The 57,671-nt window shown below is 66.8% G+C and carries 56 protein-coding genes and 1 pseudogene (1 of these 57 running past the window's edge); 45 read left to right on the plus strand and 12 right to left on the minus strand.

What is annotated here, in order from left to right; translation table 11 throughout:
* Window positions 1–92 precede the first annotated feature (92 nt).
* Both AU193_RS10700 and AU193_RS10705 read left to right on the plus strand, forming a co-directional pair.
* Window positions 93–383 (plus strand): DUF1330 domain-containing protein, encoded by a 291-nt coding sequence (locus AU193_RS10700; RefSeq protein WP_064422364.1) that lies wholly within the window; start codon window positions 93–95, stop codon window positions 381–383.
* A complete protein-coding gene (locus AU193_RS10705; protein ID WP_064422365.1) occupies window positions 380–1,063 on the plus strand; it encodes a uracil-DNA glycosylase in 684 nt (227 codons plus the stop codon). Before AU193_RS10700 ends, AU193_RS10705 begins: the two co-directional genes overlap by 4 nt.
* A 2-nt stretch (window positions 1,064–1,065) precedes the next feature.
* Here AU193_RS10705 and AU193_RS10710 read toward each other — a convergent pair whose 3' ends face one another.
* Both AU193_RS10710 and rpmB read right to left on the minus strand, forming a co-directional pair.
* Window positions 1,066–1,386, minus strand: coding sequence for a hypothetical protein (locus AU193_RS10710; protein WP_064422366.1), 321 nt, complete (start codon window positions 1,384–1,386; stop codon window positions 1,066–1,068).
* A gap of 45 nt (window positions 1,387–1,431) precedes the next feature.
* Window positions 1,432–1,626, minus strand: coding sequence for a 50S ribosomal protein L28 (gene rpmB, locus AU193_RS22820; protein WP_082682929.1), 195 nt, complete (start codon window positions 1,624–1,626; stop codon window positions 1,432–1,434).
* Between the two features lie 247 nt (window positions 1,627–1,873).
* Between rpmB and AU193_RS10715 the strand changes: the two genes are divergently transcribed.
* Genes AU193_RS10715 through AU193_RS10725 form a run of 3 tightly spaced genes read left to right on the plus strand, consistent with a single transcriptional unit; the run spans window position 1,874 to window position 6,458 of the window.
* Entirely contained in the window at window positions 1,874–3,514 is a 1,641-nt protein-coding gene (locus AU193_RS10715; protein ID WP_064422367.1) for a DAK2 domain-containing protein, read from the plus strand.
* Between the two features lie 2 nt (window positions 3,515–3,516).
* On the plus strand, window positions 3,517–5,754 hold the full coding sequence (recG, locus tag AU193_RS10720) for an ATP-dependent DNA helicase RecG (protein ID WP_064422368.1): 2,238 nt from the start codon (window positions 3,517–3,519) through the stop codon (window positions 5,752–5,754).
* Window positions 5,751–6,458 carry an HNH endonuclease family protein gene (locus tag AU193_RS10725; RefSeq protein ID WP_064422369.1) on the plus strand — a complete coding sequence of 236 codons (708 nt, stop codon included), beginning with the start codon at window positions 5,751–5,753 and terminating at the stop codon, window positions 6,456–6,458. Before recG ends, AU193_RS10725 begins: the two co-directional genes overlap by 4 nt.
* Before the next feature lie 15 nt (window positions 6,459–6,473).
* On the opposite strand, the gene AU193_RS10730 is transcribed toward AU193_RS10725, so the two are convergent.
* Entirely contained in the window at window positions 6,474–7,325 is an 852-nt protein-coding gene (locus tag AU193_RS10730; RefSeq protein ID WP_064422370.1) for an aldo/keto reductase, read from the minus strand.
* Window positions 7,326–7,330: 5 nt separating this feature from the next.
* Window positions 7,331–8,170: an aldo/keto reductase gene (locus AU193_RS10735; protein WP_064422371.1), complete on the minus strand. Its 840-nt coding sequence runs from the start codon at window positions 8,168–8,170 to the stop codon at window positions 7,331–7,333.
* Between AU193_RS10735 and AU193_RS10740 the strand changes: the two are divergent.
* The 20 genes and pseudogenes from AU193_RS10740 to AU193_RS10835 all read left to right on the plus strand — a co-directional run bounded on the left by AU193_RS10740 (window position 8,169) and on the right by AU193_RS10835 (window position 32,153).
* Window positions 8,169–9,258: pseudogene (locus tag AU193_RS10740) on the plus strand (alpha/beta hydrolase). The gene AU193_RS10735 and the pseudogene AU193_RS10740 sit on opposite strands and share 2 nt — an antisense overlap.
* A 35-nt stretch (window positions 9,259–9,293) precedes the next feature.
* The gene (locus AU193_RS10745) at window positions 9,294–10,070 is read left to right on the plus strand and encodes a thioredoxin domain-containing protein (protein ID WP_064422372.1); all 777 of its coding nucleotides are present in this window, start codon (window positions 9,294–9,296) and stop codon (window positions 10,068–10,070) included.
* Entirely contained in the window at window positions 10,067–10,699 is a 633-nt protein-coding gene (locus AU193_RS10750; protein ID WP_064422373.1) for a vitamin K epoxide reductase family protein, read from the plus strand. The genes AU193_RS10745 and AU193_RS10750 overlap by 4 nt, the downstream gene beginning before the upstream one ends.
* Window positions 10,700–10,734: 35 nt before the next feature.
* A complete protein-coding gene (locus tag AU193_RS10755; protein ID WP_064422374.1) occupies window positions 10,735–14,130 on the plus strand; it encodes a pyruvate carboxylase in 3,396 nt (1,131 codons plus the stop codon).
* Entirely contained in the window at window positions 14,127–14,705 is a 579-nt protein-coding gene (gene rsmD, locus AU193_RS10760; RefSeq protein WP_082682930.1) for a 16S rRNA (guanine(966)-N(2))-methyltransferase RsmD, read from the plus strand. Before AU193_RS10755 ends, rsmD begins: the two co-directional genes overlap by 4 nt.
* Window positions 14,706–14,728: 23 nt before the next feature.
* Window positions 14,729–15,208 carry a pantetheine-phosphate adenylyltransferase gene (gene coaD / locus AU193_RS10765; RefSeq protein ID WP_064422376.1) on the plus strand — a complete coding sequence of 160 codons (480 nt, stop codon included), beginning with the start codon at window positions 14,729–14,731 and terminating at the stop codon, window positions 15,206–15,208.
* 82 nt (window positions 15,209–15,290) lie between these two features.
* On the plus strand, window positions 15,291–15,857 hold the full coding sequence (locus tag AU193_RS10770) for a hemerythrin domain-containing protein (RefSeq protein ID WP_064422377.1): 567 nt from the start codon (window positions 15,291–15,293) through the stop codon (window positions 15,855–15,857).
* 325 nt (window positions 15,858–16,182) lie between these two features.
* The gene (sepIVA, locus tag AU193_RS10775) at window positions 16,183–16,920 is read left to right on the plus strand and encodes a cell division protein SepIVA (protein WP_064422378.1); all 738 of its coding nucleotides are present in this window, start codon (window positions 16,183–16,185) and stop codon (window positions 16,918–16,920) included.
* A 43-nt stretch (window positions 16,921–16,963) separates the two neighbouring features.
* Window positions 16,964–17,566 (plus strand): DUF177 domain-containing protein, encoded by a 603-nt coding sequence (locus AU193_RS10780; RefSeq protein ID WP_064422379.1) that lies wholly within the window; start codon window positions 16,964–16,966, stop codon window positions 17,564–17,566.
* Entirely contained in the window at window positions 17,559–18,257 is a 699-nt protein-coding gene (gene rnc, locus AU193_RS10785; RefSeq protein WP_064422380.1) for a ribonuclease III, read from the plus strand. The genes AU193_RS10780 and rnc overlap by 8 nt, the downstream gene beginning before the upstream one ends.
* Complete coding sequence (mutM, locus tag AU193_RS10790) at window positions 18,250–19,107, plus strand: bifunctional DNA-formamidopyrimidine glycosylase/DNA-(apurinic or apyrimidinic site) lyase (RefSeq protein WP_064422381.1); 858 nt, start codon at window positions 18,250–18,252, stop codon at window positions 19,105–19,107. Before rnc ends, mutM begins: the two co-directional genes overlap by 8 nt.
* Window positions 19,108–19,186: 79 nt before the next feature.
* Window positions 19,187–19,603, plus strand: coding sequence for an OsmC family protein (locus AU193_RS10795; RefSeq protein WP_064422382.1), 417 nt, complete (start codon window positions 19,187–19,189; stop codon window positions 19,601–19,603).
* The gene (locus AU193_RS10800; RefSeq protein WP_064422453.1) at window positions 19,587–19,871 is read left to right on the plus strand and encodes an acylphosphatase; all 285 of its coding nucleotides are present in this window, start codon (window positions 19,587–19,589) and stop codon (window positions 19,869–19,871) included. Before AU193_RS10795 ends, AU193_RS10800 begins: the two co-directional genes overlap by 17 nt.
* A 26-nt stretch (window positions 19,872–19,897) precedes the next feature.
* Complete coding sequence (gene smc, locus AU193_RS10805) at window positions 19,898–23,485, plus strand: chromosome segregation protein SMC (RefSeq protein WP_172798272.1); 3,588 nt, start codon at window positions 19,898–19,900, stop codon at window positions 23,483–23,485.
* Window positions 23,486–23,615: 130 nt separating this feature from the next.
* Complete coding sequence (gene ftsY, locus AU193_RS10810; protein WP_172798275.1) at window positions 23,616–24,941, plus strand: signal recognition particle-docking protein FtsY; 1,326 nt, start codon at window positions 23,616–23,618, stop codon at window positions 24,939–24,941.
* Window positions 24,942–25,092: 151 nt separating this feature from the next.
* Window positions 25,093–26,457 (plus strand): ammonium transporter, encoded by a 1,365-nt coding sequence (locus tag AU193_RS10815; RefSeq protein ID WP_064422385.1) that lies wholly within the window; start codon window positions 25,093–25,095, stop codon window positions 26,455–26,457.
* A gap of 33 nt (window positions 26,458–26,490) precedes the next feature.
* A complete protein-coding gene (locus AU193_RS10820; RefSeq protein WP_003881099.1) occupies window positions 26,491–26,829 on the plus strand; it encodes a P-II family nitrogen regulator in 339 nt (112 codons plus the stop codon).
* A gap of 73 nt (window positions 26,830–26,902) precedes the next feature.
* Window positions 26,903–29,434, plus strand: a complete 2,532-nt coding sequence (locus AU193_RS10825) for a [protein-PII] uridylyltransferase (RefSeq protein ID WP_172798273.1) — start codon at window positions 26,903–26,905, stop codon at window positions 29,432–29,434.
* A gap of 69 nt (window positions 29,435–29,503) precedes the next feature.
* Window positions 29,504–31,066: a signal recognition particle protein gene (ffh, locus tag AU193_RS10830; protein ID WP_064422387.1), complete on the plus strand. Its 1,563-nt coding sequence runs from the start codon at window positions 29,504–29,506 to the stop codon at window positions 31,064–31,066.
* A gap of 1 nt (window position 31,067) precedes the next feature.
* Window positions 31,068–32,153, plus strand: coding sequence for an amidohydrolase family protein (locus tag AU193_RS10835; RefSeq protein WP_064422388.1), 1,086 nt, complete (start codon window positions 31,068–31,070; stop codon window positions 32,151–32,153).
* A 69-nt stretch (window positions 32,154–32,222) separates the two neighbouring features.
* On the opposite strand, the gene AU193_RS10840 is transcribed toward AU193_RS10835, so the two are convergent.
* Both AU193_RS10840 and AU193_RS10845 read right to left on the minus strand, forming a co-directional pair.
* Window positions 32,223–33,068: a D-alanyl-D-alanine carboxypeptidase family protein gene (locus AU193_RS10840; protein WP_064422389.1), complete on the minus strand. Its 846-nt coding sequence runs from the start codon at window positions 33,066–33,068 to the stop codon at window positions 32,223–32,225.
* A 73-nt stretch (window positions 33,069–33,141) separates the two neighbouring features.
* Window positions 33,142–34,020 (minus strand): D-alanyl-D-alanine carboxypeptidase family protein, encoded by an 879-nt coding sequence (locus AU193_RS10845; RefSeq protein WP_064422390.1) that lies wholly within the window; start codon window positions 34,018–34,020, stop codon window positions 33,142–33,144.
* A gap of 32 nt (window positions 34,021–34,052) precedes the next feature.
* Here AU193_RS10845 and AU193_RS10850 point away from each other — a divergent pair, with 32 nt between their 5' ends.
* From AU193_RS10850 to trmD, 5 genes are all read left to right on the plus strand, one after another.
* Entirely contained in the window at window positions 34,053–34,469 is a 417-nt protein-coding gene (locus tag AU193_RS10850) for a nuclear transport factor 2 family protein (RefSeq protein ID WP_064422391.1), read from the plus strand.
* A 297-nt stretch (window positions 34,470–34,766) separates the two neighbouring features.
* The gene (gene rpsP / locus AU193_RS10855) at window positions 34,767–35,336 is read left to right on the plus strand and encodes a 30S ribosomal protein S16 (RefSeq protein WP_064422392.1); all 570 of its coding nucleotides are present in this window, start codon (window positions 34,767–34,769) and stop codon (window positions 35,334–35,336) included.
* Between the two features lie 8 nt (window positions 35,337–35,344).
* Window positions 35,345–35,587: an RNA-binding protein gene (locus AU193_RS10860; protein WP_003928628.1), complete on the plus strand. Its 243-nt coding sequence runs from the start codon at window positions 35,345–35,347 to the stop codon at window positions 35,585–35,587.
* 9 nt (window positions 35,588–35,596) lie between these two features.
* A complete protein-coding gene (rimM, locus tag AU193_RS10865; RefSeq protein WP_064422393.1) occupies window positions 35,597–36,112 on the plus strand; it encodes a ribosome maturation factor RimM in 516 nt (171 codons plus the stop codon).
* Window positions 36,113–36,115: 3 nt separating this feature from the next.
* On the plus strand, window positions 36,116–36,793 hold the full coding sequence (gene trmD / locus AU193_RS10870) for a tRNA (guanosine(37)-N1)-methyltransferase TrmD (protein WP_064422394.1): 678 nt from the start codon (window positions 36,116–36,118) through the stop codon (window positions 36,791–36,793).
* Window positions 36,794–36,800: 7 nt separating this feature from the next.
* On the opposite strand, the gene AU193_RS10875 is transcribed toward trmD, so the two are convergent.
* On the minus strand, window positions 36,801–37,745 hold the full coding sequence (locus AU193_RS10875) for a hypothetical protein (RefSeq protein ID WP_064422395.1): 945 nt from the start codon (window positions 37,743–37,745) through the stop codon (window positions 36,801–36,803).
* Between the two features lie 365 nt (window positions 37,746–38,110).
* Between AU193_RS10875 and rplS the strand changes: the two genes are divergently transcribed.
* The 11 genes from rplS to AU193_RS10930 all read left to right on the plus strand — a co-directional run bounded on the left by rplS (window position 38,111) and on the right by AU193_RS10930 (window position 49,163).
* On the plus strand, window positions 38,111–38,452 hold the full coding sequence (gene rplS, locus AU193_RS10880) for a 50S ribosomal protein L19 (protein ID WP_064351209.1): 342 nt from the start codon (window positions 38,111–38,113) through the stop codon (window positions 38,450–38,452).
* An 86-nt stretch (window positions 38,453–38,538) separates the two neighbouring features.
* Window positions 38,539–39,396 (plus strand): signal peptidase I, encoded by an 858-nt coding sequence (gene lepB / locus AU193_RS10885; protein ID WP_064422454.1) that lies wholly within the window; start codon window positions 38,539–38,541, stop codon window positions 39,394–39,396.
* 27 nt (window positions 39,397–39,423) lie between these two features.
* A complete protein-coding gene (locus AU193_RS10890; protein ID WP_064422396.1) occupies window positions 39,424–40,155 on the plus strand; it encodes a ribonuclease HII in 732 nt (243 codons plus the stop codon).
* 55 nt (window positions 40,156–40,210) lie between these two features.
* A complete protein-coding gene (locus AU193_RS10895; protein ID WP_064398671.1) occupies window positions 40,211–40,516 on the plus strand; it encodes a DUF2469 domain-containing protein in 306 nt (101 codons plus the stop codon).
* 589 nt (window positions 40,517–41,105) lie between these two features.
* Window positions 41,106–42,299: an MCE family protein gene (locus tag AU193_RS10900; RefSeq protein ID WP_371259183.1), complete on the plus strand. Its 1,194-nt coding sequence runs from the start codon at window positions 41,106–41,108 to the stop codon at window positions 42,297–42,299.
* Window positions 42,296–43,321, plus strand: a complete 1,026-nt coding sequence (locus AU193_RS10905; RefSeq protein WP_064422397.1) for an MCE family protein — start codon at window positions 42,296–42,298, stop codon at window positions 43,319–43,321. The genes AU193_RS10900 and AU193_RS10905 overlap by 4 nt, the downstream gene beginning before the upstream one ends.
* Window positions 43,321–44,421 carry an MCE family protein gene (locus tag AU193_RS10910; RefSeq protein ID WP_064422398.1) on the plus strand — a complete coding sequence of 367 codons (1,101 nt, stop codon included), beginning with the start codon at window positions 43,321–43,323 and terminating at the stop codon, window positions 44,419–44,421. The genes AU193_RS10905 and AU193_RS10910 overlap by 1 nt, the downstream gene beginning before the upstream one ends.
* Window positions 44,418–45,830: an MCE family protein gene (locus AU193_RS10915; RefSeq protein ID WP_064422456.1), complete on the plus strand. Its 1,413-nt coding sequence runs from the start codon at window positions 44,418–44,420 to the stop codon at window positions 45,828–45,830. Before AU193_RS10910 ends, AU193_RS10915 begins: the two co-directional genes overlap by 4 nt.
* Complete coding sequence (locus AU193_RS10920) at window positions 45,827–46,987, plus strand: MCE family protein (RefSeq protein WP_064422399.1); 1,161 nt, start codon at window positions 45,827–45,829, stop codon at window positions 46,985–46,987. Before AU193_RS10915 ends, AU193_RS10920 begins: the two co-directional genes overlap by 4 nt.
* Window positions 46,987–48,687 carry an MCE family protein gene (locus tag AU193_RS10925; protein WP_064422457.1) on the plus strand — a complete coding sequence of 567 codons (1,701 nt, stop codon included), beginning with the start codon at window positions 46,987–46,989 and terminating at the stop codon, window positions 48,685–48,687. Before AU193_RS10920 ends, AU193_RS10925 begins: the two co-directional genes overlap by 1 nt.
* The gene (locus AU193_RS10930) at window positions 48,684–49,163 is read left to right on the plus strand and encodes a hypothetical protein (RefSeq protein WP_064422400.1); all 480 of its coding nucleotides are present in this window, start codon (window positions 48,684–48,686) and stop codon (window positions 49,161–49,163) included. Before AU193_RS10925 ends, AU193_RS10930 begins: the two co-directional genes overlap by 4 nt.
* Here AU193_RS10930 and AU193_RS10935 read toward each other — a convergent pair.
* Complete coding sequence (locus AU193_RS10935; RefSeq protein WP_064422401.1) at window positions 49,141–50,253, minus strand: hypothetical protein; 1,113 nt, start codon at window positions 50,251–50,253, stop codon at window positions 49,141–49,143. The two genes, AU193_RS10930 and AU193_RS10935, sit on opposite strands and share 23 nt — an antisense overlap.
* 137 nt (window positions 50,254–50,390) lie before the next feature.
* On the opposite strand from AU193_RS10935, the gene AU193_RS10940 reads away from it, so the two are divergent.
* The 4 genes from AU193_RS10940 to AU193_RS10955 are packed head-to-tail and all read left to right on the plus strand — an operon-like array spanning window position 50,391 to window position 54,638.
* Window positions 50,391–51,359, plus strand: a complete 969-nt coding sequence (locus AU193_RS10940; RefSeq protein ID WP_064422458.1) for an LLM class flavin-dependent oxidoreductase — start codon at window positions 50,391–50,393, stop codon at window positions 51,357–51,359.
* A gap of 16 nt (window positions 51,360–51,375) precedes the next feature.
* Window positions 51,376–52,449, plus strand: a complete 1,074-nt coding sequence (locus AU193_RS10945; protein WP_064422402.1) for a dihydrodipicolinate reductase — start codon at window positions 51,376–51,378, stop codon at window positions 52,447–52,449.
* A 6-nt stretch (window positions 52,450–52,455) separates the two neighbouring features.
* The gene (locus AU193_RS10950) at window positions 52,456–53,445 is read left to right on the plus strand and encodes an LLM class flavin-dependent oxidoreductase (protein WP_064422403.1); all 990 of its coding nucleotides are present in this window, start codon (window positions 52,456–52,458) and stop codon (window positions 53,443–53,445) included.
* The gene (locus tag AU193_RS10955; RefSeq protein WP_064422404.1) at window positions 53,442–54,638 is read left to right on the plus strand and encodes a cytochrome P450; all 1,197 of its coding nucleotides are present in this window, start codon (window positions 53,442–53,444) and stop codon (window positions 54,636–54,638) included. Before AU193_RS10950 ends, AU193_RS10955 begins: the two co-directional genes overlap by 4 nt.
* A gap of 83 nt (window positions 54,639–54,721) precedes the next feature.
* Here the strand turns inward: AU193_RS10955 and AU193_RS10960 are convergent, their stop codons facing one another.
* The 4 genes from AU193_RS10960 to AU193_RS10975 all read right to left on the minus strand — a co-directional run.
* Window positions 54,722–56,023 (minus strand): TetR/AcrR family transcriptional regulator, encoded by a 1,302-nt coding sequence (locus AU193_RS10960; protein WP_064422405.1) that lies wholly within the window; start codon window positions 56,021–56,023, stop codon window positions 54,722–54,724.
* A gap of 131 nt (window positions 56,024–56,154) precedes the next feature.
* A complete protein-coding gene (locus tag AU193_RS10965) occupies window positions 56,155–56,688 on the minus strand; it encodes a nuclear transport factor 2 family protein (RefSeq protein ID WP_064422406.1) in 534 nt (177 codons plus the stop codon).
* On the minus strand, window positions 56,685–57,332 hold the full coding sequence (locus AU193_RS10970; RefSeq protein WP_064422407.1) for a nitroreductase family protein: 648 nt from the start codon (window positions 57,330–57,332) through the stop codon (window positions 56,685–56,687). The genes AU193_RS10965 and AU193_RS10970 overlap by 4 nt, the downstream gene beginning before the upstream one ends.
* 98 nt (window positions 57,333–57,430) lie before the next feature.
* Window positions 57,431–57,671, minus strand: the final stretch of a protein-coding gene (locus AU193_RS10975) for an SDR family NAD(P)-dependent oxidoreductase (RefSeq protein ID WP_064422408.1). The gene runs 689 nt beyond the window's last position; 241 of the gene's 930 nt are visible here — the last part of the coding sequence; its start codon lies beyond the right edge, outside the window; the stop codon is at window positions 57,431–57,433.

Genomic DNA, 57,671 nt, shown 5'->3' on the forward strand with positions numbered 1-57,671 from the left:
TCGCCATCGTCTACCGCGGCGCAGCAGTCCTACGCGCCATCACCCTCTGGCTACCCCATTTGTCAGACACGCCCTAGTTAGGGTGTCGACTTGTGACCGTGTACGCCATCGCCCAGCTGAAGTTCACGGACCGTGCGGCCTACGACCGCTATCAAGCCCGGTTCCTGGAGGTCTTCGACCGATATGCGGGCAGGCTGCTCGCGGCCGACGAGTCGCCGCAGATCCTGGAGGGCGAGTCGGACCGCGAGAAGGTCGTGTTGATGTCCTTTCCCGATGAGGCAGCTTTTCGTGCCTGGGCGAACTCGCCGGAATATCAGGAAATCTCGGAGGATCGCAGGGCCGGCGCCGATTCACTGGTGATGTTGATCGAGGGGCTGGCGTGACGGCGCGGCCGCTTCCCGAACTCGTGGAGAAAGGCTGGGCCACGGCTCTGGAACCGGTCGCCGGTCGGGTCGCGCAGATGGGGGAGTTCCTGCGCGCAGAACTGGCCGCCGGAAGCGGATACCTGCCTGCGGGCCGAAATGTGTTGCGTGCGTTCACCTTTCCGATGGACAGGGTGCGGGTGCTGATCGTCGGGCAGGACCCTTATCCGACGCCCGGTCACGCCGTCGGTCTGAGCTTCTCGGTGGCTCCCGAGGTGCGGCCGCTGCCGCGCAGCTTGGAGAACATTTTCAAGGAGTACACAAGCGACCTCGGCTATCCCGCCCCGGCCACCGGTGACCTGACACCGTGGGCCGAGCGCGGGGTGATGCTGCTCAACAGGGTGCTCACCGTTCGCCCGGGCAACCCGGCGTCGCACCGCGGTAAGGGCTGGGAAGCGGTGACCGAGTGCGCGATTCGCGCGCTGGTTGCACGCAGGCAGCCGTTGGTCGCGGTGCTGTGGGGTCGCGACGCCTCGACGCTGAAACCGATGCTGGACGGTGCCGACTGCGTCGCGATCGAGTCTCCGCACCCGTCACCGCTGTCGGCGTCGCGTGGCTTCTTCGGCTCGCGACCGTTCAGCCGCGCGAACGAACTGCTCGAGAAGATGGGTGCCGAGCCGATCGACTGGCGGCTTCCCTAGGGCTATCCGACACCGGGAATCGGCGGCGGGGAGGGAATCGGCGGAGGAGACGGAATCGCCGGCGGTGAGGGGACGTCGGGCACCGGGACCTCGACGGTGCCCTCACCCTCGGTGGGGGTGGGCGATAGTTCCGGCGCCGGTGTGGTGGTCTCGGGCGCGCTCGTCTCCACCGTCACTTCCACCGACGTGGTGGCCGACGTCGTCGGCGTGGTGGTGGTGGTCTCGTCGTCGGCGGTGTCCCCGCCGCACGCGGTCAACACGGCCAGCGCGCATCCGGACGCCAGCGCGATCAGGGTGGGTCTTGCAGCTGCACGAAAGGTCATACGGCACGGGCTACCCGGTCGATGGCCGAGGCAACCGCACGCTGGTCAGCCGCGCGCGACCTTGCCGGCCTTGATGCACGAGGTGCACACATTCATGCGCTGCCTATTGCCCCCGGGACGGGTCACGGCGCGCACGGTCTGGATGTTGGGATCCCAGCGACGGCTGGTCCGGCGATGGGAGTGTGAGACCGACTTGCCGAAGCCGGGTCCCTTCCCGCAGATATCGCACACGGCAGCCATATGCAGAACTCCTCAGATTGTCACGTGGGGGTCCGGGTCGCGGCACCGCGACCGGCGCGGCTCGACCCGACAACCTGACCAGGATACCGGCAGCAGCAGCGAACGCCAAAATACCGTCCGATCACTGCTGGGAGCCCCGATGAGCTTACCGACCGGCGGGAACGTTTCGCCGGGGCTGTCGTTTCCAATCGCTAGGCTGACCGGCACGGCGGGGTGCGCGGGGTGTCACATTCTGTGGAGGTTAAGCATGTCGGCTCGACTGCTCGATGCCTCCACCCTGCAGAAGTGGTCGCACACCGCGGTCGGCGACCTCATCACCCATACCGACGAGATCAACCGGCTCAACGTGTTTCCCGTCGCCGACGCCGACACCGGCACGAACATGCTGTTCACCATGCGTTCGGCGTGGGCGCAGGCCGACGCGTTGGCCGGCACCCACGACGTCGCCGAAGTCGCGGCGGCGCTGGCGCGGGGGGCCATCCACGGGGCGCGGGGCAATTCCGGCGTGATTTTGTCCCAGATACTGCGCGCCTTGGCCGAGGTCACCGCGGAAGCCTCGGCGGACCTGGGCGGCGGTCTTGACCGGGTGGACGGGCCGCTGCTCGCCGCGGCGCTTCGACACGCCGTGGTGCTGGTGATACGAGCGATGGGCGAGGCCGTGCCGGGCACCATCGTCACCGTGCTCCAGGACGCGGCCGAGGCCGCAGAGCGCGCCTCGGCCGGCGGCGCCGAACTGGCCGACGTCGTGTGTGAGGCCGCGGATGCCGCGGCGCAATCGCTGGACCAGACCACCGGTCAACTCGACGTGCTGGCCCGCGCGGGCGTGGTGGACGCCGGAGGCCGCGGCTTGCTGGTACTGCTGGACGCGATGAGCACGACGCTGACCGACAGCGCTCCGCGAAGGGGGCACTACGTTCCGGCGCCGCCACCGCACTCCGACACCGGTGCCACCCGCGTCGTCACGGCTCCGCAGTTCGAGGTGATGTACCTGCTGACCGGATGCGATCGGGCAGGGGTGGACAGACTCCGCAACGACCTCGACGCGCTTGGTGAGTCGGTGGCCATCGCCGCGCCCTCGGACGGCAGTGGCCATTACTCGGTGCACGTGCATGCCGACGACGCCGGCGCCGCCGTCGAGGCCGGCCTCGCGGTGGGCACGGCCAGCCGCATCCAGATCACCGCGTTGACCGGAACCGGCGGCGCGCGCCCCGTGGGCGGATGGTCGAACGGACGGGCGGTGCTCGCCGTCGTCGACGGGCAGGGCGCCGAGGAGTTGTTCGCGGCCGAGGGCGCCCATGTGTTGCGACTCTCCGAGGACGCGCCGGTGAGCGCCCAGCAGCTGCTGCACGCGCTGGTCAACGCCGACGCGGGGCAGGCGATGATCCTGCCGAACGGATATGTCGCGGCCGAGGAACTGGTCGCCGGATGCACGGCCGCCATGGGCTGGGGCATCGACGTGGTTCCGGTGCCCGCGGCTTCCATGGTGCAGGGGCTGGCGGCGCTGGCGGTGCACGACGACTCACGCCAGGCCGTCGACGACGGATACACCATGGCCAGGGCCGCCGCGGGCGCGCGGCACGGATCGGTGCGGATCGCCACCGAGGAAGCGCTCACCTGGGCCGGGATGTGCAAGCCGGGCGACGGCCTGGGTATCTCCGGGGACGAGGTGTTGATCGTCGGTGACGACCTGGTCGCGGCGGGAGCGGGGCTGATCGATCTGCTGCTGGCCGCCGGGGGTGAACTCGTGACCGTCCTCACCGGCGCAGGGGTCGACGAGGGTGTCGCCGCCGCACTCGGGGAGCACGTGCACGCGCGGCACCTCGGTGCCGAACTGGTCGCCTACCACACCGGCCACCGGGGTGACGCGCTGCTGATCGGGGTCGAGTAGCCGTGGCGACGCTGTCCGACCGTCTCGACTTCGTGATCGGCAAGAAGTCCGCCGACCCGCTCGCCGAGCACTTCGGCATCCACACGGTCGACGATCTGCTGCGCCACTATCCCCGCAAATACAGCGACGGGATGACCGTGCTCGATGAAGGCGAGGAGCTCGAAGAGGGCGAGCACGTCACGTTCGTCGACACAATCACCGAAACCCGAACCGGTGATATGAAGCCGCAGTTCGACAAGAAGACCAAGAAGATGAGGCAGCGCAAATGGTTGCGCGTCACGCTCGGTCGTCGAGGGCGCACGGTCACTGCGACGTTTTTCAACGCGGACTGGATGATGGACGGTCTGACCGAAGGAACGCGGCTGATGCTCTCGGGAGAGGTCAAGTACTTCCGCGGCACGTTGCAGTTGACGCACCCGGCGTTTCTCGTACTGGAGTCACCGCGCGGCAAGACCTTCGGGACGAAGTCGCTCAAGACGATCGCGTCGACATCGGGAGCGACCGGCAACGAGCTACTTGCGGCGTTCGAGCGTGAGTTCTTTCCGATCTACCCGGCGAGCGCCAAGGTGCAGACATGGGAGATCTACGCCTGTGTGCGTCAGGTGCTCGACGTGTTGGATCCGGTCCCCGAACCGCTGCCGGAAACCTTTCTGCGACAACATCTTTTGGTCACCGAGGATCAGGCGCTGCGTGCCGTCCATATCGCGGAGAACAAGCTCGAGCGCGAGCGCGCGCAGCAGAGGCTGACGTATGACGAGGCCATCGGTCTGCAGTGGGCGCTGGTCGACCGACGCCACGGTGAGCGCAGCGAGTCCGGTCCTGCCGCCGCGCGGCGCGACGACGGGCTGGTCGCCGCCATGCGCGGCCAGTTGCCGTTCGAATTGACCGACGGCCAAAAGGACGTGCTCGACGTCATCTCGGGCGAACTGGCAAGCACCCGACCGATGAACCGCATGCTGCAGGGCGAGGTCGGATCGGGTAAGACGATCGTCTCGGTGCTGGCGATGCTGCAGGTGGTCGACGCGGGCTATCAGTGCGCACTGCTCGCGCCGACCGAAGTCCTTGCCGCACAACATGCCCGCTCCATCCGTGCCGTTCTCGGCCCGTTGGCGATGGCAGGTCAACTCGGTGGTGTGGACGGCGCCACCCGCATCGCGCTGCTGACCGGGTCGATGACGGCGCAACAGAAACGCGCGGTGCGCGACGAGGTCGCCGGCGGCGAGGCGGGCATCGTCATCGGCACGCACGCCTTGCTTCAGGACGCCGTCGAGTTCCACCGCCTCGGCATGGTGGTCGTCGACGAGCAGCACCGGTTCGGCGTGGAGCAACGGGATCGGTTGCGCGGCAAGGCCCCTGCGGGCCTCACCCCGCATCTGTTGGTGATGACGGCCACGCCGATCCCGCGCACCGTCGCCCTGACCCATTACGGTGACCTCGAGACCTCGACGCTGCGTGAGCTGCCGCGGGGCAGGCAACCGATCACCACCAACACCGTCTTCCTCAACGAGCACCCACGATGGCTGGATCGCGTCTGGCAGCGCATCACCGAAGAGGTGAGCCAAGGCAGGCAGGCGTACGTGGTGGCCTCGCGGATCGACGAAAACGACAAGTCGGCCAACGACAAGGAGGGCGGTCCACCGCCGATCACGGTCGTCGAGTTGTTCGCGCGGCTGAGCAGCGGCCCGCTCGCCGGCCTCCGGCTCGGCCTCATGCACGGCAGGTTGCCCGCCGACGAGAAGGACGCCGTGATGACCGCTTACCGCGCGGGTGACATCGATGTGCTGGTGTGCACGACGGTCATCGAAGTCGGCGTCGACGTGCCGAATGCGACGGTGATGGTCGTGATGGACGCCGACCGGTTCGGCATCAGTCAGCTGCACCAGTTGCGCGGGCGGATCGGCCGTGGGAAGCATCCGAGCCTGTGCCTGCTCGTCACCAAACTCCCGCAGGGCTCCAAGGCCGGGGCCCGCCTGACCGCCGTCGCATCGACATTGGACGGCTTCAAGCTCGCCGACCTGGACCTCTCCGAGCGGCAGGAAGGAGATGTATTGGGCGTCAACCAATCCGGCCGCGCGATGACGCTGCGGTTCCTGTCGCTACAGGAGCACCTCGACATCATCGTGACGGCCCGCGACTTCTGCGCACGGCTGTACGAGAAAGCTCCCGACCACCCAGGTATGGCGGCGCTGGCGGCCCCGTTCGTCAGCGATGACCGCGTCGACTTCCTGGACAAATCATGAAGCGGGGGCATCTGCTGTGGCTGACCGCGATCGTCGCGCTCGCGGTGATCGTCGCCGTGCAGGCGGTCAACTCGGCGGGGAACCGGGCACAGTTCATCGCGCGCGCCGACATCCCGACCGTGGCGCCCGGCGCCGACGTTCTCGCGGGCGTTGCCGTCATACCGCTGCGGATCCGCGGATACGACTACCGCCGAGCGGCTTTCGGGGAGAGCTGGACCGACGACAACTCGGCCCCGGGCGGACACAACGGCTGCGACACCCGCAACGACATCCTCAACCGCGATCTCGACGACAAGACGTTCGTGTCGATCAAGCGCTGCCCCAACGCCGTTGCGACGGGAGTCCTGCACGATCCGTACACCAACGCCGTCGTCGCCTTCACCCGCGGCGAGAAGACGGGGGCGGCGGTGCAGATCGACCACATCGTCCCGCTTGCACTCGCCTGGGACCTCGGCGCGCGCGGCTGGCCCGAGGACATGCGGGTGCGGTTCGCCAACGATCCCGCCAACCTGATCGCCGTGTCCGGAAACGCCAACCAGGACAAAGGTGACCAGGAGCCCGCGACCTGGATGCCGCCGAATACGGCGTTTCACTGCCAGTACGCGATGCAGTTCATCGCGGTGCTACGCGGATACCGGCTGCCGGTCGACGCACCGTCGGCCACCGTCCTGCGCGATGCCGCCGCCACCTGCCCGACCGGCTGACCGCGCTTCGAAAGGCTAGGTGCCGGTGTAGGTTTCGGGGTCCGGACGGAAGCGCGTGCCCTCGTCGAGGCCGTTGAGCGTGGTCATCTCGTCGTCGGTGAGCTCGAAATCGAACACCTCGAGGTTGGAGGCGAGTCGCTCCGGTTTCGACGATCGGGCGACGACCGCGTTGCCGAGTTGCAGGCTCCACCGGATCAACACCTGCGCGGGAGTCTTTCCGTGCGCCTGCGCCACCGACGTCACGGTTTCGTTGTCGAGCAGGCGGCCGACGCCGAGCGGACCGTAGGCCTGGGTGACGATGCCGTAACCGGCGTTGACCTCACGCAGCTCAGCCTGGTTGAGCAGCGGGTGCACCTCGATCTGGTTGACCGCCGGGGTGAAGAACGACAGGTCGATGACGTCGGACAGGTGCTCGGCGTGGAAGTTGGCCACCCCGATCGACTTGGCGTCGCCGACCTCCTTGCGTTTCATCAACCCGCCCCAGCTGTCGACGTACTTGCCCTGCTCACCGGCCGGCCAGTGAATCAGGTAGAGGTCGACGTAATCGAGCCCGAGCCGCTCGAGGCTCGCCTTGAGCGCGTCCTGCGACGACTGGAAGCCGAGATCGGAAGTGGCGAGCTTGGTGGTGACGAAAATCTCGTCACGAGGAACCCCGGACGCCTTGATGGCCCGTCCGACCGCTTCTTCGTTGCCGTACGCCGCGGCGGTGTCGATCAGCCGGTATCCGGCGGACAAGGCCGCGAGTACCGCCTCCTCGGTCTCTGAGTCCGACAGCTCGCCGACGCCGAGACCGAACACCGGCATCGTGTGGTTGTCGTTGAGCGTGACGGTCGGAACCGCAGCCGTATTGCCCGGCGATTCGGTCATTTCACCTACCCCGTGAATTCGAATGTTCGCGGATCGGGACCCAACCGAGTGCCGTCGCCGAGCGCCGAGACGGACGCCATGTCCTGCTCGCTCAGCTCGAAATCGAACACGTTGAAGTTGCTCACGATTCTTTCGGGGGTCACCGACTTCGGGATGACTATATTGCCGAGCTGCATATGCCACCTAATCAACACCTGGGCCGGCGTCTTTCCGTGCGCCTCGGCGACCGAGCTGACGGTCTCGTTCGACAGCAGTGACCCCTGACCGAGCGGGCTCCACGCCTCGGTGGCGATGCCCAGCTGCGCGTGCATCTCGCGCAGTTCTTCCTGCTGCAGCAGCGGGTGCAGTTCGATCTGGTTGACCGCGGGCACGATCCCGATTGCGTCGACGAGTTCCCGCAGGTGTTCGGGTTCGAAGTTGCTCACCCCGATCGACCGGATGCGGCCCTGCTCACGCAGATGCGCAAACGCCTTGAACGTCTCGACGAACGCGCCCTTGGCCGGCATCGGCCAGTGAATGAGGTACAGATCCAGGTAGTCGAGCCCCAATCGGCCCATGCTCTTGTCGAAGGCACTCAGCGTGCTGTCGTAACCCTGGTCGGAGTTCCACAGCTTGGTTGTGATGAACACGTGATCGCGCGGCAGACCCGACTTCTCGAGCGCCACGCCGACCTCGCGTTCGTTCTGGTACGCGGCGGCGGTGTCGATGTGGCGATAGCCCGCCTCGAGGGCGGTCGCGACCGCGCGTTCGGTGTCCTCTCGCGGGGTCTGCCAAACTCCGAGCCCAACCTGAGGTATCGAATTACCGTCGTTCAACGTGATCGAGGGAATCGAGGGAGAAGCCATGACGCGAAGTCTGCCAGCCCATGACCAGTGGCGTCCGAGCCGCAAGGAGAACCTGGTCAACGCCGCGGCGGGCGTCACCCTCCGCACGCTTCCGCGTATCCCCGAAACCGTCAAGCGCCTCTTGCTCGGTGGCCGCACGGTCAGTGTTGACGGCAACACGTTGGACACGACGCTGCAGTTGATGCTCGCCGGGCAGAAGCTCACCGGGATCGACGGTCTGGTCAACGCCGACGACGTGGCCGCCGCCCGCGGGCAACTCGAAACGCTGGCCGCCGGGTTCAAGCAGAACATTCCCGTCGCGTCGGCGACCGAGCTCTCGATCCCCGGGCCTGCGGGGGAGATTCGCGCGCGGCACTATCGGCCCGTCGACGACGAAGGAGCCCTGCTGGTCTTCTTCCACGGCGGCGGCCAAGTCATCGGCAGCATCGACACCCACGACGACCTCTGCCGCGAGATCTGCCAACGCGGCCACATGCACGTGCTGTCGGTCGACTACCGTCTGGCGCCCGAACATCCCGCTCCCGCGGGTACCGACGACGCCTACGCCGCCTTCCGCTGGGCGCGCGAGCACGCCGCCGAACTGGGCGCCGATCCCGAGCGCGTCGCCGTCGGCGGTGACAGCGCCGGTGGTAACCAGGCCACGCTGATCGCACACCGCGCCCGCACGGACGGACCGCAGCCCGCTTTGCAGTTCCTGCTGTATCCGGTCGTCAACTACCGCGACACGACCAAGTCGCAGGTGCTGTTCTCCGAGGGGTACTTCCTCACCCGCGACGACATCGACTGGTTCCGCGACAAGTACCTCAGCGGCGGGGTCGATTCCGGCGACCCACGGGTCTCACCGCTGCTCGCCGACGGATCTGTCCGGCCTGTCTCCGGCGCTGATCATCACCGCCGGTTTCGACCCGCTGCGCGACGAAGGCAGGCAGTACGCCGAGGCCATGCGGGCGGCCGGGGTGCGGGTCGATCACCGCGAATTCGGGTCGTTGATCCACGGCTTCGCGAACTTCTTCCCGTTCGGCGGGGACAGCGCCACCGCGATGGCCGAGGTGATCTCGGCGCTGAGGGCCCATCTGGCCCGCGGCTGACCGGGTGGGGAAATCGCGCCGGTACTCTTACCTGCGTGGCCACGAAACCGAAGAAGACCCCGCGCTACGACCTGAAGGCGGCCGACCGCAAGCGCAACCTGGCCGTGCAGATCGGCCTGACCGCCGTCGTCGCGATCTTCGCCGTCGCGCTGGTGTTCTACATCGTGATGACCAAAGAGGACAAACCCGGCGAGGGCGAGACCCGGGCGGTCCGCGTCGCGTCGAGCAACGTGATGACCAAGGAGGGCACGTCCGAGCCCAAAGCGGTGCTGTCGCTCTACGAGGACTTCCTCTGCCCGGCGTGCGGGAACTTCGAGAAGCAGTTCGGCCCGACGATCAACCGACTGATCGACAGCGGTGCGGTCGCGGTGGACTACAACATGGTGTCGATCCTCGACCGGGCGGGCCAGGGTTACTCGACCCGCGCGGCCAACGCCGGCTACTGCGTGGCCGACGCCGACACCGAAGCCTTCCGGCGTTTCCACGGCGCGCTCTTCGCGCAGCAGCCCGCCGAGGGTGTGGGACCCTTCCCCGACAACGCCCGGCTGATCGAGGTCGCCCGCCAGGCGGGTGTGACCGGCGAGGTGCCGGCATGCATCAACGGTGGTCGCTACAACGACATGGTCAAGGGCCTGCCCAAGGCGAGCGGCGTCAACTCGACGCCGACTATCCGGATCAACGGTGAGGACTATTCGCCGTCGACACCCGATGCGTTGATCGCCGAGATCGAGAAGATCGTCGGCGACGTGCCCGCACTGGACGCCGGGGCTCCGCCGCCCAACGCCGAGCCGACCCAGCCGGCGAGGCCGTGACGCTCGCCGCGCCCGGCGCCGTCTCACCGACCGAGCCCGCGGCCGATGAGCCGACGGGTGCATCGGTAGGGCGTCCGGGCGCGGTCTGGATCCTCATCGCGGGGGTGCTGGGACTGGCCGCCGCGGTCGCGCTGACCGTCGAGAAGATCGAGCTGCTGATCGATCCGGAGTACATCCCCTCCTGCAGCTTCAATCCAGTGCTGTCCTGCGGTTCGGTGATGATCACGCCGCAGGCGTCCGCATTCGGATTCCCCAACTCGCTGATCGGCGTCATCTCGTTCACGGTCGTCGTGGTGACCGGCGTGCTGGCGCTGGCGAGGGTCGAGTTGCCGCGCTGGTACTGGGCCGGGCTGGCGGTCGGCACGCTGCTGGGCGCCGTGTTCGTGCACTGGCTCGTCTTCCAGAGCCTCTACCGCATCGGCGCGCTGTGCCCGTACTGCATGGTGGTGTGGGCGGTGACGATCCCGCTGTTGGTGGTCGTCGCGACCGTCGCCCTGCAGCCCCAACGCGGAAACGCCGTTGCGCGGGTGCTGCACACGTGGCGGTGGTCTCTGGTCGCGTTGTGGTTCACCGGCCTGCTGCTGCTGATCCTCGTGCGCTTCTGGAGCTACTGGTCGACACTGATCTGATCCGGTCGGACGATAAAGTACGTGCGTGATCGCCCATGATCTCTAAAGTCCTGGTCGCCAATCGCGGCGAGATCGCGATCCGCGCATTCCGCGCCGCCTACGAGATGGGGATCGACACCGTCGCGGTCTACCCCTACGAGGACCGCAACAGCCTGCACCGGCTGAAGGCCGACGAGTCCTACCAGATCGGTGAGACCGGCCACCCCGTGCGCGCGTACCTGTCGGTCGACGAGATCATCCGGGTCGCTGAGCATGCGGGCGCCGACGCGGTGTATCCGGGATACGGCTTCCTGTCGGAGAATCCGGCATTGGCTGCGGCGTGCGCGGATGCCGGAATCACGTTCGTCGGGCCCAGTGCCCATGTGCTCGAGCTGACGGGCAACAAGTCCCGGGCGATCGAGGCGGCCCGCTCTGCGGGCCTGCCGGTGCTGAACTCCTCGGCACCGTCGGCGTCGGCCGAGGAGTTGATGGCCGCCGCGGAGGGCCTGGCGTTTCCGTTGTTCGTCAAGGCCGTGTCCGGTGGCGGCGGCCGAGGAATGCGGCGGGTCGCCGGCATCGACGCGTTGGCCGACGCGATCGACGCCGCGGCGCGGGAAGCCGAGTCGGCATTCGGCGATCCGACGCTGTACCTCGAACAGGCCGTGCTCAACCCGCGCCACATCGAGGTCCAGATCCTGGCCGACACCCACGGCAACGTGATGCACCTGTTCGAGCGCGACTGCAGTGTGCAGCGCAGGCATCAGAAGGTCATCGAGCTGGCGCCCGCGCCGGGCCTGACCGACGAACTGCGGCAACGGATCTGCGCGGACGCGGTCGCGTTCGCCCGGCAGATCGACTACACCTTTGCGGGCACCGTCGAGTTCCTGCTCGACGAGCGCGGCCATTACGTATTCATCGAGTGCAATCCGCGCATCCAGGTCGAGCACACGGTCACCGAGGAGATCACCGATGTCGACCTGGTGTCCAGCCAGTTGCGCATCGCCGACGGTGAGACCCTCGACAGCCTCGGATTGAGCCAGGAGACATTGCCGGGCCCGCGTGGCTTTGCGATGCAGTGCCGGATCACCACCGAGGATCCGGCCAACGGATTCCGGCCCGACACCGGCCGCATCACCGGATACCGCACGCCGGGCGGCGCGGGCATCCGGCTGGACGGCGGTACCCACCTGGGCGCGGAGATCGGCGCCCACTTCGACTCGATGCTGGTGAAGCTGACGTGTCGGGGGCGCGACTTCGGCACGGCGGTGGCGCGGGCGCGCCGCGCGCTGGCCGAGTTCCGCATCCGCGGGGTGTCGACGAACATCCCGTTCCTGCAAGCGGTGGTCAACGATCCGGATTTCCGCGCCGGCCGCATCAGCACGTCGTTCATCGACGAGCGCCCGTATCTGCTGACCGCCAGGACGCCCGCCGACCGCGGCACCAAGATCCTCAATTACCTCGCCGACGTGACGGTCAACCAGCCGCACGGTCCGCGAACCGCGTCGGTGTACCCGCAGGACAAGCTGCCCGACATCGACATCGACGCGCCACCCCCCGACGGCAGCAAGCAACGGCTGACCGAACTCGGACCCGAGGGGTTCGCCCGCTGGCTTCGCGACTCGAAACCGTTGGGTCTGACCGACACGACGTTCCGCGATGCCCATCAGTCGCTGCTGGCCACCCGCCTGCGCACCAACGGGCTTGTGATGGTGGCGCCCTACATCGCACGCATGACGCCGCAGCTGCTCTCGCTCGAATGCTGGGGTGGGGCGACTTACGATGTGGCGCTTCGGTTTCTGAAGGAAGATCCGTGGGAGCGGCTGGCGGCGCTGCGCGAGTCGATCCCCAACATCTGCCTGCAGATGCTGCTGCGCGGGCGCAACACCGTCGGCTATACCCCGTATCCGGAGCTCGTCACCGATGCGTTCGTCGCCGAGGCGACGGCCACGGGCATCGACATCTTCCGGATCTTCGACGCGCTCAACAACGTCGAATCCATGCGCCCCGCGATCGACGCCGTCCGCGAAACCGGCACGGCCATCGCCGAAGTCGCGATGAGCTACACCGGCGACCTGTCCGACCCCGGCGAGAACCTCTACACGCTGGACTACTACCTCAAGCTCGCCGAGCAGATCGTCGACGCGGGCGCCCACGTGCTGGCGATCAAGGACATGGCCGGGCTGTTGCGTCCCCAGGCCGCGCACACGCTGATCTGCGCGCTGCGCAGCCGGTTCGACCTGCCCGTGCACGTGCACACCCATGACACGCCGGGTGGTCAGTTGGCGACGTATCTGGCGGCGTGGCAGGCCGGCGCGAGCGCGGTCGACGGGGCGGCGGCGCCGTTGGCCGGCACCACCAGCCAACCGGCCCTGAGCTCGATCGTGGCCGCAACGGCGCACACCGAATACGACACCGGGCTGTCGCTGCAGGCGGTGTGCGATCTCGAGCCGTACTGGGAGGCGCTGCGAAAGGTGTACGCGCCCTTTGATGTCGTGGCGTCTGGCCCTCCTTCTCCCACAGGTCGGGTCTATCACCACGAGATCCCCGGCGGCCAGCTGTCGAACCTGCGCCAGCAGGCCATCGCCCTCGGATTCGGCGACCGCTTCGAGGAGATCGAGGCCAACTACGCCGATGCGGACCGGGTGCTCGGACGGCTGGTGAAGGTCACGCCGTCGTCGAAGGTGGTGGGAGATCTCGCGCTCGCACTTCTTGGGGCCGGCATCAGTGCGGACGAATTCGCCTCGGACCCTGCCCGTTTCGACATTCCCGACTCGGTGATCGGCTTCCTGCGCGGCGAACTCGGCGATCCGCCCGGCGGATGGCCCGAACCACTGCGCACCAAGGCGCTGGCCGGCCGGGCACCGGCGAAGTCGCAGGAGGAGCTCAGCGAGGAGGACGAAGCGGTGCTCGCGCAGGCGGGCCCGAAGCGACAGGCCGGACTGAACCGCTTGCTGTTCCCCGGTCCGACAAGGGAACTCGAGGCGCACCGCGAGCAGTTCGGCGACACGTCGAGTTTGTCGGCGAACCAGTTCTTCTACGGGCTGCGCAGCGGCGAGGAACACCGGGTCCAGTTGGAGCGGGGTGTCGAACTGCTGATCGGGCTCGAGGCGATCTCCGATCCCGACGAACGCGGCATGCGCACGGTCATGTGCATCCTCAACGGCCAGCTGCGGCCGGTTCTCGTGCGTGACCGCAACGTCGCCAGCGACATTCCCACCGCAGAGAAGGCCGACAAGTCCGATCCCGACCACATCGCGGCGCCCTTCGCCGGTGTGGTCACCATCAGCGTCGCCGTCGACGACGAGGTGCAGGCCGGCCAGACGGTCGCCACGATCGAGGCGATGAAGATGGAGGCCGCCATCACCGCGCCCAAGGCCGGCAAGGTGAGTCGGGTGGCGGTCTCGGAGACGGCACAGGTCGAGGGCGGCGATCTACTGGTGGTGGTCAGCTGACGCGCATCATCGCCGGCGCGTTGGGCGGTCGACGAATCACCGTGCCCCAGAATAGATCTGGGCACAGGTCCGGCGGAGGCACCCGTCCCACCACCGACCGGGTGCGGGAGTCGTTGTTCAACGTGCTCACCGCGCGCCTCGATTTCAGCGAGGCCGCGGTGCTCGACCTGTATGCCGGATCCGGTGCGCTCGGGTTGGAGGCGCTCTCGCGCGGCGCCGCTGCGGCGATGTTCGTCGAATCCGACCGGCGTGCCGCCGCGATCATCGCCGACAACATCGCCGCGCTCGGTGTCACCGGGGCGACGGTGCGGCGCGGGAGCGTCGCGGAGGTACTCGCCACCGACACCCCGCGACAGGCCGGCCTTGTCCTGGCCGATCCGCCGTACGGCATCGCCGCCTCGGAGGTGGAATCGGTGCTGGCGCTGCTCACCGAACGGGGTTGGGCCGGACCGGGAACCGTTGTCGTGGTGGAACGCGCCGCGAGCGGACCGCCGCTGACGTGGCCGCCCGGCTGGCAGGTATGGCCGTCGCGCACCTACGGCGACACCCGCCTCGAGCTTGCCGAAGCATCGTAGGGGCCCTGCTAGCGTCATCGCTCATGAGCGGCGCGGTATGCCCTGGATCCTTCGACCCGGTCACCCTCGGGCACATCGACATCTTCGAGCGCGCCGCCGCGCAGTTCGACGAACTGATCGTCGCCGTTCTGATCAACCCGAACAAGAAGGGCATGTTCACGCTGGACGAGCGCATCGCGATGATCGAGGAGTCCGCCGCACACCTGCCGAACCTGCGCGTCGAGTCGGGTCAAGGCCTGGTGGTCGACTTCGCCCGGCAGCGGGGCATGACCGCTATCGTCAAGGGTCTGCGCAGCGGTACCGACTTCGAATACGAACTGCAGATGGCGCAGATGAACAAGCACATCGCCGGTGTCGACACATTCTTCGTCGCCACCACGCCGCGGTATTCGTTCGTGTCCTCGTCATTGGCCAAGGAGGTCGCGTCGATGGGCGGCGACGTCTCCGAGCTGCTTCCTGCGCCGGTCAACTCTCGCCTGCAGGCCAAGCTGAGCCAGGGTTAACCCCCTTGCGGCAGGGGTAGTCAGGTGGAGGCGCACAGCCCATTCGCGCCCCCACCACTACCGAAATGCAGGAGGTTCTGCCATGGCTGAAACGTTCGTCCAGAACACCGATGACGTCGTGAAGTTCCTGACCGACCAACACAACCTGATCAAGGATTTGTTCGAGGAGGTCTTCAGCGCCTCCGACGACAAGGCTCGCGAGAAGGCGTTCACCGACCTGCGTCAACTCCTCGCCGTGCACGAGACCGCCGAGGAGATGGTGGTGCATCCGCGCGCACGCAACGAGGTCGCCGACGGCGATGCGATCGTCGACGCGCGCCTCAAGGAGGAGCACGATGCGAAGGAATTCTTGTCGCGGTTGGAGAAGATGGATTTCGGGTCCAAGGAATTCCTCGACGAACTCGCCAAGTTCCGCGACGACGTGATCGAGCACGCCGAGCTCGAGGAACACGAGGAATTCAACAAGCTGCAGCGCGAGCTCGACGGTGACGACCTCAAGCGGATGGCGGGCGCCGTGCAGGCCGCCCAGGCGATCGCCCCGACCCGGCCGCATGCCGGCGTGGAATCGGCCAAGGCCAACTTCGCGCTCGGACCGTTCGCGTCGATGCTCGACCGCGCCCGCGACCTCATCGGTGCGGCGCTGAAGTAGCCGCCTTCTCTGCCGCCGAGACTGAGCTTGTGTTCGACGGATCGCCGATTTCTCGCGCAGAAGCTCAGATTCGACGACTCACCCGTCCCCGGCCGCATCGTTCCGTTGTGGTCGGGGGCGGGTTTCCGCCTCGGTCCGGTCCCCGCGCTGCGGCGTTGACATAATGCGAGCAGCAATTCAGCCGCGAGTTGCGGCCTGGGGAGTGGAGAGGCTCAGCAATCCATGAATTTCCGACGTCCGGGGCGACACACCGGGCGGGAAGCCGAGTCACAGGGGTAACACCAGGCACACTGGTAACTGTCAACTACGCCTGGAGGGTGTTGCCGTGTACCGAGTTTTTGAGGCGCTCGACGAACTGAGCGCGATTGTGGAAGAAGCCCGCGGCGTGCCGATGACGGCAGGCTGCGTCGTGCCCCGCGGCGATGTCCTCGAACTGATCGACGACATCAAGGACGCGATTCCCGGTGAGCTCGACGATGCCCAGGACGTCCTCGATGCGCGCGACGGGATGCTGCGCGAGGCCAAGGACCACTCCGACCAGATGGTGTCCACGGCCACCGCCGAGGCCGACTCGGTGCTGAACCACGCCCGCGCGGAGGCGGACCGGCTGCTGGCCGATGCGAAGGCGCAGGCCGATCGCATGGTGGCCGAGGCTCGCCAGCACAGCGAACGGATGGTCGGCGAGGCCCGCGAGGAGGCCGGTCGCATCGCCGCCACCGCCAAGCGCGAGTACGAGGCCAGCACGGGTCGGGCCAAGACCGAAGCCGACCGGCTCATCGAGAGCGGCAACCTCGCCTACGAGAAGGCAGTGCAAGAAGGCATCAAGGAGCAGCAGCGGCTGGTATCGCAAACCGAGATCGTGGCGACCGCGACTGCCGAGGCCACCCGGTTGATCGATTCGGCGCACGCCGAGGCCGACCGGTTGCGCGGCGAATGCGACATCTACGTCGACAGCAAGCTCGCGGAGTTCGAGGATTTCCTCAACGGCACGCTGCGCTCGGTCGGGCGTGGTCGGCACCAGCTTCGCACCGCCGCGGGCACGCACGACTACGTGGCCCGCTGAGCGCCGAGGGCCGCCGAAAATCGTCGCCGTAAACTCGGTACTCATGGCGACGCATGCCAAAGCGGCGGCGCATCGCGCGTCACAATCGCCGCTCATGATCAACATCTCCCGGCTCGGTAGGCGGCCCGGGTCGATGATGGCCGTCTCCGAAACGGTGCCCAGCCCCTCGCGCATCGGGCTCGACCTGATCGGTATCGCCGAGGGCGCACCCATGGCCCTTGACCTGCGTGTCGAATCCGTCTCGGAGGGAGTCCTGGTCAGCGGGACGGTGTCGGCTCCGACATCGGGTGACTGCGCCCGGTGCCTGACCCCGGTCACCGGCGACGTCGAGATCGACCTCACCGAACTGTTCGCCTATCCCGACAGCGCCACCGACGAGACGACCGAAGCCGACGAGGTCGGGCGCGTGGTGAACGACACCGTCGACCTGGAGCAGGCGATCATCGACGCCGTCGGGCTGGCGCTGCCGTTCGCCCCGTTGTGCGGTCCGGACTGTGCTGGCCTGTGTCCCGACTGCGGTGTGGCGTTGGCCACCGCCGAACCTGGCCATCACCACGAGCGGATCGATCCGCGCTGGGCGAAGCTGGCCGGCATGTTCGACACTGTCGGCGGAGCCGACGATCCCACTGAGGACACGCGTGAGTGACCGGTCCGCGCTGCTGGCGGCGCTCGGCGTCGAGCTGCCCGACGAACTGCTCACCATGGCGCTCACCCATCGCAGCTACTCGTACGAGAACGGAGGCCTGCCGACCAACGAGCGATTGGAGTTTCTCGGCGACGCCGTGCTCGGACTGACCATCACCGAGGAGCTCTACCACCGGCACCCCGACCGGTCCGAGGGTGACCTGGCCAAGCTGCGTGCCAGCATCGTCAACACCCAGGCGCTCGCCGATGTCGGTCGTCAGTTGTCCGATGCCGGGCTCGGTGCGTACCTATTGCTCGGTAAGGGCGAGCTGAACTCCGGAGGCGCAGACAAGGCCAGCATTCTCGCCGACGGTGTCGAATCCCTCTTGGGCGCAATCTATTTGGAGCACGGCAACGCGGCCGTCCGCGAGGTCATCCTGCGGCTGTTCGGCAAACTGCTGGACACCGCACCCACGCTGGGCGCCGGGCTGGACTGGAAGAGCAGCCTGCAGGAGCTGACCGCCTCGCGGGGATTGGGCGCGCCGACCTACGTCGTCACCTCGACGGGACCCGACCACGACAAAGAGTTCACCGCGACCGTCGTCGTGACCGACACCGAATACGGCACGGGCGTCGGGCGCACCAAGAAGGAAGCCGAACTCAAGGCGGCCGCGGCGGCGTGGAATGCGCTGACCGCCGAGGTAGATGCCTGAGCTTCCCGAGGTCGAGGTCGTCCGGCGCGGATTGCACGCGCACGTCGTCGACAAGACCATCACCGCTGTGCGTGTGCACCATCCGCGCGCGGTGCGCCGGCACGAGGCCGGGCCCACGGATCTGACCGCCCGGCTGCTCGACAGCACGATCACCGGCACCGGGCGACGGGGAAAGTACCTTTGGCTGACGCTGGACGACGGCTCGGCGCTGGTGGTGCACCTCGGCATGAGCGGGCAGATGTTGTTGGGTGAGGTGCCGAACGCCAGGCACTTGCGCATCGCCGCGCTGCTCGACGACGGGACCGCGGTGAGCTTCGTCGACCAGCGCACGTTCGGCGGATGGATGCTCACCGACATGGTCACCGTCGACGGGACCGACGTCCCGGCGCCGGTCGCGCATCTCGCGCGTGACCCACTCGATCCGCAGTTCGATCGCGACGGCGTGGTTGAGGTGTTGCGCGGCAAGCATTCCGAGATCAAACGACAACTGCTGGATCAGACCGTGGTGTCGGGCATCGGCAACATCTACGCCGACGAGGCGCTGTGGCGCGCGAGGGTCAACGGCGCCCGGCTGGCGTCGTCTGTGAGCCGGGCGAAGCTGGCCGAACTGCTCGACGCGGCGGCCGAGGTGATGGGGGAGGCGCTGGCGCAGGGCGGTACGTCGTTCGACTCGTTGTATGTCAATGTCAATGGCGAGTCGGGCTACTTCGACCGGTCGCTGGACGCCTACGGCCGCGAAGGCGAGCCGTGTCGACGCTGCGGGGCGATCATCCGGCGGGAGAGGTTCATGAACCGCTCGTCGTTCTACTGCCCGCGCTGCCAGCCTCGGCCGCGCGTGCGACGGGAATAAGCTGCGCGAGGGACCGTGTTTGCACGCGACACGCCGCAGAAATTTGGCATTTTGCGGACGCTCGCGGAGAAGAGGAGCCATGACGGAACTGTGGGTTGAGCGAACGGCAGCGCGGCGCTACACCGGACGCAGCTCGCGTGGCGCGGAGGTGCTCGTCGGCGGCGAGGACGTCGAGGGCGTCTTCACACCGGGCGAGCTGATGAAGATCGCGCTGGCGGCCTGCAGCGGGATGGCCAGCGACGTGCCCCTGCAGCGGCGCCTCGGCGAGCAGTACCGCACCACGATCCGCGTCACCGGCGCCGCCGACCGCGAGCAGGAGCGCTACCCGCTGCTCGAAGAGCGGATGGAACTCGACCTGTCCGGGCTCTCCCACAGCGAGCGGGCGCGGGTTCTCACGGTGGTCGAGCGGGCGATCGACCAGGTCTGCACCGTCGGCCGCACGCTCAAGTCCGGGACGGAAGTGACGTTTGAGGTAGATGATGCAGGAGTTAGCTGAGGTACGCCTGACGGCGTGGGTGCACGGGCACGTACAGGGTGTCGGGTTCCGGTGGTGGACCCGCGCCCGCGCGCTCGAACTGGGGCTGAACGGGTTCGCGGCGAACAAGCCCGACGGCCGCGTTCAGGTGGTCGCCCAGGGGGCTCGCGAGTCGTGTCAGCGGCTGCTTGACCTGCTACAAAGCGGCGAAACACCGGGTCGGGTCGACAACGTCGTCGCCGACTTCACAGAACCTCGCGACTCGCTACAAGGGTTCACCGAGCGATAGCCGCCGCGGCGGTAGTGTGGCACGTCGTGCACCTCAAGAGTCTGACCCTGAAGGGCTTCAAGTCGTTTGCTTCGCCGACGACTCTGCGCTTCGAGCCAGGCATCACGTGCGTGGTCGGGCCCAACGGTTCGGGCAAGTCGAACGTCGTCGACGCGCTCACCTGGGTGATGGGTGAGCAGGGCGCCAAGACGTTGCGCGGCGGCAAGATGGAGGACGTCATCTTCGCGGGCACGTCCTCGCGCCCGCCGCTGGGCCGCGCCGAGGTGACGGTCACGATCGACAACTCCGACAACTCGCTGCCGATCGAGTACTCCGAGGTGTCGATCACCCGGCGGATGTTCCGCGACGGCGGCAGCGAATACGAGATCAACGGCAGCAGTTGCAGGTTGATGGACGTCCAGGAACTGCTGTCGGACTCCGGCATCGGGCGCGAGATGCACGTCATCGTCGGGCAGGGCAAGCTCTCCGAGATCCTCGAATCGCGGCCCGAGGACCGGCGCGCCTTCATCGAAGAGGCCGCCGGCGTCCTCAAACACCGCAAACGCAAGGAGAAGGCGGTCCGCAAGCTCGACGCGATGTCGGCGAACCTGAACCGCCTGACCGACCTGACCACCGAACTGCGCCGCCAGCTCAAGCCGCTCGGGCGGCAGGCCGAGATGGCGCGGCGCGCCCAGACCATCCAAGCCGATCTGCGCGACGCCCGGCTGCGCCTGGCCGCCGACGACCTGGTCACCCGCCGCGCCGAGTTCGAGGACACCAATCAGGCCGAGACCACGCTGCGGCGTGAGCACGACGAGATCGCCGCCCGATTGGCGGCTAAGACCGAGGAGCTGGCCGCCCACGAGGCGGCGGTGGGCAACCTCAGCGAGCGCGCGGATGCCGCCCAGCAGACGTGGTTTTCGCTGTCCGCCCTCGCCGAACGCGTCAGCGCGACGGTGCGCATCGCCAGCGAGCGCGCACAGCATCTCGATACCGAACCCGAGGCGTCGACCGGACCGGACCCCGACGCGCTGGACGCCCAGGCCGACGAGGTCGCCGAGCAGGAGCGCCAGCTGCTCGGCGAGCTGACCGAATCACGCGGCAGGCTCGAGGCGGCCCGCGCCGAACTGGCCGACCGCGAGCGCATCGCCGCCGAGGCCGAACGCGCGCACCTGGCCGCCGCGCGGGCCGAAGCCGACCGCCGCGAAGGCCTGGCCCGGTTGGCGGGCCAGGTGGACACGATGCGCACCCGAGTGGAATCGATCGACGAGACCGTCGCCCGCCTCACCGGCGCCATCGAGGACGCCGCCGCCCGCGCACAGCAGACCCAGGCTGAGTTCGAAACCGTCCAGAGCCGCGTCGGCGAACTCGACGCCGGTGAGGTCGGTCTGGACGAACACCACGACCGCACGGTCGCCGCGCTGCGTCTCGCCGACGAACGCGTCGCCGAATTGCAGGCCGCCGAACGCGGCGCCGAACGTCAGGTCGCCTCGCTGCGTGCGCGCATCGAAGCCCTCTCGGTCGGTCTCGACCGCAGGGACGGTGCCGCCTGGCTGCAGAAGAACCGCGGTGGCGCAGGGCTTCTCGGTTCGATCGCCAACCTGTTGAAGGTGCGCGACGGCTACGAAGTGGCCGTCGCGGCGGTGCTCGGTGCCGCGGCCGACGCGGTGGCCGCCGACAGCCCAGATGCGGCCCGCGCAGCGGTCGCGGCGCTCAAGGAGTCCGACGGGGGCCGGGCGGCGATCGTGCTCAGCGACTGGCCCAATCACCAAGTGCCACAGCCGCACTCGTTACCGGACGGGGCGGTGCGCGCGGCGGATATGGTCGAGGCGCCGCCGCGGCTGCAGGGCGCCGTGGCGGCCATGCTCTCCGACGTCGTGGTGGTCGCGGACTTGGCCGCGGCGCTGGATGCGGTCGCTTCGCATCCGACGCTGCGGGCGGTCACCACCGACGGCGATCTCGTGGGCCCGGGCTGGGTCAGCGGTGGGTCCGATCGCAAACCCAGCACGCTCGAGATCGCGTCGGAAGTCGAGAAGGCCCGCGCCGAGCTCACCGAAGCCGAAAGGCAGGTCGGCGAGCTGTCGGCGGCGCTGGCCGGTGCGCTCGCCGAACAAGCCAGCCGTCAGGACGCCGCGGAGCAGGCGCTTGCCGCGCTCAACGAATCCGACGCGGCGATCTCGGCGATCTACGAACAGTTGGGGCGACTCGGACAGGACGCCCGTTCGGCCGACGACGAATGGCAGCGGCTGATCCAGCAGCGAAATGAGCTGGAAGCGAATCGATCCCGCACCGTCGACGGGCTCACCGAGCTCGAGCAGAGACTGCACAACGCACAGCAGGAGCCGACTTTCGAAGCCGAGCCTGTCAACCGGCAGGAGACCACGGCAGCGGCAGAGGCCGCCCGCGGTGCCGAGGTGGAGGCCCGGTTGGCGGTGCGCACCGCAGAAGAACGTGCGAATGCCGTTCGCGGCAAGTCCGATTCGCTTCGCCGGGCCGCCGCGGCCGAACGTGAGGCAAGACTGCGCGCCATGCGTGCCCGTGAGGCGCGCCGGCATGCGGCCGCCGTGGCCGCCGCCGTCGCGGAATCGGGTCGCGCTGTCGCGCAACGGCTGAGCGCCGTCGTCGCGGTGGCCTCACGCGCTCGCGACGAGGTTGCCGCCGAACGGCAGCACCGGGCCGCCGCGCTGGCCAGGACACGTGACGAGGTCAACGAGCTCACGGCGAGAATGAACGGGCTGACCGAGGCGCTGCACAAGGACGAGGTCGCCAAGGCGCAGGCCGCGCTGCGGATCGAGCAACTCGAGGAGCACATCCTGGAGCAGTTCGGCATGGCGACCGCCGACCTGATCGCCGAGTACGGGCCCGATGTGCCGCTGCCGCCGACAGAGTTGGAGATGGCCGAGTTCGAGCAGGCGCGCGAGCGCGGCGAGCAGGTCACCGCGCCTGCCCCGATGCCGTTCGACCGGGCGACGCAGGAACGGCGCGCGAAGAAGGCCGAGCGGGAGCTCAATGAATTGGGCCGGGTCAATCCGCTGGCGCTCGAGGAGTTCGCCGCGCTCGAGGAGCGGTACAACTTCCTGTCCACTCAACTGGAGGATGTCAAGGGCGCGCGTAAGGACCTCCTCGATGTGATCGAGGACGTGGACGCACGCATTCTGCAGGTGTTCACCGAAGCGTACGCCGACGTGGAACGTGAGTTCCGACAGGTGTTTTCGACGCTGTTCCCCGGCGGTGAAGGACGGCTGCTGCTGACCGATCCCAACGACATGCTGACCACCGGTATCGAGGTGGAGGCGCGTCCGCCCGGCAAGAAGATCAAGCGGTTGTCGCTGCTGTCCGGCGGTGAGAAGTCGTTGACGGCGGTCGCGATGCTCGTCGCGATCTTCCGCGCGAGGCCGTCGCCGTTCTATGTGATGGACGAGGTCGAGGCGGCGCTCGACGACGTGAACCTGCGCCGACTGATCAGTCTGTTCGAGCAGTTGCGTGAGCGTTCCCAGCTGATCGTGATCACCCACCAGAAGCCGACGATGGAGGTCGCCGACGCCCTGTACGGCGTCACCATGCGCGACGACGGCATCACCGCGGTCATCAGCCAGCGCATGCGCGGGCAGCAATTGGTCGGCGCGGCCACCTAGGTTTCCGCGATTTGTGCACATTTCGGAGCGCTGAGCGCAACACGCGGTGCACAAATCTTGGCCCGAGGGGGCGCGGAGGCGTCGCCGGGACTCACCTTGAGACAATGGCGCCGTGACTGATGTCGGCTCGATGGGGTTGTGGATCGCGATCGCGGTCATCGCCGTTTTGCTGGTCGCCGCGCTCGTCGTCGGGCTGGTCCGGTATCGGCGCCGACGCATCCGGTTGTCCTCGACGGATACGGCCACGCCGATCGATCGTTCCGGCGGCTATACCGCCTCCTCAGGTATCACGTTCTCGCAATCTGCGCCCGCCGCGCCCGCGGAGCGGATCGACACCACCGGCCTGCCCGCTGTAGGCGACGACGCCACGATTCCGCGCGACGCACCGAAGCGCCCGATCGCCGATGTGCAACTACCCGAGCCTCCGGTCGAGGAGCGCCCGGCGCCCGCGCCTGAACCCGCTGAGCCGGCGCCCGCTGAGGCGGCCCCCGCCGAGCCGGCGCCCGCACCTGCCGAGCCGGCCCTTGACGAGATCGCGCCCACCGAAGGACGACTCGAGCGGCTGCGCGGCAGGCTCGCCAAGTCGCAGAACACTCTCGGACGCAGCATGTTGGGGCTGCTCGGCGGCGGCGACCTGGACGACGAGTCGTGGGAGGAAGTCGAAGACACGCTGCTGATCGCCGATCTCGGGCCGGTCGCGACGGAGTCAGTGGTCGCCGCGCTGCGCTCGCGGATGGCCAGTAGTCGGGTGCGGACCGAGGCTGACGCCCGCGCCGTGCTGCGCGAAGTCCTCATCGACGAACTGCGCCCCGACCTCGACCGCTCGATCAAGGCTCTGCCGCACGCCGACAAGCCCTCTGTGCTGCTGGTCGTGGGTGTGAACGGCACCGGGAAGACGACCACGGTCGGCAAGTTGGCGCGCGTACTGGTCGCCGACGGCCGCCGCGTCGTTCTCGGGGCCGCCGACACATTCCGCGCCGCCGCGGCCGATCAGTTGCAGTCCTGGGCATCGCGGGTGGGCGCGCAGGTGGTGCGGGGTGCGGAGGGCGCCGACCCCGCCTCGGTCGCCTTCGACGCCGTCGACAAGGGCATCGAGGATGGCGCTGACGTCATCGTCATCGACACCGCCGGTCGCCTGCACACGAAGACGGGACTGATGGACGAGTTGGGCAAGGTCAAGCGCGTCGTCAGTCGCCGGGCCGAGGTCGACGAGGTGTTGCTGGTGCTCGACGCCACGATCGGCCAGAACGGCCTGCCGCAAGCCAAGGTCTTCGCCGAGGTCGTCGACATCACCGGCGTGGTGCTGACGAAACTCGACGGAACGGCCAAGGGCGGAATCGTCTTCCGTGTGCAGCAGGAATTGGGCGTTCCGGTCAAGCTGGTCGGGCTCGGCGAGGGTGCCGACGATCTCGCGCCATTCGAGCCAGCGGCGTTCGTCGACGCGTTGCTCGGTTAGTCGCTGGTGACACGGGAAACACGAGCGTAACGCTCCGGGCGTGTCCGTTCACTTGGTGGAAACGGAACAGAATCACCGGTGAAACGCGAGCCGAAGAGTCTCTTCGGGAGGCCGATCCGATCGGCGCACTTCCCAAGGAGGTTCACACAAAGTGGTTTCAGCCTTACCCCTTGCTCTACCCGATGATGCGTTCGCGCCGTTCGGCCCAGACGGGTTGAGCTCCGGCGACACCGCATGGGTGCTCACCGCCGCGGCGTTGGTTCTGTTCATGACGCCCGGTCTGGCGTTCTTCTACGGTGGGTTGTCGCGCCAGAAGTCGGTTCTGAACATGATGATGATGTCGTTCGGAACCCTCGGCGTGGTCAGCGTCGTCTATGTGCTGTGGGGCTACTCGATGTCGTTCGCGTCGGCGCACACCGGCAACAGCGACTTCGCGGGCATCTTCGACAACCCGTTCGCGTTGTTCGGGCTGAGCCCACTTCTGGAGACCCTGGAAGTGGACGGCAACACCCTCTACGTACTGGGTGGATTCGGCACTGTTCCCGCGATCGTCTGGGCGGGATTCCAGTTGACCTTCGCCGTCATCACCGTCGCCCTGATCAGTGGCGCTGTGGCCGAGCGGATGAAGTTCGGCACCTGGCTGGTGTTCGGTGCGATCTGGGTGACGCTGGTGTATTTCCCACTGGCACATATGGTTTGGGGTGGTGGTTTGTTGTCCGGTGCCGAGAACGGCATCGCGGCGAAGCTGTTCGGCGTCAGTGAGGAAGGCACCGCGAACGTCTCGCCGATCGACTTCGCCGGTGGCACCGTCGTTCACATCAACGCGGGCATGGCCGCACTGGTGCTCGCGGTCTTGCTGGGCAAGCGGACCGGTTTCGGCAAGATCGCCTATCGGCCGCACAACATTCCGTTCGTGATGCTGGGCGCAGCCATCCTGTGGTTCGGCTGGTTCGGCTTCAACGTCGGATCGGAAGGCGCGGCCGACATGCTTGCCGGCCAGGTCTGGGTCAACACCACTGCAGCGACCGCTGCGGCGATGCTGGGCTGGTTGTTGGTGGAGCGCCTCCGGGACGGTCACGCGACCAGTGTCGGCGCCGCCTCCGGCGTCGTTGCGGGCCTCGTCGCGATCACCCCGGCCTGCGGTTCGCTGTCGCCGATCGGGTCGTTGATCCTTGGCGTCATCGCTGGTGCGCTGTCGGCCCTGGCGGTCGGACTGAAGTACAAGTTCGGCTACGACGATTCGCTCGACGTGGTCGGGGTGCACCTGGTTGCGGGCCTGTGGGGCACGGTCGGCATCGGCTTCCTGGCGATGGAGACGGGCCTGTTCTACGGCGGTGGTTTCCAGCAGCTCGTCGTGCAGGTGGTCATCGCGCTGGCGGCGGTTGTCTTCACTGGCATCATGACCGCGATCATTGCCTTTATCGTTAAGCCGTTGGGCTGGCGCGTTACCGCGGAGGACGAGGACACCGGCATTGATGCAACCGAACATGCTGAAACCGCTTACGAGCTCGTCTGATCGGCCACAATTTCCTCGGAAGGGATTCACTAAATGAAGCTGATTACAGCGATCGTCAAGCCGTTCACACTCGAGGATGTAAAGACCGGGCTCGAGCAGACGGGCATCCTCGGGATGACCGTCAGCGAGGTTCAGGGCTACGGCCGCCAGAAGGGTCACACCGAGGTTTACCGGGGTGCTGAGTACTCCGTGGATTTCGTGCCGAAGGTGCGGGTCGAGGTCGTCGTCGACGACTCCGCCGTCGACAAGGTGGTCGATGTCATCGTTCAGGCCGCGCGGACCGGAAAGATCGGCGACGGCAAGGTGTGGGTGAGCCCCGTCGACACCGTTGTCCGGGTACGCACCGGGGAGCGCGGAGCCGACGCCCTTTGAGGCCCTTGCAGAACTGAGTTCGTCTCCGTCCGATCACAGACCGTGAGCAGTTTTGCAGGGGGACCAGGACGAGATGAGTGAAATGACACCCGAATCCGCCGACGAGCGCTCGCGCGGGGGGGTACGACGCGCCCGAAGGGCAGGGGGAGAGCAGACGACCGCCGCCGGCACCCCTCGATGGGTGGCGCCGGCGGCCGGTTCGTCTCGACCGGCGACGGACCTCTGCGCCGCGATCAAGCAACTTCTGACAGACGGTGCCCGCCAATTGGATTCGGCCGCACTGCGACGTGCATTGCAAGATCTGCACGAGTTCTGGCTGACCACCAAGGCCACCGAGATCGGTATCACGCCCACCAGCGGCTTCGCCATCGTCGCGACCGGCGGCCTCGGCCGGGGCGAGTTCGTACCGCACTCCGACCTCGATCTGACGCTGTTGCACGACAACATGCCGCACGACGTGGTCGGCCAGGTGGCGGAGTTGTTGTGGTACCCGTTGTGGGACGCCAACATTCGGATCGACCACAGCGTGCGGACGGTTCCCGAGGCATTGAAGGTCGCCGGGGAGGACATCTCGGCGGGGTTGGCGATGCTGGAAGCGCGCCACATCGCCGGTGACGCGGACCTGTCGACGCTGCTGATCGGAGGAGCCCGACGGCAATGGCGCACCGGAATCGCTTCTCGCTTCGATGAACTCGTCGAGCACACCCGGGCGCGGTGGCAGCGCAGCGGGGAGATCGCGCACCGTGCCGAACCCGATCTCAAATGTGGTCGCGGTGGTCTGCGTGACGTGCAACTGCTCAACGCCCTGGCGATCGCGCAACTGGCCGACGTGTATCCCAACCGCACCCTGGCATCCCCGCTCGGGTCATTGGGGCAGGCCCACCTGGCGCTGCTCAACGTACGGACCGAACTGCACAGGGTGGCCGGCCGCGGCCGCGACCTGCTGCTGGCCCAGCACGCCGACGAGATCGGCGCGGCTCTGCACATCGGCGACCGCTTCGACCTGGCCCGCATGCTGTCCGACGCCGCACGCACCATCAGCTTCTACGTCGACGCGGGCATCCGCACGGCAGGCAACGCGCTGCCCCGTCGTGGATTCGCAGCGCTGCGCCGTCCGCCTCGCCGCCCCCTCGACGAGGGTGTCGTCGAGTTCGCCGGCGAGGTGATCCTCGCCCGCGACGCGCGTCCCGAGCGCGATCCCGGCCTGATACTGCGGGTGGCTGCCGCGTCGGCGACCACCGGACTGCCGATGGCGGCCTCCACACTGTCTCGCCTCGCCGAGGCGGCCCCCGAACTCCGTACCCCTTGGCCGCGCCAGGCGCTCAAGGATCTGCTCGTGATGCTCGCCGCGGGACCTGCGGCCGTGGCCACGATCGAGGCGCTGGACCGCACCGGCCTGTGGGGGCGCCTGTTCCCCGAGTGGGGTGCGGTTCGCGACCTCCCTCCCCGCGATGTGGTGCACATCTGGACCGTCGACCGCCATCTTGTCGAAACAGTTTCGCAGGCAAGCGCTTTCACTACTCGGGTAGCTCGCCCTGACCTTCTGATACTGGGCGCGCTGTGCCACGACATCGGCAAGGGACGCGGCGGTGATCACAGTGTCATCGGTGCGGAGCTGGCCACCCAGATCGGCACCCGGCTGGGGCTGTGGCCGTCGGATGTCGAAATCCTGTCCAAGCTCGTCCGCCACCACCTCCTGCTGCCGCACACCGCGACACGCCGAGACCTACAGGATCCCAACACGATTGCGTCGGTGGTCGACGCCCTCGACGGCGACCCCGTCGTGCTGGAGTTGCTTCACGTGCTCGCCGAAGCCGACTCGCTGGCGACCGGTCCCGGCGTCTGGGGGGACTGGAAGGCCTCGCTCATCGGCGATCTCGCGCGCCGCTGCCGGATGGTGATGGCCGGAGAGCGGTTACCACAGCCGGATCCCATTGATCCGCGGTACCTTTCGCTCGCGACGGAAGTCGGTGTACATCTGGAGCTGTCAGCGGGGGACAGCCCGCACATCTACAACGTGACGATCATCGCGCCCGACCGGCGGGGCCTGCTGTCGAAGGCGGCCGGCGTGCTCGCGCTGAACTCGTTGCGGGTGCACTCGGCTTCGGTGAACGGTCACGAAGGCTCGGCGATCAACACGTTCGTCGTCTCGCCGCATTTCGGCTCTCCACCGGCGGCCGAGGTGCTGCGCCAGCAATTCATCCTCGCGCTCGACGGTGAACTGGACGTGCAGGAGGCACTGGATCGCCGCGAACGCGAGGCAGCGCAGCACGGGACGTCGCGCGCAGGCGAGGTACCAGCGGCCGTGCCCATCAACCACGTCACGGCCCCGCCGCGCATCCTCTGGTCCGAGGGTGCCCGATCGGGCGAACTGATCGTGCAGATCCGCAGCACCGACCGCGCAGGCCTGCTGGCCAGGCTGACCGCCGTGTTCGAGCGCGACGGCATCGACATCGCGTGGGCGAAGGTGACCACGATGGGCTCCTCGGTGGTCGACCTGTTCGGCATCACCGCCGACCAGGGCGTGCGTGACGAGGTCGAACGCGACCTGTACGCGGTGCTGCCCGCGCCGCCGCCCCGCAAACCGGTGCCCGAAGCGAGCTGATCACGCCCGTTTCCGCCGCGCACGCCCTGCTCGGGCGGCCTGCCCTCGGCTCCCATTAGGCTGGACGTCGTGTTTGAATCCCTGTCCGACCGGTTGACCGGCGCCCTTCAGGGGCTACGCGGCAAAGGGCGGTTGACCGACGCCGATATCGACGCGACCACCCGCGAGATCCGGCTGGCATTGCTGGAAGCCGACGTATTTCTGCCCGTCGTGCGTGCCTTCGTCAACCGCATCAAGGAGCGTGCCCGGGGCGCCGAGGTTTCCGGTGCGCTCAACCCGGCCCAGCAGGTCGTCAAGATCGTCAACGAGGAACTGATCGGCATCCTCGGCGGTGAGACCCGTCCGCTGACGTTCGCCAAGACGCCGCCGACGGTGATCATGCTGGCCGGCCTACAGGGCTCCGGTAAGACCACCCTGGCCGGCAAGCTCGCGAGATGGCTTCGCGCACAAGGGCATACGCCCTTGCTGGTCGCGTGCGACCTGCAGCGGCCAGGCGCGGTGAATCAGCTGCAGATCGTCGGCCAGCGCGCCGACGTCGCGGTGTTCGCACCCCACCCCGGCGTGTCGGCGGACGGCGCGGCGGACGCGGCGCCCGGCGATCCGGTCGCGGTGGCGGCCGCCGGCCTGGCCGAGGCCAAGGCCAAGCACTTCGACGTGGTCATCGTCGACACCGCGGGCCGCCTCGGCATCGACGACGAGTTGATGAGCCAGGCCGCCGCGATCAGGCAGGCCGTCGATCCGGACGAAGTGATCTTCGTGCTCGACGCGATGATCGGTCAGGACGCCGTCACCACCGCCGAGGCCTTCCGTGAGGGCGTCGGGTTCACCGGCGTGGTGTTGACCAAGCTCGACGGCGACGCACGCGGCGGTGCCGCACTCTCGGTGCGCGAGATCACCGGCGTGCCGATCCTGTTCGCCTCCAGCGGCGAGAAGCTCGAGGACTTCGACGTCTTCCACCCCGACCGGATGGCCAGCCGCATTCTCGGTATGGGCGATGTGCTGTCGCTGATCGAGCAGGCCGAGCAGGTGTTCGACGCCCAGAAAGCCGAAGAGGCGGCGGCCAAGATCGGCAGTGGGGAACTGACGCTGGAGGACTTCCTCGAGCAGATGCTGGCGATCCGCAAGATGGGCCCGATCGGCAACCTGCTGGGCATGCTGCCCGGCGCGGGTCAGATGAAGGATGCGCTGGCCGCCGTCGACGACAAGCAACTCGACCGGCTGCAAGCGATCATCCGCGGTATGACGCCCGAGGAGCGCGCCGATCCGAAGATCATCAACGGCTCGCGTCGGCTGCGCATCGCCAACGGGTCGGGTGTGACCGTCGGCGAGGTCAACCAGCTCGTCGAGCGGTTCTTCGAGGCCCGCAAGATGATGTCGCAGATGGCCGGCCAGATGGGAATGCCGTTCGGCCGCAAGAACACTCGCAAAGCGAGCAAGAACAAGAAAAAGGGCGGCAAGGGCAAGAAGGGAGGCCGGGGGCCGACACCGCCGAAGGTGCGCAATCCCCTCGGCATGCCGGGTATGTCCGCGGGCTTCCCGGATCTGTCCGATATGCCCAAGGGGCTCGACGAGCTTCCACCGGGCCTCGCGGACATCGACCTGTCGAAGCTGAACTTCCCCGGTCAGAAGTAGCGTGAGGCTCCACGTGCGCGGTCGGGGACTGCCCGACGAGCAGCCGGTGGAGTGGTGGATCGACGGCGGCGTGCTCAGCGCCGAACCGATCAGCGGCGCCGAGACGGTGTTCGGGGCTGATGGGTATGGCGGGTGGATACTGCCCGGGCTCGTCGACGCGCACTGCCACGTCGGTCTCGGCGACCACGGCCCGCTCGACAACCTCGACGACTGCATCGAACAGGCCGAGATCGAGCGCGATGTCGGCGCGCTGCTGCTTCGCGACGCGGGTTCTCCGATTGACACCCGGCCGCTCGCCGACCACGACGATCTGCCGGAGATCATCCGCGCGGGTCGTCACCTCGCCAGACCGAAGCGCTATCAGCGTGGGTTCGCGATCGAACTGGACGACGAATCCGCGCTGCCAGAAGCGGTGGCCGAGCAGGCGCGGCGCGGCGACGGATGGGTAAAGCTCGTCGGCGACTGGATCGACCGCGAGGTCGGCGACCTGGCGCCGTTGTGGTCCGACGACGTGCTCAAGGCCGCGATCGATGCCGCCCACGCCAACGGTGCCCGCGTAACCGCTCACGTGTTCGGCGAGGACGCGCTGCCGGGGCTGATCAAGGCCGGTATCGACTGCATCGAGCACGGAACCGGCCTCACCGACGACACCATCGACCTGATGGTCGAGCACGGCACCACACTGGTGCCGACGTTGATCAACATCGCCAACTTTCCGGGCATCGCCGACGGCGCGTCGAAATACCCGGCGTATGCCAAGCACATGCGGGACCTGCACGAGAAGTGCTATCCGCGTATCGCCGCGGCCAGGGAGGCCGGGGTGCCGATCTACGCGGGCACAGACGCGGGAAGCATGGTCGCGCACGGCCGGATCGCCGACGAGATCGACGCGCTCACCGGGATCGGGATGACGCCGACCGAAGCCTTGGGTGCGGCGTGCTGGGCCGCCCGCGAGTGGCTCGGCCGGTCGGGTATGGCGCACGGCGCGCCCGCCGACCTGGTGTGTTACGCCGACGATCCGCGCACGGGCGCTGCCGTCGTCAACCGCCCGGATCTGGTGATCTTGCGCGGTCGCACCTTCCCCTGAGCCGCGAGCGACCGCAACATGCCGCAAAAGGACGGCGTGTCGCGCGCAAACACGGTCGCTCGCAAAGATTTACGGCTGGCCGAAGCCCCAGTCGAACAGTTGGATCGCCTGGCCGTAGAGGTCGCCGTTGCCGTACAGCTGAGCGACAACCAACCGGCGGTTGCCGCGTTGCGCGGCGGCGGCGAACGTTTCCCGAGCCAAGTTGGTGTATCCCGTCTTACCGGCGAGCGTGCCCGGGTATCGCGTGAGCAACTGGTTCTGGTTGGTGATCGTCTTCGGCCCGTTGTCGGTCGGAAACAACGACGACGGCTGACGCACGATCGCGGCGAAGACCGGATACCGCAGCGCATGGCGATAGATCTGCGCGAGATCGCTGGCGGTGGTGAACGACTCCATGCCGGGGCCGTCCAGCCCCGACGGCGACGAGGAACGCGTGCTGCGCGCGCCCAGGCCCTGCGCCTTGGCGTTCATCTTCGCCACCGCGACGCGGTAACCGCCAAGGCCATCGGCCAGAACGTTGGCCGCGTCGTTACCCGACACCAACATCAGCCCGTCCAGCAGTTGCCGAACCGTGTAAGCGCGCCCGGCTTTCACACCGGCACAAGAACATTCGACGTCGGCGGCCGCCGGCTTGGCCGCGATCACCGCGTTTAGCGGAAGGTGGTCGAGTACCACCATCGCGAGCAGCGCCTTGATGGTGCTTGCGGGTGCATGAGGCTCATACGGGTTGCGCGATGCCAGAATTCGGCCGGAATCGACGTCAGCGAGCACCCAGGCTTGCGCCGGCCCATCGGGCAGCGCGACAGCGCCCGACGGTTCGCCGCGCGGCTGCGCCGGTGCGGGCGCGGCGACACCGAAGGCCAGGGTCATTGCAGAAGTCAGCGCGATGGCCAACGCGGCCAACATGCATCGCATGGTCGCCGAGCGTATCGGCGGGCTTCCCCGTCCCGGTCTCGGATGCGTTGCGATTCAGCAACTCAACCGGCCGTCACAGCGTGCCGATACTTGCTTCGGGACTCAGCGCGAAACCCCAGTCGAACAAGCTGGAGGCCTGATCCCAATAAGTCGGCTGACCGGGCTTGTCCATGCCGTACATCAACGCGACGACCAGGCGCCGCCCGTCGCGTTGCGCGGCGCCGACGAAGGTCTTCTGGGCGCGGTCGGTGAAGCCGGTCTTGCCGCCGAGCATGCCCGGATAGCGCTCGAGCAGTTCGTCCTGATTGACCAGGATCTTGTCGCCGTCCCCGGTGGGGAACACGGCCGTCGGCGCAGCGGTGATCGAGGCGAACACCGGGTTCGCCATCGCGGCACGGAAGATGACCGCGAGATCGTGCGGAGACGACCACATGTCGATGCCGGGGCCGTCGAGGCCCGACGGCGACGCCGCGTTGGTGCCGTGCGCGCCGAGCAGCGCCGCCTTGGCGTTCATCTTCGTCACGGCTACGTCGTAACCACCGAGCATGGTGGCCAATGTGTTGGCCGCGTCGTTGCCCGAGACCAACAGCAGCGCGTCCAGCAGTTGCCGCGTCGTGTAGACCGTGCCGGGCGTGACGCCCGCACAGTTGCACTCCACCTGGGTGTCGGCCGCGCTGGCGACCACGGTGGCGTCGAGCGGCAGTTCGTCGAGCACCGTCAGCGCCAGCAGCACCTTGATCGTGCTGGCCGGCGCGTACTGGCCGTATTCGTCGCGCGCGGCCAGGACCGCACCGCTGTCCATGTCGGCGAGCACCCAGGCTCGGGCCGGGCCTTCGGGGATCGGAACCGAACCCGACGGTTGGCTGACGCCGACGGGTGCGGCGGTGGCCACGGAGGTCCCCCAGGACACCAGGCACAACACTGTCGTCAAGCAGATGAAGAGCTTCCGCATGGGCACGCAGCCTAGTCGTGTTCAATCGACGCATGTTGAGCCTCGAGGAGATTTCGGACCGCTTCGAAATACAGCAACTGCTGATCGACTACTCGACCGCCATCGACCGGAAGCGATTCGACGACCTCGACCGGGTGTTCACCCCGGACGCCTACATCGACTACAGCGTGACCGGCGGCATCGACGGCCGCTTCCCAGAGGTCAAGGCGTGGCTCGGGGATGTGTTGCCGAACTTCCCGGCGTACTACCACATGCTGGGCAACGTCGATATCCGCATCACCGGGGACACCGGCTCGTCCCGTGCCATCTGCTTCAACCCGATGGTGATGGGCGGCGAGGGTCAGATCTACTTCGTCGGAATCTGGTACGTCGATGAATTCGTGCGCACATCCGAGGGTTGGCGGATCTGCAAGCGGGTCGAGGAGAAGTGCTTCGACAAACTCCTCTGAGCGTTCAGGTGCCCTCGTCGCATGCGCATACCCTTAACTGGTGGATTGCCCTCACGTCGTGCGTGCGATCCACCGGTCAACGCGCAGGACGCCCGTTGACGACGGCCTAGCGGATTTTTGCCGCTCCCGGCTGTTCTGGCACAATGGGCGGCTGTCTACCGCAGGACCCGATTCTGTGCGATCCGTCGCCCGGGCCGCTTCTGCGGCGGTCACACACGCAAGGCAAAACCGGGCCGAGGCAACCCGCTTCGATCGCTGAATTGCGAGCGTGGCAATCACAGGAGAAGACGTACCACCATGGCTGTAAAGATCAAGCTCGCGCGGCTTGGCAAGATCCGCAATCCCCAATACCGCATCGCCGTCGCCGACGCGCGCACCCGCCGCCAGGGCCGGGCCATCGAGGTGATCGGCCGCTACCACCCGAAGGAAGACCCCAGTCTCATCGAGATCGACTCGGAGCGGGCTCAGTACTGGCTCAGCGTCGGCGCCCAGCCGACCGAACCCGTGCTCGCCCTGCTGAAGATCACCGGTGACTGGCAGAAGTTCAAGGGTCTGCCCGGCGCGGAAGGCACGCTGAAGGTCAAGGAGCCCAAGCCCAGCAAGCTGGAGCTGTTCAACGCGGCGCTCGCGGAGGCCGAGGGCGGCCCGAGTATCGAGGCGACGCAGCCCAAGAAGAAGAAGGCGCCCGCGGCCAAAAAGGCCGCCTCCGATAAGGCCTCCGACAAGGCCTCCGACAAGGCCTCCGACGAGTCGGACCGCACGGCCGTCGAAGCCGAGGCCCAAGCCGACCCGGCGCCTACCAAGGACCAGTCCGAGCCCCCGGCTGAGGGCGAGGACGCCACCATCGCCGGCGCCACTGAAAGCTGAGACCGGCCGTGAGTTCTGTCGTCGTCGACGCGGTCGAACACCTCGTGCGCGGAATCGTCGACAACCCGGACGACGTCCGCGTCGACATGGTGACCAACCGGCGTGGCCGCACCGTCGAGGTTCACGTCCATCCGGATGACCTGGGCAAGGTGATCGGACGCGGTGGCCGCACCGCGACCGCGCTGCGCACGCTGGTCGCCGGTATCGGCGGTCGCGGTATCCGCGTCGACGTGGTGGACACCGACCAGTAACCGGTCAGCATGGACCTCGTTGTCGGGCGCGTCGTCAAAGCGCACGGCATCACCGGTGAAGTGGTGGTCGACGTCCGCACCGATGATCCCGACGCGCGATTCGTACCCGGGACGTCGCTGCGCGGGCGCCCCGCCAAAGGCGGCGCCGAGCGCGAATACACCATCGAGTCGGTTCGTGAACACGGTGGCCGTCTGCTGGTGCGGTTCGACGACATCGACGACCGAAACGCCGCCGAAGCGTTGCGCGGAATCCTGTTTCTGGTCGACTCGCGGGAGCTACCGCCGATCGAAGACCCCGACGAGTATTACGACCATCAGCTCGAGGGGCTGCGGGTACGCACTTCGGACGGTGTCGACGTCGGAACCGTCACAGAGGTGCTGCATACGGCCGCCGGTGAGTTGCTCGCGGTCCGCGGCGACGAACGCGAGGTCCTGGTGCCGTTCGTCAGCGCCATCGTGACGTCGGTGTCGTTGGCCGACGAGGTCATCGAGATCGACCCGCCGGAAGGCCTGCTGGAGATCTGAGCCATGCGAATAGACGTTGTGACCATTTTCCCGGCTTACCTCGAACCCCTGCGACAGTCGTTGCCGGGCAAGGCCATCGAGGCCGGCATCGTGCAGCTCGCGGTGCACGATCTGCGGCGCTGGACGCACGACGTGCACCGCTCGGTCGACGACGCGCCCTACGGCGGTGGGCCGGGCATGGTGATGAAAGCGCCGGTGTGGGGTGAGGCTCTTGACGAGATCTGTTCGGGGAAAACGCTTTTGGTGGTGCCGACACCTGCGGGACGGTTGTTTCGACAGGCCGACGCGAGAGCCTGGGCCGACGAGGAACACCTGGTGTTCGCCTGTGGCCGGTATGAGGGAATCGACCAGCGCGTCGTCGATGACGCGGCGCGCCGCATGCGTGTCGAGGAGGTCTCGATCGGCGACTACGTGCTGGCCGGCGGCGAGTCGGCGGCACTGGTGATGATCGAGGCCGTCGTGCGACTGCTACCCGATGTGCTCGGCAACCCGGAGTCGCATCAACAGGATTCGCATTCCGAGGGGCTGCTCGAGGGCCCGAGTTACACTCGGCCACCCAGTTGGCGAGGTCTGGACATACCGGAGATCCTGCTCTCCGGCGACCACGCCAAGGTCGCCGCCTGGCGTCGGGAGCAAGGGCTCGAGCGCACCCGCGAGCGTCGACCCGACCTGCTCGGCTGAGCGCGGTCTAGATGTGGCCGCCGGGGAACATCGTCTTGACCGCCTGCGTGATGGTGTTGCGTGCGGTGACGTCGTCGGCGGGTTGCATCGACGCGATTGCCATGACGAATCGACGGTCCTTCCCGATCGCGCCGGTGGACCAGTGCACCCAGTTGCCGTCGTTCCAGCAGCAGAACCAGCCCTGCTTGACCGCTACCCGCTCGTCGTAGAGGCCCTCGGGTATGCCGAACCGCTGCGGATACACACCGTCGGGCATGGTGCCGTCCGGCGCCGTCGGAGTGGACCTCCCCAGGTTGGACAAGATGACGTCGGCCTTGTCTCGGGGTAAGCCGCCGCTGCCCGACAGCAGCTCCGCGTAGTACCGCACCAGGTCTCCGGTCGTGCTCAAGGTGTTGAACCAGCGGCCGTTGTACGGCGTGCTGGTCGCACCCAGGCCATATCGCGCGGCGACGCGCGAAACGATCTCGCTGCCGCCGCCGCGGATCCAGAAGACCTCGGCCGCGCTGTCATCGGACGACCGCAACATCGCCTCCATCGCCTTGCGGTCCTCGGGGCTGAGCTTGACCCGTGCCCGCGATTCCTGCAGCAGCAGGTCGTCGGCGATGAACAGCTTGACCACCGACGCGATCGGCATCGCCTCGTTGTTGCCATTGGAGACAAGGACTCCGGTATTGCGGTCGAGCACGGCGATCGAAAGGTCGGCGCCTGCCTCGGCGGCCTTCTCGGTTGCCTGACGCGTGCGAGCGTCGAGCCCGCCGAAGGACGCGGCGGGTTCGTCGGGTGCCGCTTCGGGCAGTGGTGCCGAGCCGCCCTGCGGCGCGACGACCGTCAGGTGCGGGCCGGCCGGGTGCGGCGGCTTGCCGTGCACTTTGGCCTCGCAGCCGGCGACGACCAGGACGGTGGCGGCGAAGAATGCGATCGTCTTGACCAGCGGGGACGGCCGCCGTTGCAATGGCCCTCCTCAAACAGCTCGGACGCGAATGTCCTCGGATGCAGATGTCTTCGGATCCAAATGTCCTCGGATCCGAATGTCATGGCCCGCCGCGTTGCTTCGGCCCTGTACCAGCCTAATCACTGGCTACCCCTGGCGCCGATCGGTAATCTCACGCGTCGGACCGGCGACTCGGTGCGATTTCGCTGGATCAGGTCTCATCTGGCACAATTGGGCAGTTGTCTGTGCAGGACCCGGGAAACGGCCAGTTCCGCCCGCTGCGAGATACACCCCGATTCGCCCGATCAGATCGGCTCGGCAAGCTGTGTCACGGCGCACACGTGACAGCAGCGCCCGCAGCCGCCAACCGCAAGGAAGTGTCACCGATGAACACGCTGGACTTCGTCGATCAGACATCGCTGCGCGACGACATCCCGGACTTCGGTCCCGGCGACACCGTTAACGTGCACGTCAAGGTCATCGAGGGCTCCAAGGAGCGCATCCAGGTCTTCAAGGGTGTGGTTCTGCGTCGCCAGGGCGGCGGGGTCCGGGAGACCTTCACCGTGCGCAAGGAGAGCTACGGCGTCGGCGTCGAGCGGACCTTCCCGGTGCACTCGCCCAACATCGACCACATCGACGTCGTGACCCGCGGCGACGTACGTCGCGCCAAGCTGTACTACCTGCGCGAGCTGCGCGGCAAGAAAGCCAAGATCAAGGAAAAGCGCTGAGTTCCCGGTCGGCCGTCGACGCCGGAACTTGACCCTTGGAGCGCGAGCAGCGCGAGGCCGAGCACGGCGCTGGCTACCCTGATGCAGTGACCGGTTCCCCGAAGTCCGACGAATCATCCGCCTCGCACCGGCCCCAGACCGGCACGCCGGACGGCGACACGGCAGAGTCCAAGAAGGACACCGCAGAGCCCACGAAGGACAGGGAGAAGCCCAAGAAGAAGGGCGGGGCACTCCGGGAATTCGCGATCCTGATCTCGATCGCACTTGTCCTCTACTACGTCATGCTGACGTTCGTCGCCCGGCCATACCTGATTCCATCAGAGTCAATGGAACCCACTCTGCACGGCTGCCCGGGTTGCACCGGCGACCGAATCATGGTCGACAAGCTGACCTACCGGTTCTCGTCTCCCGAGCCCGGCGACGTCGTTGTGTTCAAGGGCCCCCCGAACTGGAACATCAACTACAGGTCGATCCGCTCGGACAACACCGCGATCCGGTGGGTGCAGAACGCCCTTTCAGTCGTCGGATTCGTTCCGCCCGACGAGAACGACCTCGTCAAGCGGATCATCGCGGTGGGCGGCCAGACCGTGGAATGCCGAGCGGCGACCGGGTTGACCGTCGACGGGAAACGCCTCGACGAACCGTACCTGGACCCCGACACCATGCGGGCCGACCCCGCGATCTACCCCTGCCTGGGAAATGAGTTCGGGCCGGTGGAGGTGCCCGAAGACCGACTGTGGGTGATGGGGGACAACCGCACCCACTCGGCAGATTCCCGCGCGCACTGCACCAACACCCCGGCCGACGCGCAGAAGGGTTTGTTGTGCACGGGCGACCCGATGGCCGGCACGGTCCCGGTGGACAATGTCATCGGAAAGGCACGGTTCATCGCATGGCCGCCTTCCCGTTGGGGTGGCGTAAGCAGCGTGGACCCGCAGACGTAACGCCAGACGCAATTAGGAGAGCTGTTCTTGCCGGCGACATGGCCTCCGCGCACGGTGATCCGGAAATCCTCGGGGCTGCGCACTCTGGAATCTGCCCTTTATCGCAGCGGTCTCGGACCGGTTGCCGGCGTCGACGAGGTCGGCCGTGGTGCGTGTGCGGGACCGCTTGTCGTCGCGGCCTGCGTCCTCGGCCCCAATCGGTTTGAGAGTCTCTCGGCGCTCGACGATTCGAAGAAGCTGACCGAGAAGGAGCGCGAGCGTCTCTTCCCCCTGATCCGGCGCTACGCCCTGGCCTACCACGTGGTGTTCATTCCCTCGCACGAGGTGGATCGCCGCGGCGTGCATGCGGCCAACATCGAGGGTATGCGCCGAGCGGTTGCGGGCCTGTCGGTGCGACCCGGCTATGTGCTGTCCGACGGATTCCGCGTGCCGGGGCTGCCGGCGCCGTCGCTTCCGGTGGTCGGCGGTGACGCGGCTGCGGCGTGCATCGCGGCGGCAAGCGTGCTGGCCAAGGTCAGCCGTGACCGCATGATGGTGGAGATGGAAGCCGAGCACCCCGGTTACGGGTTCGCCGATCACAAGGGCTACAGCACACCCGCGCACAGCGCGGCGCTGGCCGCGCTGGGGCCCTGTAGTCAGCACCGGTACTCGTTCATCAACGTCCGTCGGGTCGCTACGGCCGGAGGAATCAGGGTGGTGACCGAACTGGTTGACTCCAGCCGGGTAAGTCCACCGGATCATTGCGACGAAGCGGGATAGGGGACAATGGGAGCCAACAAGGGGGCAGCGACCAACATGAAGGACAGCTGAGCCGATGAGTGCCGAAGATCTCGAGAAATACGAAACCGAGATGGAGCTCTCGCTCTACCGCGAATACAAGGACATCGTCGGCCAGTTCAGTTACGTGGTGGAAACCGAGCGGCGGTTCTACCTCGCCAACAGCGTCGAACTCGTACCGCGCAACTCCGATGGAGAGGTGTACTTCGAGCTGCGGTTGGCCGACGCCTGGGTGTGGGACATGTACCGACCCGCCCGCTTCGTCAAGCAGGTGCGCGTCATCACCTTCAAAGACGTCAATATCGAAGAGGTCGAAAAGCCCGAGTTGCGGCTTCCCGAATAGACCTCCGCGCACGGTCAAGCGCGGTTCCACTCGTATTGTTTGACGCCGACGACAGTTTAGCGACCGTGAGGCGCCACTGAGTTCGGTTATCACTGGGCGCTTTTGAGACCATTCGTCTCTATTCTCCTAATAATTGTCATTTAGCTCCTCGGGGCTTGGGCAACGCGTCATCATTGAATCGGCCTAGGTCAACGCCGTGGATCGTCCGCCTTCCGGTCGCATCGCGGCGTGTCCGGGTGGGCCTAATCATTGTTCCGATGTGTCCCGGCCATTGGCCATATGACAGGCTGCTTGTGAGCGTCGCGAGCACGAGACAGATAACACCTAATTGTCTAATATTTGCCTGTTGAACTGGGCTGGGCTGTATGACATTCTTGTGCAGCAAACAAAAAGTGTCCTTCTGACCGCCTGAAAGAGGATTTGCAACCAGGAATCTCCGATCGAGTAACGGAAGCGATTGACCCAAAGATATGTTCCGTTATAGAGTCCTGCACCGTCTCCGAGTGCACACCGGGGGGAAAGCGGGCTTGTCATACCGACCGAAGGGCTGCGGTGCGGGAGACCCCGGGCATGAGCACGAGGGTGGCCGGTGAAGCAGTATCTGTTGCGCCCACTCGTTGGACTGGCATCGATCGTTGCGGTGGTGGCGGTGTTCGCGTTGGCGGCGAGCCTGTTTCGGGGCGACTTCTCCGATACCGTTCCGGTGACGGTCATCTCGCAGCGTGCCGGTCTGGTGATGAATCCGGATGCGAAGGTCCAGATACGCGGCGTTCAGGTCGGACGAGTCGCCACGATCGAAGAACTTCCCAGCGGTGAGGCGGCACTGCATCTGGCGATGGATCCCTCGAGGCTCGATGCGATTCCGGCCAACGCACTCGTCGACATCGCATCGCCAACGGTGTTCGGCGCCAAGCAAGTCCAGTTCGTCTTCCCCGACGATCCTTCACCGCAATCGCTGCGTGCGGGTCAGGTGATCGAGGCCCAGCACGTGATGGTCGAGGTGAACACCGTCTTCGAGCAGCTGACCGCGGTGCTGTCCACGATCGAGCCGGCGAAACTGAATTCCACGCTCGGGGCGATCGCGCAGGCTGTGTCCGGGCGTGGGCAGAAGTTCGGCCAGATGCTCTCCGACCTGGACTCCTACCTCGCGACCCTCGAACCCACCCTGCCTGCGTTGAATCGCGATCTGGATCTCGCTCCACAGGTGCTGCGCGCATACGCCGATGTGACAGGGGATTTCGTGACGATTGCCGACAACGCGTCGCATATCAGCGAGACCTTGGTAGATGAGCAGGACGATCTCGATGCCGCGCTGGTCAGCGTGACGGGACTGGCCGACGTCGGTAACGAGGTGATCGGTCAGAACCGGCAGCCGCTGACCGAGGTTCTGCGGCTGCTGGTCCCGACCACCGCGCTGACCGACGAGTACAACCAGGCGCTGTGGTGCGCGCTGGCCGGGATGGTCGAGGCGTCTCACTTGCCACCGTTGAAATCGCCCGGTGTCGAGGTGCTGGCCGGCTTCCTGTGGGCTCAGGAGCGGTACCGCTATCCCATGGACTTGCCCAAGGCCGGCGCCGAAGGCGGGCCGCAGTGCACCGGATTGCCGAAGCTGCCTTTCGAGACCGTCGTACCGTATGTCGTGGCCGACACCGGTACCAATCCGTGGCGACGGACCTACCCCGGCGTCGTCCTCAACGCCGACATCATCAAGCAGATCATGTTCCCCGACACCGAAACCGCTGGGCCGCCCCGCAACACAGCGCAGATCGGCCAACCGGGATGAGGCGCTCCCTGCGGTCGACCCTGGTCAAGTTCGGAACCTTCGCGTTCGTGATGACCGTGCTGACCGCGTCGCTGTTCTTCATCTTCGGGCAGTATCAAACCGGAAGTACGAAGGACTACACGGCGGTCTTCGCCGATGCTTCGCGGCTGAAGACGGGACAGTCGGTGCGGGTGGCCGGAATGCGGGTCGGCACGGTCAACAGCGTCAAGCTCCGTCCGGACAAGACCGTGGTGGTCAGCTTCGACGCCGACCCGAACGTGCGCATGACCACGGGCACCCGGGCGGCAGTGCGGTACCTGAACCTGGTCGGTGACCGATACCTGGAGCTGATCGAGGGACCGGACGGAACGCCGTTGCCACCCGACTCCCAGATCCCCGTGGAGCGGACCGAGGGCGCTCTTGATCTCGATCTCCTACTGGGCGGCCTCAAACCGGTGATCAGGGGGCTCAATCCACAAGATGTGAACGCCTTGTCAGCGTCGCTGATCCAGATCTTCCAGGGGCAGGGCGGCACCTTGCGGTCCCTGTTTGACAACACTTCAGGCTTCACCACGGCGCTCGCCGAGCACAACCAGACGATCCAGGCACTGATCGACAACCTGCGCACACTGCTCGTCACGCTGAATCGGGAAGGGGACAGGTTCTCGCAAACGATAGACCGCTTGGAGAGGCTCGTCACCGAGCTTGCGGCGGAACGTGATCCGATCGGCACCGCGATCGATTCGCTGAACAACGGTACGGCTTCGGTGGCCGACCTCCTCAGCGATGCGCGCGCGCCGCTGGCAGGCACCGTCGAGCAACTATCCCGACTGGCGACCCACCTCGACTTTCAGAAGGACCGGATTGACACGAGCCTGCAGAAGGCGCCCGAGAACTACCGCAAACTGACCCGCACCGGGTCCTACGGCAGCTTCTTCAACTACTACATCTGCGAGCTCAAGTGGCGGGTGACCGACCTGCAGGGCCGTACCGCCGTCTTCCCGTGGATCAAACAGGAAACCGGGAGGTGCACCGAACCCTGATGCTGAAATACCGTGGTAGACAACTCATCCGGGCCGGGGTTTTGGGCGTGATACTGATCGTGCTGGTCATCGCCGTCGGGCTCGCCCCGGAACGGCTGATGTCATGGGCGACCGCGGTGCGGTATCAGGCACATTTCGCCGACGCCGGCGGACTGGCGGCGGGCAACGACGTGACGATCTCGGGGATCAAGGTGGGCAGCGTTTCGAGCGTCTCGCTCGAGGGGCGCAACGCGGTGGTGACGTTGGTGGTCGACGGCTCGGTCACTCTGGGCTCGGATACCACCGCGCATATCCGTACCGGGACCCTGTTGGGCGAGCGCGTCGTGACCCTGGAATCCAAAGGCGAGGGCTCATTGCATCCGATGGAGGTGATCCCGTTGTCGCGCACCGGGTCTCCGTATTCATTGACCGAGGCGGTCAGTGAGCTGACGACCAACACCGCCGGTACCGACACAGCCTCGTTGAACCGGTCATTGGACACCCTGTCGGCAACCCTGGAACAGGTGGCGCCGCAGCTGGGCCCTGCGTTCGACGGGCTGACGCGGTTGTCCCGGGCGATCAACGACCGTGACGACACCCTGGGCGATTTGCTCGCAAATGGCGCCGATGTCACCGAGATCCTCTCGGATCGCAGTGAGCAGGTGAACACGTTGATCCTCAACGCCAACGACCTGGTGGCCGTGTTGTCGGCGCGGCGCTACGCCATCGTCGAACTGCTCGCGCACACGTCGGCGTTGTCCCAGCAGCTTGCCGGACTGATCGCGGAAAACGAGCGAGAGCTTGCCCCCACGCTCGGGAAGCTCAACGGCGTCACCGAGGTCCTGGAGAACAATCGGGACAACATCGCCAAAGCCCTTCCCGGACTGGCGAAGTTCCAGATCACGCTGGGCGAGACGATCGGTAACGGACCTTACTACCAGGCCTACATCCCCAACATCTTCTTCGGCCAGATCTTCCAACCGTTCTTCGATTACGCGTTCGGGTTCCGGCGCGGCGTCAATGCCGGCCAGCCACCCGACAACGCCGGGCCGCGCGCCGAACTCCCGTTCCCCTACAACGGGATTCCCATGCCTCACGAACAGTGGGGACCGGGCCGATGAACAGTGTTGCAAAGCGTGTGCTCGCTGTTGCGTTGGTGGTGGCCCTCGTCGGCGGGATCGTCGTCCTGATCCGGCAGACCGTATTCCGGCCCACGACGATCACCGCTCATTTCACCACCGCCACCGCCATCTACCCCGGCGACGAGGTTCGCATCGCCGGCGTCAAGGTGGGCTCCATCGAGTCGATCAAACCGGTCGGCACCGAGGCGGAGATGACACTTGCCGTCGACCACGGGATCAAGGTTCCCGCCGACGCCAAGGCGGTGATCGTGGCGCAGAACCTCGTCTCGGCCCGGTATGTCCAACTCACGCCCGCATATGAGTCCGGCCCCGCGATGACCGACGGGGCGGTCATCCCGTTGGAACGCACGGCCGTCCCGGTCGAGTGGAACGAAGTCAAAGAACAGTTGACGCGCCTGGCGACCGAATTGGGTCCGGCAGAAGGAATGTCGACGGGATCGGTCGGCCGGTTCATCGACAGTGCGGCCAACGCCCTCGACGGTAACGGCGACAAACTGCGTCAGACCCTTGCGCAACTGTCCGGCGTCGGTCGCATACTCGCCGACGGTAGCGGCAACATCGTCGACACCATTGCTCACCTGCAGCAGTTCGTTACCGCGCTGCGGGACAGCAACGAACAGATCGTGCAATTCCAGGACAGGTTTGCGACGTTGACCAGTGTGGTCGACGACAGCCGATCCGACCTCGACGGCGCGCTGAAGAACCTGTCCGACGTGGTCGACGACACCACCCGATTCATCCGCGGCACGCGCGACCCGGCAGCCGAACAGATTCAGCGACTGGCCAACGTCACCCAGAACCTCGCCGACAACCGCATGGCGCTGGAAAACGTCCTGCACATCGCGCCGCATTCGATCGCCAACGCGGTGAACATGTTCGACCCGCGCACCGGGGCGGCCAGCGGCGTGTTCGTGTTGAACAATCTGTCGAATCCGGTGTGGGCCTTCTGCGGCATGATCGGCGCGCTCGCAAATGTCACCGCACCGACGACCGGAAAGTTGTGCTCGCAGTATCTCGGGCCGGGACTGCGCACAGCGAGCATCAACAACGTGCCGTTTCCGTTCAGCCTGTTTCTGTCGTCGAATCCGCCGCCGTACATGCTGCGGTATTCCGAACCGGAACTGATGCCCGGAGCGGGCGGGCCACCTGACGACCAACCGGAATCGCCGCCCGCGGTGTCGGCCTACACCGGAGTCGGCGACGTGCCGCCGCCTCCCGGTTGGAGCGTGCCGCCCGCACCACCCGGTCCGACACCGATGACAGTCGCGCCCGCCCCATCGGGTCCGCCGACGCTGCAGGACATGCTGTTGCCGGCGGAGCGGCCCAACGCGCCGGCACCACCGGTGGCGGTGCCGCCCCCGGTCACGCACGGCGGTGCCCCCTCATGATCGGCCTGCGCACGGTGGCGGCCGGCCTGACCGTGCTAATGACGGTTGCCGGATGCTCATTCCAAGGGGTCAACTCGCTGCCCTTACCGGGCGCGGTTGGCCGTGGTCCGGATAGCCACGTCTACCACGTCGAACTCGCGAACATCGGTACCTTGGAATCGAATTCGCCGGTGATGATCGACGATGTGGTGGTCGGCAGCGTGGGAAGGATGACACTGCACGGCTGGCACATCGACCTCGAGGTGTCGGTCAAGCCTGACATCGTGGTGCCCGGCAATGCCGTCGCCACGGTGGGACAGACCAGCCTCCTGGGGTCGATGCACGTTGCGCTCGACCCACCGCCGGGCGAGGAACCACGCGGCAGGCTCAGTCCGGGCGCCACGATCGCTTTGGACAAGACCTCGACTTACCCGTCGACAGAACAGACGTTGGCATCGTTGGCGGCCGTGGTCAATGGCGGCGGTTTGGGGCAGATCGGCGATATCATCGCCAACTTCAACACCGCCCTCTCGGGGCGCCAGGCCACGGTGCGGGATCTGATCGCCCGGCTGGACACCTTCGTCGGCACTCTTTACCGGCAGCGCGACAACATCCTCGCGACGATCGATGAGCTGAACCGGTTCTCCCAGCGACTGGGCGATGAGCAGCAGGTGCTGACGCGGGCGCTGAACAAGATTCCGCCCGCACTCGACGTCCTGCTCCGCGAGCGGCCCCGCTTCACCACCGCGCTGGAGCGGCTGGGGCAGTTCAGCGATACGGTGACCGGTTTGATCAACGACACCCAAGCCGATCTCGTAACGAACTTGCGCAACCTGGAACCGACGCTGCGCGCGCTCGCCGACGTGGGACCCGAGATCGATACCGCGCTGGCCTGGCTACCGACGTTTCCGTTGACCCAGAACCTGATCGACCGCGGGGTCCGCGGGGACTACGTCAACCTATTCGTCACGGTCGATTGGACCAATCCGCGGCTCAAACGCGGTCTACTGCTCGGCACCCGACTCGGGCAGGACCGTGCGTCGCTGATCCCCGCGCCCGGTGATCCCGGGTACGACGCCTACTACACCAAATTCCCTCTGGGGGTGGGCACTTCACCGCCCTTCGGTCCGATCCCCAATGCGGCACCCGCGCCGTGGGAACCCGGGGGTGGTGGTTGATGCTGCCACGGATGGTGCGTATCCAGCTCGTGATCTTCACGATCGCATCGATCATCGGTGTGGTCGCGATGGTGTTCGCCTACATGCAGGTACCCACTCTGCTGGGCATCGGGAAGATCACCGTCACGCTGGAGTTGCCTTCCTCCGGCGGGCTCTACCGTTTCGCCAATGTCACCTACCGCGGCGTGCAGGTGGGCAGGGTGACCGAGATGGACGTGTCCCGCACGCAGGCCACCGCGACTCTGCGACTCGACACGTCACCCAAGATCCCGGCCGATCTGCGAGCCGAGGTGCGCAGCGTCTCAGCCGTCGGTGAGCAGTACGTCGAACTGCTCCCTCGTACCGACTCACCGCCGTATCTGCAAGACGGATCGGTGATCTCGAAGGGCGACGCCGCGATTCCCCAGCCGGTGAGCCCGATGCTGGATCAAATCAACATGCTCATCAAGAGCATCCCGAAGGGGCAGCTGAACGAGTTGATCGACGAATCGTACAAGGCTTTCGGTGGGGCCGGTTTCGACATGGGATCGCTGGTCGATTCGTCTGCCACGCTCTCCGAAGCCCTGAACAGCGACGCCCCCCGTTCGGCACGATTGGCTGAAGACTCTGTGCCACTGCTTGATTCGCAAGCCCGCTCGACCGACGCGCTGCGTCTGTGGACGCGAAGCCTCGCCGGTGTCACCGGTCAGCTCGTGGCCAACGACGCGCAATTCCGCACTCTGCTGGACCAGGCCCCCGCCGCCGCGTACGAGGCCGCCGGGCTGCTGGAGCAGATCAAGCCGACCCTGCCGGTGCTGTTGGCCAACATGACCACCCTCGGTCAGGTGGCAGTGACCTATCGCCCCTCGCTCGAACAGGTACTCGTGCTGTTACCACCGTTCGTGGCCAACGTGCAGTCGTCGGCTCCCCAGAACAATCCCACCGGTATCGCCCTCGGCGACTTCCGGATTCAGATGGCCGACCCCAACCCGTGCACCGTCGGATTCCTGCCGCCTTCGGAATGGCGCAGTCCGGACGATCAGACCACGATCGACACCCCGGACGGGTTGTATTGCAAGCTGCCGCAGGATTCGCCCATCGTCGTGCGGGGTGCGCGCAACGCGCCGTGCATGGGGGTGCCCGGCAAGCGGGCACCGACCGTCGAGCAGTGCTACAGCGACAAACCCTATGTACCGCTCGCGATGCGGCAACACACCCTGGGCCCGTATCCGCTCGATCCGAACCTCATCTCTCAGGGCGTACTTCCCGACGATCGGGTCAGCGCCGACGAGCATCTCTTCGCTCCGCTCGAAGGCACCCCGCTTCCGCCCGGCGCCGTGCCGCGCGGTCCGCTGCCGCCGATCCCGCCTCCGCCGCTGGCTCCCGGCGCACAGATGCCGTCGTTGCCGGCGGGCGCGATCCCGCCCCTCGTGTCGCGGGCAGAGGATCAGCAGGGTGCCACCGCGCCGGCGCCGCAGGCTGCATCCCCACCCGGACCACCGCCGCCGACGGACGGATCGCCACCCCCGCCGGGAGCGGTGCCCGCGACGCCGAGTTCCGTCACCACCGGTCCCGCGGAGGGACCGTCCGTCGCCATCGCGCACTACGATCCGCGGACCGGCCGATACGCGACACCGGACGGAAACATCGGTCACCAAACCGATCTCGTGCAAAGCCCGGAGTCCTGGCGGGAGCTGATCTACAGGGGAGGCGCGCAATGATTCGAGCGCTGACGATCGCGGCGGTGATCATCGCGGCGATCCCTTCCGCGCCTCACGCACGGGCGCAGAACGAAGTCGCGATCAACGGCGTCTTCACCGCGTTCTCCGATGGCCGGTGGGCGGAGACCAACGACTCGCGTCACGACGAGGCAAGCGTCACGCAGACCTGGACGATCACCTCGTCGTGTACAACGTTTCAGGATTGCACCGGCCGCGTGGAGAGCGACCAGGGCTGGAGCGCGGAGTTGATCTACCTGAGCGGCCGGTGGAAGGTCAGCAGGACCGTCGAGAACTGGGAGCCGTGCATCGACGGCACGGCGTACCCCGGCAAACAGACGTGGGTGTTCTGGCTCGGATATCCGCAGGACCCCAACAAGTACACCGGCTGGGACAAGACCGAGGGCCCCAGCGGCGCATGCGGATTCAACAAGGTGCTCGACATCGAGACGCCGTTCACGCTGACCCGCGTGGGTTGAATGCGTGCCGCGGGATCGTCAGTGGCAGGTCGACCGAACTGAGCAGACCCGGTTGTGCGGCAACGACGTATGGCACCGCGTTGACGACGCGCATCGCCGTGGCGACCATCGCCCCTGCACCCGAGGTCATGCTTTCGATGGCCGCGTCCTTGCGGTCACGGACGGTGGCCGCCATTGTGCACTCGATGTCGGGCTGACCGGTGATCACGACCCGATAGCCGAGCGCACCCGGTAAAGTCGGCCACTCGGGAGCCACGTCGGGCGCCAACCGGGTGACGTGTTCGATCACGATCGCCTCGTGGCCGTCGACGATGCCGATCGCCTGCATCCGCAGGGCGCCGCACGTGCCCGCTTCGACGGTGCCCATCGCCACCTCCAGCGTTCGCTCCGTCACCGCACGGTCGAACGTCTCGCGGACCTCTTGAACTTCGGCGCCCAGCGCCTCGGCGACCATCCGGATCTGGCCCTGCCATTCGCCGGCGATGGCGCCGGGGAAGGAGATCCACGGCTGGTAGTCAAGCGGCCGCCCGAACCCCAATGCGTCGCTCATGATGTCGGGGACGCCGTAATCGTCGTAGAGGCCGATCTCGTAAGCGTGGATCTTCTCGATTTGCGAGGACTGTGTGCTCAGCACCAGCGGTAGGTAGTCGGCGGCGAATCCCGGCTCGATACCCGAGGCGTACAACGAGACCTGGCCCTCCTTGGCCGCCGCGGCCAGTTGGTCGCGCCACTCGGCGGGTTCGTAGGCGTGTGGGTTGACCAGGTGGGTCGTGCTGGTCGTCACCACGTTGATTCCGGCGCTGAGCAGCTTCACATAGTCCGGGATCGCCAGCGCGTCACGCTCGGGTCCGCTGGCCGCATAGACGACACAGTCGGGCTTGAGCCCGATCAGCGCGTCCGCGTCGGTGGTGACGGCCACCCCGATCGGCTGCCCGTTGGCAAGTTCACCCGCGTCCATGCCGTCCTTCTCGGGGGAGTACACCCACACCCCGACGAGATCCAGGTCGGGGCGCTGGGATATCGCACGGATCGCGATGCACCCGATTCCGCCGGTCGACCAGACCACGACGCGGTGCTTACCTGCGGTCATCGAGCCTCCTCGAAAGAGTGCGGTGCTCGCGGCATCGAGAATGGCGCGCCAGCCTAGAATAGCAATCACTATTAAACCAGAACAAAAATTAGGTTAAAGTCGATCGTCGTGAATACTTCGGCTTTGTTGCGGTGCTGATGTTCACGCTCCGTTTCGACATGCGCGCCCCCGCTGCCGGTGCGCCCACCACCGAGCTGTATACGGCCGCTGTCCGGATGTGTGAGTGGGCCGAGACGCGCGGTGCGGTGGTCGCCGTGCTCTCCGAACATCACGGGACCGAGGACGGCCACCTGCCTGCGCCGCACCTGCTGGCTTCGGCGATCGCCGCGCGAACCACCCGCCTGGCGATCTTGCTGGCAGCCGTGCCCATCACTTTCTGGGATCCCGTGCGGCTGGCCGAGAACATCGCCGTGCTCGACATCATCAGTCGCGGCCGCGTCTCCTATGCGTTCGGCATCGGCCACCGCGCCGAGGAGTACGAGCATTTCGGCGTGGACATGCGCCGGCGCGGCGCACTGGCCGATGAGTCGCTGGCGCTGCTGCTGCGGCTGCTGACCGGGGAGCCGATCGATATCGACGGGCGCCGCGTTCAGGTGACGCCTCCTCCGTCGTCGCCTGGCGGGCCCTACCTGCTGATCGCCGGGGGAAGCAGGGCCGCCGCCCGGCGCGCCGCGCGGCACGGGCTGGGTTTCATCTCTCAGGTCGCTTCGGCCGAGTTGAAACAGTTCTACGAAATCGAGTGCCGGAACAACGGATTCGAGCCCGGCCTCATGCAGTTCCCCGTCGAGGGCGCCCCGACGACGGTCTTCGTCGCCGACGATGTGGATGCGGCGTGGCAGGAGCTGGGACCGTACCTGTTGCACGATGCGGTGACGGCCGCCTCCTACCGGCACGGCAACGATTCGGTGGCGAGCATCTCAACGGCGCGAAGTGTCTCCGAGCTGAGGGCAGCCCGCGGGCCCTACCGCATCTTCACACCCGAGGAGGCCGTCGCGGCTGTCCGAGACGGCGGACCGCTTCCGCTGCTTCCACTGTGCGGCGGTCTGCCGCCCGAGCTGGCCTGGCCTTATCTCCAACGCGCCGCACTGGCGGCCGTGCCGACCTGACCCGACGGGAGGAATCGTGAAAACACCGCTGAGGACCGTCGTCTGGTCGACAGGAGGCGTCGGATCGATCGCCATCGACGCGATCAGGGGCCGACCCGACCTCGACCTGGTGGGAGTGTGGGTGCACTCCGAGGAGAAGATCGGCAAGGATGCCGGGGAGCTCGCCGATGGAGATCGGATCGGGGTGACGGCGACCAACGACGCCGACGCGTTGATCGCGGTGCGCCCGGACTGCGTGGTGTACGCCGCAAGCGGACCGGAACGCGATGCGGGAGCGGTGCCCGATTATCTGAAGCTCCTCGAAGCCGGAATCAATGTGGTGTCGACATCGTCGACGACTCTGATCTATCCGCCCGCCTACTACTCACCCGAGTGGCGTGACCAGATGGAGCAGGCCGCGAAGAAGGGCGGCGCGTCGTTCTACGCGTCCGGCATCTTTCCCGGCTTCGGCTCCGATCAGCTTGCGTTGGTGCTCGCCACGCAGTCGAAGCGGATCCGGTGCCTGACCGTCACCGAGGTCGCGCTCAACGACCACTACCCGGTGGCCGACGTGATGATGAACGGCATGGGCTTCGGACGCCCGCTGGATTTCGAACCGCTGCTCAAGACACCGGGTTTCATCGAAATGGCCTGGCGGGCACCGATTCACCTGATCGCGGCGGGCCTCGATGTCGAGGTCGAGGAGGTCTGCGGCAGCCTCGACCGCCGCGTCACCGACAGGGACATCGAGGTGGCGTTCGGCACGATCGAGGCCGGGACGTGCGGTGCGGTGAGCACCCGGGCCGCGGGCGTGGTCAACGGTCGGGAAGCCATCGTCGTCCAGCACATCATCCGGATGGCACGCGACGTGGCGCCGGACTGGCCGTCCTCGGAGTTCGACGCCACCTATCGTGTCGACATCGACGGTGATCCCGACATTCACTGCGCGATGAACGTCGGTGCGGCCGAGGGGCACGGTGCCGGCCATGCCGCGATGACCGCCACCGCGATGCGCGTCGTCAACGCGATCCCCTACGTCGTGGCGGCTCCTGCGGGCCTGTTGAGCTCACTGGACCTGCCGAACACCCTGCCCCGGCACGCTTTCGGGTGATCAGCCGTGTTCACCATCCGCTTCGACATGCGTGCTCCAAGCTTCGGCGCGGCGACGACGGACCTGTACGCGGCGGCGATCGACATGTCGGCGTGGGCCGAGCGGCACGGATGCGTGGCGGCCGTGCTGTGCGAGCACCACGGGTCGTCGGACGGATATCTGCCTGCGCCGATGATGCTGGCTTCGGCGATCGCGGCCCGCACCGAGCGGTTGATGCTCAACGCGGTGGTGATCCTGCCGTTCTACGATCCCGTCCGGTTGGCCGAAGACATCGCCGTGCTCGACATTCTGAGCAACGGCCGAACGTCGTACGTGTTCGGGTTGGGTTACCGCCCCGAGGAGTTCGAGCATTTCGGCATCGACCCGTCACGCCGCGGTGCGCTGGCCGACGAGAACATCACCCTGCTGCGGACACTGATGAGCGGCCGGCCCACCGTTCACGACGACCGACGCATCATGGTTTCACCGTCGCCCTGCACTCCCGGCGGGCCGACGATGATGTGGGGCGGTGCGAGCCTTGCGGCGGCGCGCCGCGCCGGCCGGTACGGTCTGGGACTTCTGGCCAACGGCAGCGTGACCGGTATGCGAGAAGCGTACGAAGCCGCGTCGCGGGAGCATGGGCATGAGCCCGGCGGCGTGTTGCTGCCGTCGCCAGACACGCCGACGGTCACCTTCGTCGCCGACGACGTCGACGAGGCGTGGGACGAGATCGGCGAATACCTGCTGCACGACGCCCAGATGTATGCGCAGTGGAATCCGGACAATCACGCTTCTGCCGGCATCTCGGCGGCTCGGGACGTCGCCGAACTGCGCCACCTCTACCGTTCGCACCGGATCATCGCCACGGACGAGGCGAGCGAAATCGTCCGCGGGGGAGGTTTTCTCAACCTGGCACCGCTGTGCGGCGGTATGCCACCCGAGACGGCGTGGCCCTATCTGAAGCGGGCCGGTGACGTGGCCGCGAACCCGACAATGTCAGAAAAGAGCGACAGATGACCGATACCAACACCGTCGACCTGTATTACGACCCCTTCGATTTCGACATCGACGACGACCCGTACCCGATCTGGAAGCGGATGCGCGACGAGGCGCCGCTCTACTACAACGAGAAGTACAACTTCTATGCGTTGAGCCGCTACGACGACGTCGCGCAGGGGTTGCACGACTGGGACACCTACAGATCGGGCAAGGGCACCACGATGGACGTCATCATGAGCGGTGTCGACGTGCCGCCCGGGGTGATTCTGTTCGAGGATCCGCCGCTTCACGATATTCACCGAAGGGTGCTGTCGAAGGTCTTCACACCGCGCCGGATGGAGGCCATCGAACCCCTTGTGCGTCAGTTCTGTGTGCGCGCGCTCGACTCTCTCGACGACGATTCCCGGTTCGACGTCATCGGCGACTTCGGGGCGCTGATCCCGATGCGGACCATCGGGTACCTACTGGGCATACCCGAGCAGGGCCAGCAACAGATCCGCGACAACACCGACGCCTCGATAGGGCTCAAAGAGGGCAGCTTTCAGGCGGTGTCGGCCGCCACGTTCGAGAACGCCTATCAACTGTTCGCCGACTACATCGAATGGCGGGCCGAACATCCGTCGGACGATCTGATGACGCAATTGCTCAACGCCGAAGTCGAAGACGATGGTCAGCTCCGACCACTGTCGCGCATCGAGGTGTTGACCTACACGAGCATGATTGCCGGTGCGGGTAATGAGACGACCACCAGGCTGATCGGTTTCATTGCCCAGATGCTCGCCGAGCATCCCGATCAGCGACGCGAACTCGTCGACGATTTCTCGCTGATTCCTCGGGCCATCGAGGAGGTGCTGCGCTACCAGGCGCCGTCGCCGGTGCAGGCCCGTTATGTCGCCCGCGACACCGAGGCCTACGGGCAGACGATCGCGGAGGGCTCGGTGATGTTGTTGCTCAACGGTTCTGCCAACCGGGACGAGCGTCGCTACCCCGATGGCGAGAGTTTCGACATTCATCGCGGCGGATCACACCTGTCGTTCGGGCAGGGACTGCACTTCTGCCTCGGCTCCTCGCTGGCGAGGATGCAGGCCCGCGTCGCACTCGAGGAGATGCTGCGCCGGTGGCCCGAATGGGAGGTCGACTACGCCGACGCCGCGATGGCACACACCTCGAGCGTGCGAGGCTGGGGCAAGCTGCCGATCACCGTCGGCTGACAAGTCACCGGCGTCGCGAGCGCGTATCGTTCTCCGGTTCCACGCCCCAAATGCATACAGGGTGAGCGCTCGCGCGGACGCCCTCACTCGGAGCGGGTGGTGACTCCGCGCAGCATTGTGTCGCGGACGTGGATCTGCGACGCGCGCGGGCCGAGCTGCTGGAGAAGGTTCTCCGGAATCCACGACACCCCGATGACCACGCGGGCCAGTATCTCGTTCGACGGTCCGTCGATCGAGATCTCGCCGGCGCGAATGCCCTGGGTCAGCAGGGATTTCATCTGGCGGACGCGTTTGGTGAACAGCCACGCGATGTTTGGAGTGTCGGGAGGTGACTGTCGCATCCACGCCAGCTGGATCCGGAACTCGTCGCCGAAGTGGGCCAGGGCGTTGGTGTGGATCCAGCTCAGCGCATCCAGCTTGTCGACGGCCGACGCGTTGGACCGCAGCACGCTGGCCCATCCCACCTCGGCCACCTTCTCGCCGAACGACTGCATGATGGAGGCCAGCAGTTCCTCTTTCGACCCGATCAAGCGGTACACCGTTCCGGTGCCGAGGCCGGCCGCCGATGCGATGTCGCGAATCGTGGTGACCTCGTAGCCTTTTCGCCCGAATTCGGTGCGCGCGACCGCCCGCACGTGGGAAGCCTTGTCGTTGGTCGCGTTTCCTTCCTCCTCGATCCACGACTTCACCGCGTTGTCGGCGGCGAGGAACGCGGCGGAGCGATCGAGTTCGGCGTCGGCCGGAGGAACGGTCGCCAGACCCTCGAGCAGGATCCGGCACAGCGTGGCAGCAACCTTGTCGGCGCCTGCGCTGTGCCGGATGACGTCGAGCCCGACCTGACGCATCGCCTGGACGATGCGGTCGGCCAGGATCGGCAGGTCCACGTCGGGCCGCAGATAACCACTCCACCGTGCGGCACGCAGCGTCTGCACCATCGCTTCGAGGATCTTCGCCGGGCGCTGCTGGGCCAGCGCGGCCAGTTCCGGATTCGAGGTGGGGGCTTCGTAGAACGTCATCTGCAGTGCGGCGCTGTGGGTCACCGCGCACTGGGCGATCGCGGCGCCCAGTTCCACGATCCGATCGAACGCCGACAGCGGGGTGGGATCATCGAGCCGATCGAGGGCCTGGCCGGCGATGCGGTCGAGATCCTCGTGGTAACGCCGAAGAAGCTCGACGAGGATCGCTTCCTTGGACTCGAAGTGGTGATAGAGGCTGCCCGGCAGGATGCCCGCTGCGTCGGCGATCTCCTGAAGGGATGTCCGAAGCCCGGACGTGGCGATCAGCGACGCCGCCGTCTGCAGGATCTCGGTCCGCCGGGTGCCGTCGTCGTAGGAATGGCCTGCATGCCGGCCGAGGTCCGCCTTCGGCGTCACCCGACGCCCCACAGCACCTCCAAGACCAGGCTCCCGTCCACCTGTTTGGTCCGACCGACCCAAAGTTTGGTTAACGCTACCAGAATCCGAGCTCCGGGCAGTGTCGCCCGACGTAAAAGCAAGGGTGGCGGCCCCGTCGGCGGTCACGAGCTGGATGGGGAGCGAACGATGTTCAGCGGGCGCTCATATGAGATGTCAGTGCGATCGTGCGCCACGGTGAGGATGTCAGCGAGAAAACCCAGGGTCTGGTCGGTGATCAGCGTCGTGCCCTCGGTGTGCCACTCGACGACGCACACCCGCGCCGCGATGGCCCACCGGCCGTCGCGGCGCTCGAGCCGGTCGATGTAGCGGCCGCCGTTGACGGTCAGATGATTCGCCGGGGCGCGGTCGGTGCCGACGAACAGATAATAGGTTTCGGCGTGCGCCTGATCGCCGGTGATGTCCGCGGTGTGGTTCAACAGGTAGTGCTGGTAGCGCGTCTGCGTCTCGTGGTACGCGAACGCCCAGTCGATGAAGTCATCAACGTCGCCCACGAAACCGATGTGCTCGTCGACCGCGCCGTCGTGGTATGCCGAGCGCAACAGTTCGCGGTCGCGTCGATCCATCCCACGCGCGTACCGCTGCATACAGTCGACGATGTCCGCCCGGTCGCAGAGCTCCCGCAGTCTTTCGTTCACAGCGATGGTCCCTCCCAGTTGTCCACGGCGACCACGTCGTCGATCGGCCGGCGTTCCGCCGGACGGAACGTGACGCCGGGCCGAAGGCGACCGACCGGCAGCAGGCAGCCTTGTACGTGACCTTCCGGGATGCCGAGCAGGTCGCGGACCGCTGCCTCGTGGGTCAGATGCAATGTCGTCACACACGTTCCGTAGCCGCGCGTGTGAAGCGCGAGCGCGAAGTTCCAGACGGCGGGGAAGATCGAACCGTACAGCGTGGCCTGGTAGAAGGCCTCGTCGCCGTCGGTGCGCGGCAAATATGGTTCGTAGCAGGGGATTACGAGAAGCGGAACCCCCGCCATGTTCTCGACCAGCCACTCGGTCGAGGACATGATCTTCTTGCCGGGAGCATCGGGCGGCAGCAGGTCGGCTATCAGTTGCCCACCGACCTTCTGCAGGTAGGCGTCGCGGTACAGTCCGGCCAATCGGGCCCGCAGCCCCTCATCGGCAACGACAAGCCAACGCCAGCTCTGTTGATTGGAGCCGTTGGCGGCCTGCATCCCGATTCGCAGGCAGTCGGCAATGGCGCGTCGATCCACCGGCGCGTCGAGGTCCAGTGACCGTCGCGCCGACCGCGTAGTGGTCAGGAGCTGGTCGATGTCCATGGCGGGCTCCTTCGCTTGGCGGTCGCGCCGACCATAATCGGGAACAGATTTTTGGTCAACGGCGCCGACGGCCTGTTGTCTTCGGCGATGAGCGACAGTCAGCCGGTGAGACCGAGGCGCCGGGTCACCGCGAACACCTCGTCGTAGATCGATCCCGGAACGGTGAACGGCTCGGTGGCCGCCACCGCGTCGAGGTGGCCGGCGAGGTCCTCGGCCGTCGGATCGCTGTCCGCTGGCGCCAACCAGCCCTCACTCAGTCCGACGAACACCCTGGCGAACCGGCCCGCACAGGCAGAGAAGTTCTGATGGCTGACATCGCAGGCCCGGCTGGCCAGAAAC

This window comes from Mycobacterium sp. GA-1285 (genome assembly GCF_001499905.1).
In the GTDB taxonomy this organism is placed as follows: domain Bacteria; phylum Actinomycetota; class Actinomycetes; order Mycobacteriales; family Mycobacteriaceae; genus Mycobacterium.

Bases quoted from the DNA above. Each gene is read 5' to 3' on its own strand.
- AU193_RS10825 (WP_172798273.1), top strand. From the start codon at position 26,903: ATGAGTGAAATGACACCCGAATCCGCCGACGAGCGCTCGCGCGGGGGG.
- AU193_RS10820 (WP_003881099.1), top strand. From the start codon at position 26,491: ATGAAGCTGATTACAGCGATCGTCAAGCCGTTCACACTCGAGGATGTA.
- AU193_RS10940 (WP_064422458.1), top strand. From the start codon at position 50,391: ATGTTCACGCTCCGTTTCGACATGCGCGCCCCCGCTGCCGGTGCGCCC.
- AU193_RS10905 (WP_064422397.1), top strand. From the start codon at position 42,296: ATGAGGCGCTCCCTGCGGTCGACCCTGGTCAAGTTCGGAACCTTCGCG.
- rimM (WP_064422393.1), top strand. From the start codon at position 35,597: ATGGACCTCGTTGTCGGGCGCGTCGTCAAAGCGCACGGCATCACCGGT.
- AU193_RS10800 (WP_064422453.1), top strand. From the start codon at position 19,587: ATGCAGGAGTTAGCTGAGGTACGCCTGACGGCGTGGGTGCACGGGCAC.
- AU193_RS10710 (WP_064422366.1), bottom strand. From the start codon at position 1,386: ATGACCTTTCGTGCAGCTGCAAGACCCACCCTGATCGCGCTGGCGTCC.
- AU193_RS10735 (WP_064422371.1), bottom strand. From the start codon at position 8,170: ATGGCTTCTCCCTCGATTCCCTCGATCACGTTGAACGACGGTAATTCG.
- AU193_RS10955 (WP_064422404.1), top strand. From the start codon at position 53,442: ATGACCGATACCAACACCGTCGACCTGTATTACGACCCCTTCGATTTC.
- AU193_RS10795 (WP_064422382.1), top strand. From the start codon at position 19,187: ATGACGGAACTGTGGGTTGAGCGAACGGCAGCGCGGCGCTACACCGGA.
- AU193_RS10930 (WP_064422400.1), top strand. From the start codon at position 48,684: ATGATTCGAGCGCTGACGATCGCGGCGGTGATCATCGCGGCGATCCCT.
- AU193_RS10850 (WP_064422391.1), top strand. From the start codon at position 34,053: ATGTTGAGCCTCGAGGAGATTTCGGACCGCTTCGAAATACAGCAACTG.
- coaD (WP_064422376.1), top strand. From the start codon at position 14,729: ATGAGCGGCGCGGTATGCCCTGGATCCTTCGACCCGGTCACCCTCGGG.
- AU193_RS10920 (WP_064422399.1), top strand. From the start codon at position 45,827: ATGATCGGCCTGCGCACGGTGGCGGCCGGCCTGACCGTGCTAATGACG.
- AU193_RS10925 (WP_064422457.1), top strand. From the start codon at position 46,987: ATGCTGCCACGGATGGTGCGTATCCAGCTCGTGATCTTCACGATCGCA.
- AU193_RS10725 (WP_064422369.1), top strand. From the start codon at position 5,751: ATGAAGCGGGGGCATCTGCTGTGGCTGACCGCGATCGTCGCGCTCGCG.
- AU193_RS10840 (WP_064422389.1), bottom strand. From the start codon at position 33,068: ATGCGATGCATGTTGGCCGCGTTGGCCATCGCGCTGACTTCTGCAATG.
- AU193_RS10715 (WP_064422367.1), top strand. From the start codon at position 1,874: ATGTCGGCTCGACTGCTCGATGCCTCCACCCTGCAGAAGTGGTCGCAC.
- AU193_RS10845 (WP_064422390.1), bottom strand. From the start codon at position 34,020: ATGCGGAAGCTCTTCATCTGCTTGACGACAGTGTTGTGCCTGGTGTCC.
- rpsP (WP_064422392.1), top strand. From the start codon at position 34,767: ATGGCTGTAAAGATCAAGCTCGCGCGGCTTGGCAAGATCCGCAATCCC.
- rplS (WP_064351209.1), top strand. From the start codon at position 38,111: ATGAACACGCTGGACTTCGTCGATCAGACATCGCTGCGCGACGACATC.
- rpmB (WP_082682929.1), bottom strand. From the start codon at position 1,626: ATGGCTGCCGTGTGCGATATCTGCGGGAAGGGACCCGGCTTCGGCAAG.
- AU193_RS10970 (WP_064422407.1), bottom strand. From the start codon at position 57,332: ATGGACATCGACCAGCTCCTGACCACTACGCGGTCGGCGCGACGGTCA.
- mutM (WP_064422381.1), top strand. From the start codon at position 18,250: ATGCCTGAGCTTCCCGAGGTCGAGGTCGTCCGGCGCGGATTGCACGCG.
- AU193_RS10730 (WP_064422370.1), bottom strand. From the start codon at position 7,325: ATGACCGAATCGCCGGGCAATACGGCTGCGGTTCCGACCGTCACGCTC.
- AU193_RS10915 (WP_064422456.1), top strand. From the start codon at position 44,418: ATGAACAGTGTTGCAAAGCGTGTGCTCGCTGTTGCGTTGGTGGTGGCC.
- ftsY (WP_172798275.1), top strand. From the start codon at position 23,616: ATGGGGTTGTGGATCGCGATCGCGGTCATCGCCGTTTTGCTGGTCGCC.
- AU193_RS10780 (WP_064422379.1), top strand. From the start codon at position 16,964: ATGGCGACGCATGCCAAAGCGGCGGCGCATCGCGCGTCACAATCGCCG.
- AU193_RS10935 (WP_064422401.1), bottom strand. From the start codon at position 50,253: ATGACCGCAGGTAAGCACCGCGTCGTGGTCTGGTCGACCGGCGGAATC.
- AU193_RS10755 (WP_064422374.1), top strand. From the start codon at position 10,735: ATGATCTCTAAAGTCCTGGTCGCCAATCGCGGCGAGATCGCGATCCGC.
- trmD (WP_064422394.1), top strand. From the start codon at position 36,116: ATGCGAATAGACGTTGTGACCATTTTCCCGGCTTACCTCGAACCCCTG.
- AU193_RS10895 (WP_064398671.1), top strand. From the start codon at position 40,211: ATGAGTGCCGAAGATCTCGAGAAATACGAAACCGAGATGGAGCTCTCG.
- AU193_RS10910 (WP_064422398.1), top strand. From the start codon at position 43,321: ATGCTGAAATACCGTGGTAGACAACTCATCCGGGCCGGGGTTTTGGGC.
- AU193_RS10770 (WP_064422377.1), top strand. From the start codon at position 15,291: ATGGCTGAAACGTTCGTCCAGAACACCGATGACGTCGTGAAGTTCCTG.